This window comes from Companilactobacillus kimchii DSM 13961 = JCM 10707 (genome assembly GCF_001435445.1).
Taxonomy (GTDB): Bacteria; Bacillota; Bacilli; order Lactobacillales; family Lactobacillaceae; genus Companilactobacillus; species Companilactobacillus kimchii.
Genome location: NZ_AZDH01000027.1, coordinates 230685 through 288355, shown reverse-complemented (window position 1 = coordinate 288355; position 57671 = coordinate 230685). Strand labels below are relative to the sequence as shown.

The 57671-nt window shown below is 35.1% G+C and carries 66 protein-coding genes, 2 tRNA genes and 1 pseudogene (2 of these 69 cut by a window edge); 62 read left to right on the top strand and 7 right to left on the bottom strand.

The window, feature by feature from the left end:
- The 7 genes from FC97_RS12950 to FC97_RS13810 all read left to right on the top strand — a co-directional run.
- Positions 1–897, top strand: the 3' portion of a protein-coding gene (locus FC97_RS12950; RefSeq protein ID WP_225868654.1) for a hypothetical protein. The gene continues 225 nt to the left of window position 1, outside the view; the window shows 897 of its 1122 coding nt (coding positions 226–1122); its start codon lies beyond the left edge, outside the window; the stop codon is at positions 895–897.
- A gap of 10 nt (positions 898–907) precedes the next feature.
- Positions 908–2392 carry a glycan biosynthesis hexose transferase WsfD gene (wsfD, locus tag FC97_RS12945; protein WP_306424889.1) on the top strand — a complete coding sequence of 495 codons (1485 nt, stop codon included), beginning with the start codon at positions 908–910 and terminating at the stop codon, positions 2390–2392.
- A complete protein-coding gene (locus FC97_RS12940; protein ID WP_143442738.1) occupies positions 2385–3944 on the top strand; it encodes a polysaccharide deacetylase family protein in 1560 nt (519 codons plus the stop codon). The genes wsfD and FC97_RS12940 overlap by 8 nt, the downstream gene beginning before the upstream one ends.
- A gap of 36 nt (positions 3945–3980) precedes the next feature.
- Positions 3981–5210 carry a glycosyltransferase family 2 protein gene (locus FC97_RS12935; RefSeq protein WP_054642076.1) on the top strand — a complete coding sequence of 410 codons (1230 nt, stop codon included), beginning with the start codon at positions 3981–3983 and terminating at the stop codon, positions 5208–5210.
- On the top strand, positions 5149–7281 hold the full coding sequence (locus tag FC97_RS12930; protein ID WP_082397462.1) for a cellulose biosynthesis cyclic di-GMP-binding regulatory protein BcsB: 2133 nt from the start codon (positions 5149–5151) through the stop codon (positions 7279–7281). The genes FC97_RS12935 and FC97_RS12930 overlap by 62 nt, the downstream gene beginning before the upstream one ends.
- Positions 7265–8128: a hypothetical protein gene (locus tag FC97_RS12925; protein WP_054642075.1), complete on the top strand. Its 864-nt coding sequence runs from the start codon at positions 7265–7267 to the stop codon at positions 8126–8128. Before FC97_RS12930 ends, FC97_RS12925 begins: the two co-directional genes overlap by 17 nt.
- A 548-nt stretch (positions 8129–8676) precedes the next feature.
- Positions 8677–8799 carry a hypothetical protein gene (locus FC97_RS13810; protein ID WP_256970478.1) on the top strand — a complete coding sequence of 41 codons (123 nt, stop codon included), beginning with the start codon at positions 8677–8679 and terminating at the stop codon, positions 8797–8799.
- Between the two features lie 161 nt (positions 8800–8960).
- Here FC97_RS13810 and FC97_RS12920 read toward each other — a convergent pair whose 3' ends face one another.
- On the bottom strand, positions 8961–9440 hold the full coding sequence (locus FC97_RS12920; RefSeq protein WP_054642074.1) for a hypothetical protein: 480 nt from the start codon (positions 9438–9440) through the stop codon (positions 8961–8963).
- A gap of 167 nt (positions 9441–9607) precedes the next feature.
- Here FC97_RS12920 and FC97_RS12915 point away from each other — a divergent pair.
- A tRNA-Gly gene (locus FC97_RS12915) sits at positions 9608–9678 on the top strand.
- A 124-nt stretch (positions 9679–9802) separates the two neighbouring features.
- Here FC97_RS12915 and FC97_RS12910 read toward each other — a convergent pair.
- From FC97_RS12910 to FC97_RS12895, 4 genes are all read right to left on the bottom strand, one after another.
- The gene (locus FC97_RS12910; RefSeq protein ID WP_056968342.1) at positions 9803–10981 is read right to left on the bottom strand and encodes a site-specific integrase; all 1179 of its coding nucleotides are present in this window, start codon (positions 10979–10981) and stop codon (positions 9803–9805) included.
- A 115-nt stretch (positions 10982–11096) separates the two neighbouring features.
- Complete coding sequence (locus FC97_RS12905) at positions 11097–12173, bottom strand: YIP1 family protein (RefSeq protein WP_054642073.1); 1077 nt, start codon at positions 12171–12173, stop codon at positions 11097–11099.
- 65 nt (positions 12174–12238) lie between these two features.
- Complete coding sequence (locus tag FC97_RS12900; protein ID WP_054642072.1) at positions 12239–12637, bottom strand: hypothetical protein; 399 nt, start codon at positions 12635–12637, stop codon at positions 12239–12241.
- A gap of 3 nt (positions 12638–12640) precedes the next feature.
- Positions 12641–12976: a helix-turn-helix domain-containing protein gene (locus FC97_RS12895; protein WP_054642071.1), complete on the bottom strand. Its 336-nt coding sequence runs from the start codon at positions 12974–12976 to the stop codon at positions 12641–12643.
- A 258-nt stretch (positions 12977–13234) separates the two neighbouring features.
- Here FC97_RS12895 and FC97_RS12890 point away from each other — a divergent pair, with 258 nt between their 5' ends.
- Genes FC97_RS12890 through FC97_RS12875 form a run of 5 tightly spaced genes read left to right on the top strand, consistent with a single transcriptional unit; the run spans position 13235 to position 14860 of the window.
- On the top strand, positions 13235–13438 hold the full coding sequence (locus tag FC97_RS12890; protein ID WP_054642070.1) for a helix-turn-helix domain-containing protein: 204 nt from the start codon (positions 13235–13237) through the stop codon (positions 13436–13438).
- A gap of 19 nt (positions 13439–13457) precedes the next feature.
- Entirely contained in the window at positions 13458–14234 is a 777-nt protein-coding gene (locus tag FC97_RS12885) for a phage antirepressor (protein ID WP_054642113.1), read from the top strand.
- A 2-nt stretch (positions 14235–14236) separates the two neighbouring features.
- Positions 14237–14506 carry a helix-turn-helix domain-containing protein gene (locus tag FC97_RS12880; RefSeq protein ID WP_054642069.1) on the top strand — a complete coding sequence of 90 codons (270 nt, stop codon included), beginning with the start codon at positions 14237–14239 and terminating at the stop codon, positions 14504–14506.
- A 25-nt stretch (positions 14507–14531) separates the two neighbouring features.
- Complete coding sequence (locus FC97_RS13805) at positions 14532–14666, top strand: hypothetical protein (protein ID WP_256970480.1); 135 nt, start codon at positions 14532–14534, stop codon at positions 14664–14666.
- An 11-nt stretch (positions 14667–14677) separates the two neighbouring features.
- Positions 14678–14860, top strand: coding sequence for a hypothetical protein (locus FC97_RS12875; protein ID WP_054642068.1), 183 nt, complete (start codon positions 14678–14680; stop codon positions 14858–14860).
- A gap of 107 nt (positions 14861–14967) precedes the next feature.
- Here the strand turns inward: FC97_RS12875 and FC97_RS12870 are convergent, their stop codons facing one another.
- Positions 14968–15288, bottom strand: a complete 321-nt coding sequence (locus FC97_RS12870; protein WP_054642067.1) for a hypothetical protein — start codon at positions 15286–15288, stop codon at positions 14968–14970.
- Positions 15289–15441: 153 nt separating this feature from the next.
- Between FC97_RS12870 and FC97_RS12865 the strand changes: the two genes are divergently transcribed.
- The 45 genes and pseudogenes from FC97_RS12865 (at position 15442) to FC97_RS12655 (ending at position 52343) form a co-directional block, all read left to right on the top strand.
- Positions 15442–15696, top strand: coding sequence for a hypothetical protein (locus tag FC97_RS12865; protein ID WP_054642066.1), 255 nt, complete (start codon positions 15442–15444; stop codon positions 15694–15696).
- Positions 15683–15940, top strand: a complete 258-nt coding sequence (locus tag FC97_RS12860) for a hypothetical protein (RefSeq protein ID WP_054642065.1) — start codon at positions 15683–15685, stop codon at positions 15938–15940. Before FC97_RS12865 ends, FC97_RS12860 begins: the two co-directional genes overlap by 14 nt.
- A gap of 15 nt (positions 15941–15955) precedes the next feature.
- Positions 15956–16144: a hypothetical protein gene (locus tag FC97_RS12855; protein WP_054642064.1), complete on the top strand. Its 189-nt coding sequence runs from the start codon at positions 15956–15958 to the stop codon at positions 16142–16144.
- Positions 16145–16183: 39 nt separating this feature from the next.
- Positions 16184–16663: a siphovirus Gp157 family protein gene (locus tag FC97_RS12850; protein WP_054642063.1), complete on the top strand. Its 480-nt coding sequence runs from the start codon at positions 16184–16186 to the stop codon at positions 16661–16663.
- Positions 16664–17422, top strand: a complete 759-nt coding sequence (locus tag FC97_RS12845) for an AAA family ATPase (RefSeq protein ID WP_054642062.1) — start codon at positions 16664–16666, stop codon at positions 17420–17422.
- Positions 17361–18716: a DEAD/DEAH box helicase gene (locus tag FC97_RS12840; RefSeq protein WP_054642061.1), complete on the top strand. Its 1356-nt coding sequence runs from the start codon at positions 17361–17363 to the stop codon at positions 18714–18716. Before FC97_RS12845 ends, FC97_RS12840 begins: the two co-directional genes overlap by 62 nt.
- Before the next feature lie 20 nt (positions 18717–18736).
- The gene (locus tag FC97_RS12835; RefSeq protein ID WP_054642060.1) at positions 18737–19261 is read left to right on the top strand and encodes a DUF669 domain-containing protein; all 525 of its coding nucleotides are present in this window, start codon (positions 18737–18739) and stop codon (positions 19259–19261) included.
- A gap of 21 nt (positions 19262–19282) precedes the next feature.
- Entirely contained in the window at positions 19283–21619 is a 2337-nt protein-coding gene (locus tag FC97_RS12830; protein WP_054642059.1) for a phage/plasmid primase, P4 family, read from the top strand.
- A 316-nt stretch (positions 21620–21935) separates the two neighbouring features.
- Positions 21936–22241 carry a VRR-NUC domain-containing protein gene (locus FC97_RS12825; protein ID WP_054642058.1) on the top strand — a complete coding sequence of 102 codons (306 nt, stop codon included), beginning with the start codon at positions 21936–21938 and terminating at the stop codon, positions 22239–22241.
- Complete coding sequence (locus FC97_RS13460; RefSeq protein WP_156314051.1) at positions 22228–22380, top strand: hypothetical protein; 153 nt, start codon at positions 22228–22230, stop codon at positions 22378–22380. The genes FC97_RS12825 and FC97_RS13460 overlap by 14 nt, the downstream gene beginning before the upstream one ends.
- A gap of 66 nt (positions 22381–22446) precedes the next feature.
- Entirely contained in the window at positions 22447–22902 is a 456-nt protein-coding gene (locus FC97_RS12820) for a hypothetical protein (protein ID WP_054642057.1), read from the top strand.
- Complete coding sequence (locus tag FC97_RS12815; RefSeq protein ID WP_054642056.1) at positions 22895–23365, top strand: hypothetical protein; 471 nt, start codon at positions 22895–22897, stop codon at positions 23363–23365. Before FC97_RS12820 ends, FC97_RS12815 begins: the two co-directional genes overlap by 8 nt.
- 210 nt (positions 23366–23575) lie before the next feature.
- On the top strand, positions 23576–23761 hold the full coding sequence (locus tag FC97_RS12805) for a hypothetical protein (RefSeq protein ID WP_054642054.1): 186 nt from the start codon (positions 23576–23578) through the stop codon (positions 23759–23761).
- A 277-nt stretch (positions 23762–24038) separates the two neighbouring features.
- Complete coding sequence (locus FC97_RS12800; RefSeq protein ID WP_054642053.1) at positions 24039–24281, top strand: hypothetical protein; 243 nt, start codon at positions 24039–24041, stop codon at positions 24279–24281.
- A 31-nt stretch (positions 24282–24312) separates the two neighbouring features.
- Positions 24313–24762, top strand: coding sequence for a hypothetical protein (locus FC97_RS12795; protein WP_082397461.1), 450 nt, complete (start codon positions 24313–24315; stop codon positions 24760–24762).
- Between the two features lie 374 nt (positions 24763–25136).
- Positions 25137–25207, top strand: a tRNA-Gln gene (locus FC97_RS12790).
- Between the two features lie 541 nt (positions 25208–25748).
- Positions 25749–26216 (top strand): HNH endonuclease, encoded by a 468-nt coding sequence (locus tag FC97_RS12785; RefSeq protein WP_162200754.1) that lies wholly within the window; start codon positions 25749–25751, stop codon positions 26214–26216.
- 96 nt (positions 26217–26312) lie between these two features.
- Entirely contained in the window at positions 26313–26801 is a 489-nt protein-coding gene (locus tag FC97_RS12780; RefSeq protein ID WP_054642050.1) for a phage terminase small subunit P27 family, read from the top strand.
- Between the two features lie 3 nt (positions 26802–26804).
- Positions 26805–28679: a terminase large subunit gene (locus tag FC97_RS12775; protein WP_054642049.1), complete on the top strand. Its 1875-nt coding sequence runs from the start codon at positions 26805–26807 to the stop codon at positions 28677–28679.
- A gap of 235 nt (positions 28680–28914) precedes the next feature.
- On the top strand, positions 28915–30120 hold the full coding sequence (locus tag FC97_RS12765; RefSeq protein ID WP_054642047.1) for a phage portal protein: 1206 nt from the start codon (positions 28915–28917) through the stop codon (positions 30118–30120).
- Positions 30083–30709 (top strand): HK97 family phage prohead protease, encoded by a 627-nt coding sequence (locus tag FC97_RS12760; RefSeq protein ID WP_054642046.1) that lies wholly within the window; start codon positions 30083–30085, stop codon positions 30707–30709. Before FC97_RS12765 ends, FC97_RS12760 begins: the two co-directional genes overlap by 38 nt.
- Positions 30678–31913, top strand: a complete 1236-nt coding sequence (locus FC97_RS12755) for a phage major capsid protein (RefSeq protein WP_054642045.1) — start codon at positions 30678–30680, stop codon at positions 31911–31913. Before FC97_RS12760 ends, FC97_RS12755 begins: the two co-directional genes overlap by 32 nt.
- Before the next feature lie 2 nt (positions 31914–31915).
- A complete protein-coding gene (locus FC97_RS12750) occupies positions 31916–32269 on the top strand; it encodes a head-tail connector protein (RefSeq protein WP_054642044.1) in 354 nt (117 codons plus the stop codon).
- Positions 32247–32600: a phage head completion protein gene (locus FC97_RS12745; RefSeq protein ID WP_054642043.1), complete on the top strand. Its 354-nt coding sequence runs from the start codon at positions 32247–32249 to the stop codon at positions 32598–32600. Before FC97_RS12750 ends, FC97_RS12745 begins: the two co-directional genes overlap by 23 nt.
- Entirely contained in the window at positions 32587–33021 is a 435-nt protein-coding gene (locus FC97_RS12740; RefSeq protein WP_056968340.1) for an HK97 gp10 family phage protein, read from the top strand. Before FC97_RS12745 ends, FC97_RS12740 begins: the two co-directional genes overlap by 14 nt.
- 1 nt (position 33022) lies before the next feature.
- Positions 33023–33388 carry a DUF806 family protein gene (locus FC97_RS12735; RefSeq protein WP_054642041.1) on the top strand — a complete coding sequence of 122 codons (366 nt, stop codon included), beginning with the start codon at positions 33023–33025 and terminating at the stop codon, positions 33386–33388.
- Positions 33389–34018 carry a major tail protein gene (locus FC97_RS12730; protein ID WP_054642040.1) on the top strand — a complete coding sequence of 210 codons (630 nt, stop codon included), beginning with the start codon at positions 33389–33391 and terminating at the stop codon, positions 34016–34018.
- A 29-nt stretch (positions 34019–34047) separates the two neighbouring features.
- Complete coding sequence (locus FC97_RS12725; protein WP_054642039.1) at positions 34048–34461, top strand: phage tail tube assembly chaperone; 414 nt, start codon at positions 34048–34050, stop codon at positions 34459–34461.
- Between the two features lie 47 nt (positions 34462–34508).
- Positions 34509–34685, top strand: a complete 177-nt coding sequence (locus tag FC97_RS13455) for a hypothetical protein (protein WP_156314048.1) — start codon at positions 34509–34511, stop codon at positions 34683–34685.
- Positions 34686–34691: 6 nt separating this feature from the next.
- Positions 34692–36062 (top strand): phage tail tape measure protein, encoded by a 1371-nt coding sequence (locus tag FC97_RS12720; RefSeq protein ID WP_054642038.1) that lies wholly within the window; start codon positions 34692–34694, stop codon positions 36060–36062.
- A gap of 326 nt (positions 36063–36388) precedes the next feature.
- Positions 36389–40345 (top strand): annotated as a pseudogene (locus FC97_RS12715) (phage tail tape measure protein); the annotation flags it as partial.
- Positions 40338–41195 carry a phage tail domain-containing protein gene (locus FC97_RS12710; RefSeq protein ID WP_054642036.1) on the top strand — a complete coding sequence of 286 codons (858 nt, stop codon included), beginning with the start codon at positions 40338–40340 and terminating at the stop codon, positions 41193–41195. The pseudogene FC97_RS12715 and the gene FC97_RS12710, both read left to right, overlap by 8 nt.
- Positions 41192–43387, top strand: a complete 2196-nt coding sequence (locus FC97_RS12705; RefSeq protein WP_054642035.1) for a prophage endopeptidase tail family protein — start codon at positions 41192–41194, stop codon at positions 43385–43387. Before FC97_RS12710 ends, FC97_RS12705 begins: the two co-directional genes overlap by 4 nt.
- Entirely contained in the window at positions 43387–43722 is a 336-nt protein-coding gene (locus tag FC97_RS12700; protein ID WP_054642034.1) for a hypothetical protein, read from the top strand. Before FC97_RS12705 ends, FC97_RS12700 begins: the two co-directional genes overlap by 1 nt.
- A 4-nt stretch (positions 43723–43726) precedes the next feature.
- Entirely contained in the window at positions 43727–44287 is a 561-nt protein-coding gene (locus tag FC97_RS12695) for an LXG domain-containing protein (protein WP_054642033.1), read from the top strand.
- A gap of 15 nt (positions 44288–44302) precedes the next feature.
- Positions 44303–45082 (top strand): BppU family phage baseplate upper protein, encoded by a 780-nt coding sequence (locus FC97_RS12690; RefSeq protein WP_054642032.1) that lies wholly within the window; start codon positions 44303–44305, stop codon positions 45080–45082.
- Positions 45082–46329, top strand: a complete 1248-nt coding sequence (locus FC97_RS12685; RefSeq protein WP_054642031.1) for a hypothetical protein — start codon at positions 45082–45084, stop codon at positions 46327–46329. Before FC97_RS12690 ends, FC97_RS12685 begins: the two co-directional genes overlap by 1 nt.
- 11 nt (positions 46330–46340) lie before the next feature.
- Positions 46341–46820, top strand: coding sequence for a hypothetical protein (locus FC97_RS12680; protein ID WP_054642030.1), 480 nt, complete (start codon positions 46341–46343; stop codon positions 46818–46820).
- 30 nt (positions 46821–46850) lie between these two features.
- Positions 46851–47132: a flagellar hook assembly protein FlgD gene (locus tag FC97_RS12675; protein WP_054642029.1), complete on the top strand. Its 282-nt coding sequence runs from the start codon at positions 46851–46853 to the stop codon at positions 47130–47132.
- Positions 47133–47197: 65 nt separating this feature from the next.
- On the top strand, positions 47198–47338 hold the full coding sequence (locus tag FC97_RS13450) for an XkdX family protein (RefSeq protein ID WP_143442740.1): 141 nt from the start codon (positions 47198–47200) through the stop codon (positions 47336–47338).
- A 46-nt stretch (positions 47339–47384) separates the two neighbouring features.
- Positions 47385–47753 (top strand): hypothetical protein, encoded by a 369-nt coding sequence (locus FC97_RS12670; protein WP_054642028.1) that lies wholly within the window; start codon positions 47385–47387, stop codon positions 47751–47753.
- A 1-nt stretch (position 47754) separates the two neighbouring features.
- Positions 47755–48780, top strand: a complete 1026-nt coding sequence (locus FC97_RS12665; RefSeq protein WP_054642027.1) for a GH25 family lysozyme — start codon at positions 47755–47757, stop codon at positions 48778–48780.
- 60 nt (positions 48781–48840) lie between these two features.
- Positions 48841–48966, top strand: a complete 126-nt coding sequence (locus FC97_RS13800; protein WP_256970479.1) for a hypothetical protein — start codon at positions 48841–48843, stop codon at positions 48964–48966.
- A 752-nt stretch (positions 48967–49718) separates the two neighbouring features.
- A complete protein-coding gene (gene argS, locus FC97_RS12660; protein ID WP_054642026.1) occupies positions 49719–51410 on the top strand; it encodes an arginine--tRNA ligase in 1692 nt (563 codons plus the stop codon).
- Between the two features lie 12 nt (positions 51411–51422).
- Complete coding sequence (locus tag FC97_RS12655) at positions 51423–52343, top strand: prenyltransferase (protein WP_054642025.1); 921 nt, start codon at positions 51423–51425, stop codon at positions 52341–52343.
- A 61-nt stretch (positions 52344–52404) separates the two neighbouring features.
- Here the strand turns inward: FC97_RS12655 and FC97_RS12650 are convergent, their stop codons facing one another.
- Positions 52405–53319, bottom strand: a complete 915-nt coding sequence (locus FC97_RS12650) for an RluA family pseudouridine synthase (protein WP_082397456.1) — start codon at positions 53317–53319, stop codon at positions 52405–52407.
- 90 nt (positions 53320–53409) lie between these two features.
- Between FC97_RS12650 and FC97_RS12645 the strand changes: the two genes are divergently transcribed.
- The 4 genes in view from FC97_RS12645 to FC97_RS12630 are tightly spaced (at most 60 nt apart) and all read left to right on the top strand, a layout consistent with a single transcriptional unit that may run on beyond the window.
- Positions 53410–55482, top strand: coding sequence for a PBP1A family penicillin-binding protein (locus tag FC97_RS12645; protein ID WP_054642024.1), 2073 nt, complete (start codon positions 53410–53412; stop codon positions 55480–55482).
- A gap of 9 nt (positions 55483–55491) precedes the next feature.
- Positions 55492–55833 carry a YlbF family regulator gene (locus FC97_RS12640; protein ID WP_054642023.1) on the top strand — a complete coding sequence of 114 codons (342 nt, stop codon included), beginning with the start codon at positions 55492–55494 and terminating at the stop codon, positions 55831–55833.
- A 60-nt stretch (positions 55834–55893) separates the two neighbouring features.
- Complete coding sequence (locus FC97_RS12635; protein ID WP_054642022.1) at positions 55894–57057, top strand: metallophosphoesterase family protein; 1164 nt, start codon at positions 55894–55896, stop codon at positions 57055–57057.
- 2 nt (positions 57058–57059) lie between these two features.
- A protein-coding gene (locus tag FC97_RS12630; protein ID WP_054642021.1) for an AAA family ATPase crosses the window boundary here: on the top strand, positions 57060–57671 show its beginning. 1818 nt of this gene lie beyond the right edge of the window; the window shows 612 of its 2430 coding nt (coding positions 1–612); the start codon lies at positions 57060–57062; its stop codon lies off the right edge, out of view.

The window sequence follows — 57671 nt, the reverse complement described above, 5'->3', positions numbered from 1 at the left end:
AAAAAAAGTGTTGCTCGTGGTCATGAGCTACTTTCAGAATCGTCAGGTATGTGGTTGGAATATCTAGCTTATACACATCAATATAAAAAATTTAGAGAATTTTATCGAGCAACTAAAAAAACTTTTGATCAAGGTTCTCAGTTTAGTTATCGTTATACGCCTTCAACTAATAAAAAATTTAACGTTAATGCTACTTTAGATGATTTGAGAATTATTAGGGCATTACAAATGTATGCTGATCAAACAGGAAACAAGAGCTATAAAGAAGAGGCCGCACGAAGATTTGTGTCTTTGCAGAAGAATACAATGAGTAATGGAAAAATTGCTAGTTTCTATGATGTTAAAACTAGAAAGGCCAGTGATGACGGTTCATTAGCTTATTATGACTTCTCAACTTTAAAATACTTTGAATCAACTTCTAAGCAGAATAGAGAGATGTACAAAAAACAGTTAGCAGTTGTCCAAAATGGCTACTTAGGTGATGCATTTCCACTGTATGCTTCTAGTTACAATTGGAGTAATAAAACTTATAGTAATAATGATTTAAATACTTCAGAGGCTTTAGAGACATTACTTCATTTGTCAGAAGTAGGTAAGTTAAAGCAAGTCTCTTTGAATTGGTTAAAGAATCAAGTAGATCGTAATACTTTATACAATGGCTATTCAGTTAATGGTAATGTGGTCAGTCGTTCTCATTCAGCAGGTAGTTATGCTTTGGCAGCTATGATTTTTGCTAAGGCGGGTAATAAAGCGATGTATCAAAAGGCTATGAAGTTGACTTGGAAGTATCAAGTGAAGAATGAGAAATCTGTTATCTATGGTGGTATTGGAATTGAGCACCAGAATGAGGCCTATTCGTACAATAATTTAACAACGCTATTGGCGGCAAAATATTGAGGGTGAGTATTTGAAAAAATTTATGTATAACTGTTTAAATAAATTTTCAAAGTTTGTCTCTCCAGCATTATTAGCAACAATTCTAGCGGCTATTATTAGTGGAATCTTATTATTTGTACCACCAATTCATGGATTGGCTGATAATGGAGATTTCTATCGTTCTATTTTGAGTAATGGTATTTATCGTTTGCCTACTAGCTACAGTCAGTACAGTGATTTTGTGATAACTAAATTTGGTATTATGCAGTACTTTAATGAAAATAATGTATCAGTATTATCGTCACAGACCATATTTATTCAATTGGCTCTGTTATTGAATAAACTATTTTATAGTAGAACTATTTTTGATATTAGATTTATGGGGTTAGTTTATTATTTGTTTTATTTAGGTGGAATTTATCTTCTAACTAATGCCTTCGTTCATCCGTATCGTAAAGTTAAGAGTTATGTGATGGGACTTTTAATCGTATTTATTTTTGCCGACTCGGCGTATACCTTATATTTCAACTCTTTCTTTGCTGAACCGGGAATGTTTATTTTGATGCTTTACTTGTGTGCATCGATTATTTCCTTGGCAAGAAATGTTTATTCAAGAAGATGGCCAATGACTTTTTTATTTTTCATTTCGACTATTCTATTGATTACTAATAAGCAACAGAATGCACCATTGGCTTTGAGTTTTGGTGTAGTGGCGCTTGGAATTATGTTTTTACCACATTTTAAAGCTAGAAGAATGGCCACGGCATTGGGAATTATTTTAGTACTGATGTCTGGTGTAGGAATATATAAGTCTATTGGATCAGAAATTGTTGGTGCCAATACTTTTCAAACATTTTCGCATGGAACGTTGCTGGAGACTAGTGATCCGACTAAAAAAGTTGAACGTGGTGGAGTTGATGGTCAATTTGCTCTTATGAGAAACGAAAACTATTATTCTAAAAACTATGCAACCTTGGATCCAGGTAGTAAATATGTTAAAAAGCATTTGATGGACAAAACAGGTTTTGCTTGGATTGTTCGTTACTATGCGGGTAATTTAAAACAATTTAATAATTTATTGGATGTAGCGGCTAAAGATGTAACGGCAGTACAACCTCGCGCAGTAGGTAATTTTGTTAGAAATTCAGGCCATAAACCGGGAGAGCAAGTCAAATATTTTACCGCGTATAGTTCTTTAATGGGGGCTTTTTTTCCAGGTAAATATGCTTTTGACTGTTTACTTGCGGTCGGCTTTATTGCTGTCTATAGTGTTGGCTTTTATTTGGATATTAAGGCTAAACGTTATATGGGGATCTTACGATTTTTCCTAATTTTTGGATTGATGACTGTGGTTGTTTTTGTGCCAATTGTTTCCATTGTCGGTGATGGCGATGCTGATTTAGCTAAGCATCTATTTTTAGTACCAGTCAGTCTGAATATGTCTTTGTTGATGTTTATTTCTGATTTGATAAATCATACATTGTGGAATACTGAGGGGGATGAAGCCAGTGAATAGAAGGATTAAATACTCTTTAGTGTTATCCCTAATGTTAATTCTGTTCTCATTAGTTAATTTCTCTCGAACAATAGAAGCTGCTACGAATAATAATCGGATTTTACTAGTTTATGATTCACGAAATGATGTAAAAAATGATAAGAAAAATATTGATGCTTTACAACGAAGCTTAACCAGTATGGATTTACGCGTTAAAACTGTTCCGCAAGCTGATTATAAAAAAGGCACTTTGAATAAAGAATATTTAGGAGTCATCACGATGATAAACTGGCGCCAAGTTGGTTTGATCAATCGAAATTTTATTAGTGATCGAGATAAATTTTCGGGAATAAAATTACATATTGGTGAAAATCTTACGCAAACGGAGATTAATCAATTGGGAATTAAGGTTCAGAAGGTTTACCAGCAACAGTTCATTTTAAAAGAAGATTCTAATCGTGAACAGTTGCCGTTTAGTCAGAGCATTACAGTCGTGACTCAGCAGGCTGACGGAGCAAGACAAATAGGGACTCTATCGACTCAACAAAAAGATCAAAGAAGTTATCCTTTTGGCTATATCAATGGAAAACAAGGATATTTACCATTTTTTACGAATAAGGGTTTAAGTTTGATTGTAGAAACTCAAATGATTGCTCAGTTATTTGATCGAGTGGGTAAGTTTCGGCCGTTGTTGACGATAACTAATGTGACTCCGTATACAAATTTACGAACACTAGATGAATTGAGTAAATTCTGTTACAAGATGGAAATACCTTTTGCCATAAGTACAACTTCTGTAAGTGAAAATACTGAAATGAAGGCCTTTGATCGGTTCACGGCGGTTTTAAGAAATATTGAGAATCGTGGCGGAATCATCTTTCTGCAGACTCCTGAAGTTAGCAGTGGTGTGGATACTGCCGGTCAATTGCTTAATCAGAAATTTCTGACATATATTGTCAGTTTGGCTCGACAGCAAGTTTTTCCAGTTGGTATAAGCTCGGCTGGCTTTTGGAATCAAGATAAAATTTTGCGGAACAATTCATTGAAATACGCAGATCATTGGTTGTTGATGCAGGATGGTACTAAAGTTACTTATATTAATCAGGACAACGATGCACAGATTGCTAAACAGAGTTTTTTTGCCATGCCAGCGGCTTCACTTAATGATGTGAAAAAAAGTGATTCTACGACGTTTACAATTCCGACTGCTCTAACAATTAATATGCCGTATTCGCAAAAAGAATTAGAACATGTAGAGAATGAAATTAAAAATCTTCATCTGAGTTGGTATAACCCAGTGGAGGATGGGTTCAGTTCTGAAATCAATACTGAAACTACTAGTTTGAAATATGATCATGGTGATTATTCAGTTAACGGCAAGTTAGAGGATATTCAGAATACTAATTTGGATTTGAATAAACAATTTTCTGATGGTAAATCTAATTCGCTTTTTAAAAATTACTTCAAAGTCCAGGGAAATATTTTGGCTGTTTTCTTTGTCATTATTATGATCATTCTTTTGATTTTTATTTTTATTGGACAAAAAGTTTATTGGAATCGATTTAAACGTTAAGGAGGGATAGCTATTTCAGTCTTAGATTTTTTTCTAATGGTTGCAATTATTTCTATTTGGGGAACTTTGGTAGTTAATTTAATTCTAACTGTCGCTGGATACACATGGTATTTACGACATGTTGCAAAACCCGATCCTGAATTACCAGAAAAGGCACCGTTTGTGTCGATATTAGTACCGGCACATAATGAGGGGATTGTTATTGTTAAAACAGTTTTGTCTTTATTGAGCTTTGATTATCCACAAGATAGATATGAAGTTATTGTTATTAATGACAACTCTAGTGATAATTCGGCAGATTTATTGAAGAATTTACAAGACCAATTTGGTGAGGCACGTTTAAAAGTTATCAATACGGATAAAATTACAGGTGGTAAAGGTAAGTCTAATGCTTTAAACATTGGTTTAAAGAGTGCTAAAGGAAGTATTATTTCAATTTATGATGCAGATAATACACCTGAACATGGGGCGTTAAGAATTCTTGTAGCAGAGTTATTATCAGATGATAAATTAGCGGCCGTTATTGGAAAATTTAGAACACGTAATAAGAATGCGACTTTGTTGACACGCTTTATCAATATTGAAACCTTATCGTTTCAATGGATGGCTCAGGCGGGACGGCAACAATTATTCCATTTGTGTACGATTCCAGGAACTAATTATGTTATTCGACGTAGTGTGATTGAAAAAGTTGGTGGCTGGGATGTTAAAGCTTTGGCTGAGGATACTGAAATCAGTTTTCGAGTTTATCAAATGGGCTATAGGATTAAATTTCAACCACGAGCAGTTACTTGGGAACAGGAACCTCAAACCTTAGATGTTTGGTTCCACCAACGTACTCGTTGGGTAAAAGGCAATATATACGTTATTATCAAAAATGCTAAATTACTCTTCCAGAAAAAGGGACGTCCTATTCGTTTTGATCTCTTATACTTTTTGACAATTTATTTTCTATTAATGACGTCATTGGTTCTATCTGATTCAGTTTTTGTTTTGTCAGTGGCAGGAATCGTTCATTCCAATTTACAAGGTTTCAGTAATTATCTCTGGTTATTTGCTGTCTTGATGTTCGTTATTAGTACTTTTGTAACGATAACGACTGAGCGGGGTGAATTGACTTTTAGCAATTTGTTATTAATTGTTTTTATGTATTTAGTTTATAGTCAAATGTGGCTAGCAGTAGCCGCTTACGGAATGGTGGGGTATATTCGTGAACAAGTCTTTCATAAGCAAGCAAAGTGGTATAAAACAAAACGTTATAAATAGTTTGGCAATTTTGATTACTATTTTCATCGCTGCAATAACTTTGTCACAGCCAACTTCAGTACAGGCGGCAGATAATCAAACTTATACGCAGCAATTTCAAAATAGTACAACGACGCTTTCTGGTAAATCAGTGGAAGCCAATATGTATTTTACGAAGATGGATTATTGGGATTTGAAAAAAGTTACTTTTAATTTCAATTATCAAATTTCACAGTTAGCTAATCGTCAGGCATCTGATATTACAGTTTCTCTGAATGGTGTAAAATTCTATTCTTTTAGACCTAAGGATAAGACTGGTTTTCAAACTGAAAAGATAACTGTGCCATTGGATTTAGTCAGCGGTAGTAATCGGTTAACAATTAGCGGTCAAGTTTTGGATCAAATGCCAGATAAGAATTATCAATTGCAGCAAACACCAGCAAATTGGTTAACCATTGGTAACGGCTCAAATATAAATTTTGAATATCAACTTAAAGAAGCAGAGAATACATTAAGTTCTTTCTATGCTCACTTTTCTGGTCAGGATACGATTGCCTATCAACGTTCTAAAATAGCTACGGCAGACAACCCAACTGCTAAAGAATTGACCGCTAGTATGATTGCTTTGTCTGGTGAATCTCGAATTATTACGACTGAAAATGATCAAATTCCTGTGGTTAAAGCGTCAGAATTGAACGCGGCCAAGAATGACTATATGTTAGTGGTTGCTAAATATGATCATTTGCCAGATGAATTAAAAAAACAGATTGATCCTAATCAATTAAAGAATAAGGCTCTTATCAAAACATACTATACCGACGGTAGGTATTATTTAATTGTTACGGCTAAGTCGGGAGCACTGTTGGAAAAAGCAGCTCGTTTCATCGCTAATGAGGAGTTAATGAAAGAGACTGATAAGGATAGTGAGGATATTGAGGAGACGACGGATACTTATACTTCATCCTTACATGACAATGGAACACATTATCTGACAACTTCGGCCGATCGAATTGAAGGTGCTGGTCATAAGGAGAGTAGTTATTTAGTACAGCTTCCCAATGACCGTTCAAATGCTGATGGATCACAAATAACGCTACATTTCAATTACAGTAAGAATTTGAATTTTAACCGATCATTAGTAACGCTTTACGTTAACAATACAGTGATCGGCAGTAAGAAATTGACGGCTGTTCATGCTAATAACGATACGCTGACTGTTAAATTGCCACGTGGATTGTCACTAGGGAGTAGTTTTACAGTCAGAGCAGCTTTTGATCTTGAAATGAAAGATCAAGATACTTCTGACAATAGTAATACGCCGTGGGCACAAGTCAGTCCAGACTCGAAAATGTTAGTGAAATCACAACGAAGCAATGACCTGCTGTTTACAAACTATCCCATGTTATTTATCAATAATGAGACATATGATGATATAGCAGTAGTTGCTCCTAAAAGTTTGAATACAGATGACTTCAAGACATTAACTAATATTTTTAATTTGATTGGTAATTTTGCAAAGAGCAATACAGGAAGAATTCAGTTTTATAAATCAATGCCAAGTCAGAGTGTCTTGAAGAATAGCAATGTGATTGTATTGGGCACACCTCAAAATAATCCAATGATTAAAAAATTGAATCCTAATCTTTATTTCAAGTATTCGAAGAATTTTAATCGAATTGTTTCTAATGAAAAGTTAAGTATTGAAAAAGATTATGGTAAAAATATTGGAACGGCGCAATTGATGCGTTCACCATACAATGATAAACGTGGAATGCTAGTTGTTACGGGAAGTAATACTAAAGATGTTTATTTGGCTTCAACACAGATCAACTTTCAAAAGAATATTCAACAATTTACCGGGGATGCAGTGGTTGTCGATATGAATAATGCTCATTATGGATATCGATTTAAGAAGAACAGAGCTATTGATAAGTCTCTTGAAAATAAACGTACTTTCAGTAAAAATTCTCAATTGATCCTATATTTGGGATTAGCTTTGATCGTGATGATTCTGATTGGAGTAGGAGTTATTTTGACTGTTAGAAAGCAAGGACACTTGAATGGAGGGAGTAAGCATGGCGGAAAACGATAATGATGATGAAAAAAGTTCACTTCTACAAGATGTTGGTTTATTAGTCTTTCTTTCTTTATTCAGTGCTACAGCAATTCTTATGGCGTTGACTGGTAACATTTTGTTAAATGTAATTTATCTATTCTGTACGATCATGTTGTTAATGATTACTTATTTCTTTGGCATTTTGCCCAGTTTGATTTCTAATATTGTTTTCATTGCAATTCAGGCCGTCATTATGATTTATCAGTATGTCAGTCAGACGGCACGGATTCCTTGGCAATTGAGTTTTTGGATGGTTATACCGATGCTTTTATCATTAGCACTTTATTCGATGACCAAGAATCAAGTAGCCCTTCAAAAGTCCAACGGAGAGCTGAGGACAGCTTTGATTGAACGTGGGGCATTTGATGAGCAGACTAATTTGCGGACGACAGTGGCTTATATTGAGGATATAGCGGTATTTGCGGAAACAAATCGTCGTTTTGATATTCCTGTTACGACAGCTATTATTAAAATTCGCTATTTTAATGATTTGAGGCGGATGATGAGTCCTAATCAAACTAAGTTATTGTTAAAATTGACGACTGACTCTATTAAAGAAAAAACACGGACTAATGATATTACCTATTTGTTGAACAGTGATGATCCGACGTGGGCCATTCTGTTGTATACCGATAATAAAGGAGCAGGGATAGCCACTGGTCGAATTAAGGAAGGCTTTGAAAAGAATGTGAAGGCTAATGATTCGCTTTCAAGAATGGCCATTTCAATGGTCGTGGGGATTGCCTCATGGGATTCGTCAACTATGAAGACACCTTATGATCTGATGAATGCTGGTATTCATGAAACGCAGTATGATGTATAAAAAATAAAGTATTAAAAGAGCCTAGGGCAATGATCATCAAGAATGATTACTGTCTTGGGCTCTTTTTAGACACGAGAGATTATGTTTTAATTCTTTGCATGAAAAGATTGATTTCTACTAAAGACAAATTGTATTCAATTTCTAGAAAATTAGGAATAAAACTAATGATAAAAATAAAAAAAGACACTCATTTCTGAGTGTCAGATATATTTGTATGTTAGTGATTTATTATAAGTAAAAAAATCGCAAAAAAGATAATATCAAGAATGGCCGACCATTCATACCACTTATCAGGCTTATTAAATTCTACTGTGTTATGCCCTCGTTTACGAGGGTACCACGACGGATATTCTTTTTTGGACATGTTCTTCATTTTGCATCTTCTCCTTATTTATTGATTCAATTATATCGAGATTTTAGAAAAAATTCTACCGATAAGCAGATTTTTTGAACGAAAAATTAAAAATGTAAGGGCTTGCTTTTTACAAAAATAGTAATATACTTATTTCATCCGTTGAGTTAACAACAAATTATTAGGAGGTAGACAAATGAAATATCAAGTAAGCTTGAATACTAAATCTCAAATGTTTACCGTTGTAGATACAAATACAAAAGTCTTTGCAAACGGTAAAACAATTGAAGAGGCAGTTAATAAATTAAAGACTGCATAATTCTTTTATATAATAAAATTCAGTTATTAATTAATAAATGATTCAAGGTTTAAAACCTTGAATTATTTTTTTGTTTTTAAATCGAAATTTACAAATTGTATAGTGAAAAAAAGACTGATAGAAAATCTAGAAAAGATTTTCTATCAGTCTTTTTGAATTTATTATTTAGCGTTCTTTTGTACGGCCTTTACAGCTTGCTTGTGAGTTCCATCATACAATTTCCATTTTTTGTTAGTAGAAGTTTTAATTGTTGTTTTACCAACCTTAACAAAAGTCCAATCGAAATCGGGTTCCATCATAATTCTGAAACCATCAATTTTGAATTTTTTAGGATTCTTTTTATTCATAACAATTTTGGCCTTTTTAAAGTCAGTGATTACTTTTTGCGAACCATCTTTATTTACACGAACAAATTGAACTTTCTTTTTGTCTTTGCCAGTAAAGAAGGTGATATATTCATCCTTGTTATCACTACTTACTCCGACGTAATCATGACCTTTGATTTCATCTTTTGTAATCTTCTTTGCAGAGTGCTGATCTACTTGTTGAGTACTTTTAGTATTTGAACAACCAGTAGCTACTGTGGCAAATCCACCCATTAATGAAACAGCGGCTAATAAAGTAACCAATGTTTTTTTCATTATAATCTTCTCCTTGATGCACAATATGTTGATAGAAATCTATCATCACTGTTGATTCTATGGTAACGAAATGTAAAAAGCAATTTATATTGTAAATTTTCAAGATAATTTTAAATAAAACTTATCTTTTTGGAATATTATGTTGTATACTTAACTAGTTATGACATGCGAACTTAGTTTAATGGTAAAATACCAGCTTCCCAAGCTAGTGTCGCGAGTTCGATTCTCGTAGTTCGCTTTATACAGTTTCGATAAGTTTCGATAAGCCTCGAAATGCTGATAAATCAACGTTTTATATTTTTAATGTTTCGATAGATTACGATAAGTTTTGACGAAAGTGTGTCACGAGTGTGTCACGCTTTTTATTTTGCAATAAAGCTGGCTAACTTGTTAACGGTGTCTAGTTGAGCCTTTTGTGAAACGTGCCAGTAAACTTTCATGATTTGAGATGTGTCAGAATGACCAAGCTGTAATTGAACAGCTTTGATACTTGAACCAGATTCAAGCATAAGAGAGCACGCTGTGTGTCTAATTCCGTGGACGTTAATACGCTTAAGTTTATCCTTATGGTTTTTATTGTATGTGTCTATTACAACTTGTAGCCATTTATTTAGTTTAGTCAGGCTTAATAACTGGTTTTGAGTATTGGGAAATAATAATTGATTTTCAGTAGTATCAATATTGAATCCCAGATTGAACATTTGCTTACGTAATTCAATTATCCAATGCTTCAATACTTTGCACGTCTCATCGTCCAATCCAATCGTTCTAACGGATGTTTTAGTCTTTGGAGTAGTGATGATAGGGGCGTTGTCAATTCCACGGCTAACAGTCTTATTTATCCTTAGAGTCTGATTTTTGAAATCGATATCATCAATAGTTAAAGCTAAAAGTTCGCCTTTACGCATTCCTGTAAAAAATGCTACTCTAAACATAGCAATTGCTTTTTGATTGTGGTCAGAGTAAGTAGTGTCAAGTTGTTTGAAAAAATCTGCTGTTTCTTCTTTAGTCCAGAAGTTAGTTATTTTTTCATCACCGATACTGCTTTTTTTCTTGGGCATGATAATCAGATCCATTGGATTTTCATATATTATTTTTAATCGTATAGCTTCTTTGAAAACTAGGTTGGCATAATATTTTACCATCTTAAAAGAACTTAATTTCTTTGACCACTGGTTAACCGCTTCCTGACACATAGGAGCGGTTATTTTTTTGATCTCATACTTTCCCAGAGAAGGGATGATGTGGTGCTCAAATAGCCCCTCAACACGGTTTAACGTACTTTCTTTGACTGTATTCTTGTATGAATCAAGAAAATACTGATAAACATCTTTATACCTTAGATTTTCATTACTAGAATATCCGTGATTATCAATTTCTGATAATTTAGTGTTAAGAAATTTTTGACATTCAGCTTTAGTTTTAAAGCCACGTTTAGTTGTTCGTTTAACTTTACTGGTTAGTGGATCAATACTACTTGGATAAACACATCTCCACAATTCTTTGCCTGATTTGATTTTATATTTTGTTATTGTTGCCATTTTTAATCCTCCAAAATTAGCGTGGGAGCATAAATTTTAGAGTTTAAACAGGCATCACCTCCTTAAAATTTGGTAAAAATAAATAAGCCTACTTGAGACTTAGTTTATTTTTGTATTAATTGTCAAATTTCATTTCATTACCAACATCACGATGAGCAATTTGCTGTCCATTGGGTAAAATGATTTTAATATTTGGTGTCTCTACATTATTAGCATCGGCACGTCTTAGAGTTACTGCCTGTAATAATGTTATAAGTGGCTCTAAATCATTATAAGAATAATCCTCCCAAGCTTCAAAACCAGTCCAAGTTACGGTATTACCAGTCTGATCATAACTAACATCAGTTGCATTACCACGGTTAACATAACCATTCAATTGTTTAGTATATTTATCGTATTTATTTATTTTCTTTTTAGGCATGTTTTTATGATTAGTATTTTCAATGAAAATAGCACCATCATTATTAGTAAGTCGATTACTAATTTTTGCTTCTATATAATATTCGATCTCTTTCTTATCTGTTTCACCTGTACCAGGACCATTTAATTTGATGGCCCATTTTCCGTTATTATTAGCAGTAACTTTTTTAATTACTCGATAATTATCATCTGGATTTTCAAATTTAATAATTGCATTTGGTGAACTAGTACCACTAGCAGTAATAGTATTTCTATCGGTATTATTGATAATTAAAGCATTATTGGAATTAGAATGATTTACATGCAATTTTGTATATGCTGATTCTGGGATGTCTCCGACAGATATTTTAAGTGTATCTGATTTTTTACCATTTTTTTGGGCCGTAACTTTATAATCAGTACAATCATCTAACCCAGTTGCTTTAAAAGTACCGTTCCCATTAGACTTAACAATAATATTGTCATCTATGCCATCAGCATCTTTTAAAATCACTTTACTGTTTGATAGTGTTTCACCATATAAAACACCTTTGGTATGTGTACCATTAATATGTATATTCTTAGATCTTAATTTTAAAAATGGTGTGGGATGAATAATACTGTCAGCATTAGAAACTATGCCATTTAACAAAGGTATTATAAGTATTACCGATACAATTACTGAAATCACAAATAATATCTTATTGTATTTTTTACTTTTATAACTTCTAAACATCCAATAAATTAGTGCAACAATCAGTAATACATTAAAAATTATCCAAAAATAATTCATTAATATTTCCCCCATAAATATATATTTAATCAGTATAAGTATATCAGAAAAGGATGTATTAAAAGTTAATTCATTACCATTTTCTTCTTTACTATATATTCGTATCTTAGAGGAATGCAGAATTGTTGAAGGAACATAATATAGTCATTAAATTGGATGTCATTATCACGGCAATACTGTAGTAGTAAATCGATTGCTACCTTATTAGCAGCTCCCTCAGAACTAATTTTTCCAGTATTTGAATGGTCATACATATAGCAAGAATCACCGTTGAGCATATGACCAATTTCATGAGCTACCATCATTGGTAATTCTTCTTGCTTGTACCAATTCGTATTAATGAACATCATGTTTCGCTCCGGTATAGCTAAAGAGGGCCAATCAGAATCAATTCCATTAAGTAGTTCAAATCCTATGTGATGATCTAATGCGTAATTCAGTAAATAAGTTGTAACATCGCTCATACATTATTTTCCCCCATCTAAGATACGTCTAATCATTTCTAATTCTTCTGGTGGTATTTCTCTACCACCATAGCTCATGATAGTGTAGTCATCTTGCATAGCATCTTTAATATCTATTTTTTTAGACTTAGAACTAGTACTTGGATCATCAGTCTTTCCCAAAAGGTAATCCACAGAGACGTGAAGAACTTCGGCAACCCTGTTTACTCTTTCAATAGATGGCTGTTTGCTTTTCCATGAGTAAATTACGTTTTGCTTAAATCCAGCTTTTTCATTAAGTTGATTTAAACTCATGCCACGTTTTTTTGAAATTTCTTTTATCTTATCAAACATTGTCATATTAGTCTTTTCTCCCAAAATGACGACATTAATTTAAACTATAGTATTAAAACTTCTTGCAAAATTTAAACTTTAGTTATATTATTAATTCATCAAGTAATTGAGCAACAAAAACACACGACCACCGATACAATACTTTGGCGAGAATTGCGGTAGTAATAGGGTTTAAATTGCTTATTTGGTATGCCTTTATATTAGACTATAGTTTAAATAAATGCAATAACTTGATGAAAAAATAACAGTAAAGGAGCTGATTATATGCCAGAACAACAATTCGCAAAGGTAGCACATGACATTGAACGATCAATTAAGATCGCATTGCTTAATCGAGATATGACGCAAAAAGAGTTAGCTGAATTGATTCATGCTAATCCACAGCAATTAAATAGAGCTATTAAAGGCGACATGACACCCAAGTCACGTGAGTTACGCGAACAAGTAGCACGAGTTTTAAATCTATAAAAAAGAAGGCAATAAAATGATGAACAACTTACAGGAATTTAATTTTAAAGGAAACAATGTACGAACAGTGCAAATTGACAGCAAACCTTATTTTGTGGGTAAAGACGTGGCTGACATTCTTGGCTATAAAAATGGAAGCCGAGATATAAATAAACATGTAGATGATGACGATAAGCTGAAGTACCAAATCAGTACCGCAGGTCAATTACGTGAACAAACAATTATTAATGAATCAGGACTTTACAGTTTAATTCTTTCTAGTAAATTACCAGCCGCAAAAGAATTCAAACGTTGGGTTACATCAGAAGTTTTACCCACTATTAGAAAACATGGTGCTTACTTAACTGATTCAGCGATTGAGCAAACGTTAACTGATCCAGATTACCTAATTAAATTAGCCACACAGCTTAAGACGGAACGTGAGGGTAGGTTGATTGCTGAACAACAAGTGGCAGAGGACAGACCAAAAGTTACTTATTATGACAAAGTTCTTGCTAATCCATCATTAGTAACCATCACAATTATCGCTAAGGATTATGGGATGAGTGGTAGAGAAATGAACGCTAAACTTCATGAACTTGGAATTCAATATAAACAAGGTAAAACGTGGTTGCTTTATTCTAAATATCAACATAATGGTTGGACTCATTCAGATACAACGATGGTTAAACGAAAAGATGGAACTGAAAAGGCTGTTTTAAACACTAAGTGGACTCAAAAAGGACGTTTAGGACTATATGAAGTTCTTAAACAGCACAATATTTATCCTATGATTGAACAACTTATGGAGGTATAACCATGAAAACACGACCAATTGAAATTTTACTAAGTCCACAGCAATTAGCAGATGTGGAATTACAGGTTTATCAAACAGTAATTTCAGGAATCAGCAAAGCTAATGAAGCTAAAGTCCAAAAAACTTGGATGAAGACTTCTGAACTAGTCGATTATTTACCAATTTCTGATAGCACTATTAGAGAACACTTATCAGATTTACCGTTTCACATCATTGGTGGAACAAAGTTTTATAACAAAAAAGAAGTAGACGATTATCTACTAAATAAATAAAAACAAAGCGTGGGAGCAAAATTTTATGAGAAGCATATCAATACCAGCAATCGTGTGGGTGCCAGTAGCAATAATTGCGATTGTCAGTTTAACCATATACATGATGATTGGCGATAATTTCAGTAAGTTTTTACATAAATATACAGACTTTTATATGTAAGGAGGGATGTTATGAGTGCATTAAAAAAAGTCATCTCATGTGGTGATGAGATAACTTTATTGAATTGTGGAAGATACCAGTCCTATGAACTGGTTAGTAAGTATGGAACTAAGCTAGATTTACCAGATAGCTATACGGTTATTGTTCTGAAGAATAATCAGGTGGCAAATGACTTGCTTCGGCGGTTTCAATAGCTGTGAAGAAAAATTATATCAGAGGAGGTAACCATATGAAAAATAAATTAAGCAAAGTGTTACCAAGCATAATATCGGGAATAATATGGTTGATTTTGGGGTATGTACTAGCCAAATTTACCAAGTAGGTAACCAATAACTCCAGTCACCGTTCCAGTTATTATTGGATAAAGAATTTTATCTTTCCAATTGCTGTTCTTTTTTTCCAGAGATTTAGAAAGTTCGTTTTGACCCGCTACAGTCAATTTATAAGCATCTGGTACAAGACAATCGTATTTTTTACTCCAAATTAAATGAGGATCAATTAATTTATCTTTATACATCAAGTCTTGAAGTATTTGATTGTCGAAATAGTAATCAGTATCAGTGCTGATTGTTCCATTCTTGACTTGTTTGAGTAATTCAATCTGTTCTTTAGAAAGCTCCATTATTATCACTTCCTTTCTCAAGGAAGATTATATCAAAGAAGGAGAAATTTAAATGAACAACTTAGAAATTAAAATTGATGCCGATTATGATCCAAACGGTGATTGTGAGCCTTATGACGTAATGATTGACGATAAATTAACGGAGGAAGACAAATGACTAAAGATGAATTCATACAGCTACTAGATACTTATAAATTGAGCTGTGACGTTGTTGGTTACGATAGTGGTCAAGTAGACAGTTTAAAGGATAAAGCTTATCACACAAGCAATCCTGACGATAAGCAAGCTTATGAAAGTGCTATTGAGCGTATGAATACAACCATTGAATATAATCGTGAAGTTAGAGATGAAATTAGAACTAAACTGATTGATTCATTTAAAGGAGGCGAAATAGGTGACAGCAAATAAGGATATTTTAGCAATCGATAAAGCGGTTGACCAGCTCGCAAAAGTTAGCGAAGAAATTGGTCAAAGAACTGAACAGATCGAAAAAGTTAAAGGAGAGAAATACCTAGCCATTTTACAAGGGATAGATGATCCAACATATCAATATCAAATTGATGATTTGGAGTGTCATCGTGATGAGCTATACAACAATCAATCAAGAGCTAGAGCTGATGTATATGAAAAGTTTGAGCACTACTACTCATAGAAGGGAAGTGAGAGCATGGTAACAATCAGTGAACACGTCAACAGGGTGATTATGGCTTCAATCCACTATCGAAATAGACAACTACTGTTTCATTGGATTATGTCTGATTGCAATCGTGAGAAATACCATGAGGCTGCTAGAAAATTAGAGCAACAAAAAAACGCCCTGCTGAGCGCAATCAGCAAAGGCGCATATATTAACTAACATTAGTTAAATTATACCACAGAAGGAGTACGAAGCAGAATGGCAACATTATACGAATTAACAGGAAAATACCACCAATTGTTAGATCTCGCAGAAGACACAGACCCAACTTTGTTCAGTGACACTATGGACTCTATCACGGACGCTATCGAGGATAAAGCGATTGGTTATGCGAAAGTAGATAAAGAGTTGGCCAAGGATGAAAAAGCTCTCAAAGATGAGGCGCAGCGCTTGCGTGAAAGAGCTACATCTATTGGTAACAACCGTAGATATCTAAAGCAGAATTTACAAGAAGCCATGGAAGAAACGGATAAAAAGAAAATTAAAACTCCTGAATTTACTATCTATATCCAGAACAATCCAGAATCAGTGAGACTAATTGACGAAAGTAAGATTCCAGCATATTTAACTAAGACCGATATTGTTCCCGACAAAACTCGAATCAAACAAATGCTAAAGGAAGGAAAAGATGTACCTGGTGCAGAGCTAAGTACCAGTTCATCTCTACGGATTAGATAAATGGAAATAGTAAAAGCAGCAGACATCAGCAAAGGAAAAGATTTTTCAGCCTTAATTTATGCTCAACCAGGAACTGGAAAAACTACCACAGCTAAATATTTACCAGGTAAAACACTTGTAATCGATGTAGATAGAACAACGAATGTTCTAGCTGGATTAGATAATATCGATATCGTTTACCTTAATACCATTCACCCAGCCCTCAAGACTAAAGAGTTGCTGAAAGATATTCATGACAATTACTTAGATAAGTACGACAATGTTTTCTTTGATAATTTATCAGAGTTTGAACAGTCATGGTTCGGTGAGAAAGCAAACGAAAGTAAAACCAAAACTGGTAAGGATATGGGAACACCACAACAAGGTGACTATAACCAATACACGTATTACCTCCACGATATGATCCAATATATTAACAGTTGGAAGAATATTAATAAAATTTATACAGCTTGGGAAGGGGATAGAGAAATCATTTCTCCCGAAGGCCAATCATTCACTCAGCTTATTCCCGACATTAGAGAGAAGTCAGTTAATAAAATCATGGGACTTATGAACGTTGTTGCAAGACTAGTAATTAATGGTGAGACAAAGAAACGTGGTTACTTGCTATCACCGACACCAGCTTATTATGTAAAAAATCAAATTGATAATCGTTCATTTGCATTACAAGGTGATCTATTTAAGTGGGGTGATTCAGATGTACAAACTCCACCAGTACCAAACGAAACTGGTCAACCAGGCGAGACAAAAGCTAAGTAGTGGTAAGAAGTCGGTATTGATAGTTTCACCTGCTGGCTCTGGTAAATCAGTTGTAATTGCTGAAATAGCGCGTCTAGCGCTTCTTAAACCCAAAGGGCAAGTGATGTTCACAGTTCATCGTAAAGAGCTTGTAGAACAGATAACACAGTCATTTAAAGCTAATGAAGTTGACCTATCACGTTGCACAATTATGACTGTTGGTAAGATCGCTCACAGACTGGATAAGCTGCCAAAACCAACATTAATTATCACGGATGAAACACATCACTCACTTGCTAAAACGTACAAGAAGATTTATGAATATTACGAAAATGTTCCAAGATTAGGCTTTACAGCTAGCCCATGGCGATTATCTGGTAAAGGTTTAGGCGATGTATACGAGTCAATGGTAGAAGGCCCAGATGTTAAGTGGTTAATTGATAATCACTATTTAGCACCATATGATTACTATTCTGTGAAATTGATTGATGATACAGCACTGAAACGTTCATCAACTGGTGACTATACGAACAAGTCAATTGATGACGCCGTGGGTAAAGTTATTTATGGGGATGTTATTAAAACCTATAAAGAGAAAGTCAATGGTCAGAAAGCCATTGTATATGCTCACAGTATCGAATTCAGTAAGAAAGTAGCTCAAGAATTCAATGAAGCTGGAATATCAGCTGAACATGCTGACAGTAAGACACCTGCTAAAGAGCGTGAAAAGATCATGTCGGACTTCAAGACTGGCAAGATCAAAGTTCTATGCAATGTGGACCTAATAAGTGAAGGCTTTGATGTTCCAGATTGCACAGTAGTAATAATGCTACGTCCTACTGAAAGTTTAGTGCTAGACATTCAGCAATCAATGCGTTGCATGAGATACAAGCCAAATAAGAAAGCAACAATTATTGATCACGTTGCTAATTACACGAGATTTGGATTGCCCGACACTCCCAGAACTTGGAGTTTAGAGGGTAGGGACAAAAAGAAAAAAGCAAGCGGTAGTGACGTACCGATTAGAACATGTCCACACTGCTTTGCCGTAATATCAGCAGCTTATAGCACTTGTCCCATATGTGGCTATGAAATTGGAGTAGAGAACAAAGAATTAAAAGTAGACAAGTCAGTGAAAGTTGAAAAAATTGGTAAAGATTTTCACTTTAAAACTGATTATGAAAAGGTCCGATACAGCAAGATGGACCCGAAAGATGCAACAAGTTTTAGAGATTTACAAAAGATTGGCAAAGCTCGTGGATATAAACCGGGCTGGTCATTCTTTCAAGCAAAAGTACGTGGATTCGTACATTAAAATTAAAGGAGACAAATTAAATGTCATTTATTAAAACAGATTACTCAAAGAACGAAGAAAGCAATTTCGAACCACTTCCAAGCGATAACTACGAAATGATTATTCAATCAGCTCAAGAACGTGCAACTAAAAATGGTGCTGAATCACTTCAATTAAAACTGGTCGTTAGAAATGATTTGGATGGTGTTAGTGATAATCAAAAGAAGTATCACAATCGAATTGTATTCATGGATAACTGGAAGCGAAAAGCCACCAATCAATATGATATGCAAGGATTTCAATATATTTTAGACGCTTGTAAGATTCCAGAAGGTACAGACATTCCAACTATTCAAGCATTTATGGACATGATTTCAGGCAAACCAGTCAATGTATATGTGAAAAAAGAAGAAAACGAATATGATGGCAAAACAACCGAAGTCAATAGAGTAGCACCTTGGAACGTTCAAGAAACTAAATATCCTGATGTACAACATAAATTTAAAGACCCTAATCAAACTAATACGAAAGCACCGGAAATCGATGATGATTCACTTCCATTCTAGGAATAGAAAGCAGGTCAGAATATGACAGAAAAATTAGTCACAACTTATGATCAGATTCCGCAAGAATTGCGTGACTTGAAACAATGGGGCCTGTTCAAATTGAAATGGGTACCCGAACGAAAGAGGAATACTAAAATTCCATTTAGTGCTATCGATGGTAACAATGCTAAAAGTAATGATCCTAACACATGGACGACGTTTGACCATGCAATTGAGGAATTGAAACTCAATAGTAAAGATTTTGATGGATTATCATTCTTCTTTGCTAATGGTTATGCGGGTATCGATGTGGATCATGTCGAAAGTGACATCATGAGATACCGACAAGGCGATTACGAAGATAATATCGTTTCGGAATTTATGAATGCTACTCGTTCATACACAGAAGTCAGTCAGTCTGGTACAGGAATTCATATCATATTCAAAGGTGAAATACCTGGATCACGTAGGCGTAAAAACAATATTGAAATGTACGATGAAGGTCGTTTCTTTGCCCTTACAGGAAAGAGTTTAGGAAGTAATAAAGTTATAAGCAACGCTGATATAAACGTCTTATATGACAAGTATTTAGCAGACAAGAAGGTTGTGCCATTAAGAACATCCACAGAGATGGAGCCAAATAATTTATCAGAATTTGAAATTATCAAGCAAGCTATAAATAGTAAGAGTGGAGACAGTTTCAAAGCTCTTATGTATGGTGGTTGGGAAAAACTTTATGGATCACAGTCGGAAGCTGACTTAGCATTAGCTAACTATTTAGCATTCTGGACGGGTAGAGACTTTGGAAAGATGGACGCTATTTTCAGGCAATCTGTTTTGTATCGTGACAAGTGGGACGAGAAACACGGTAAAACAACATATGGCGTGGCAACTCTGAACAAGGCTATCAATGATACAAACAATGTTTTTACCAACCCAGAACATAGAACGGTTAAGCACTACAACCTTGAATTTATGAAACAAAGTGAGACTGATAAGCAACTTCCAAGAAGAAGCTGGGATGATACCGGTGAAACTGATAGAGTTATTGACCAGTTTGGTGATGTAATTAAATACTCTTATATCAACAAGTGTTGGTATATTTTCAATGGAAGCTACTGGGAAGTTGACCAATCGGGCAAAATACATCAATTAATTGATGCTATGACGGAAAGCATTGGAAAAGAAAAAGTTGAAATCCCAGCTGATGCAGATGAAAAAGAAGAAGCTGCTATCAAAAAAGCATTTGATAAGTTTGTAAAACATTCACGTAGTAATTCGGCTAAAAAAGCTGTTATGGATGAATTAAAGCATAGAGTATCGGTAGCACCGAATGAGTTTGATATTGATAAAACACTATTAAACGCAAGTAACGGTTATATCGATTTAGCAAGTGGAGAGCTACATGATCATGATATAAATAAATTGTTTAGCAAAGAAGCAAATGTAGAGTATTCCGATAAAGCAAGCTGTGATGAATGGATTAAATTCTTAGATCAAATATTTAATCATGATCAAGAGTTGATTGACTATGTTCAAACGGCTGTCGGATATTCAATGACTGGTTCAATCAAAGAACAAATTATGTTCATCCTTTACGGGAATGGTCGAAACGGTAAGTCAGTATTTCTAGAAACGATCAGCAATATTTTAGGAACATATGCAAAAACTATTCAAGCGAGTTCAATTATGGTTAAGCAAAACTCTGGTGGTCCGAATTCGGACATCGCCAGACTGGCGGGAGCTAGACTGGTAACCAGTTCTGAACCAAATGAAGGTTTAAGAATGGATGAAGGATTAGTAAAGCAATTGACTGGTGGAGATAAAGTTGTAGCACGTCAATTGTACGGTAAGGAATTTGAGTTCGAACCCGAGTTTAAGCTCTGGCTAGCAACTAACCACAAACCTATTATCCGTGGTACTGATGATGGTATTTGGAGACGTATCAGATTGATTCCATTCACAGTACAGATTCCTGATGATCAAGTTGATAAAGACTTGAAGTATAAACTTGCTCGTGAATCAATTGGAATTCTTAATTGGGCTGTTGATGGTGCGTTAGAGTGGCAACAACACGGCCTCCACACTCCACGAGTGATAGAGAGTGCAAGTGAAGGATATCGTGAAGAAATGGATGTATTAAGTCAATTTGTTTCAGAAACCTGTGATACAGGTACCGAATACACGATAAATGCTAGTCAGTTATACAAACTTTATAAATCATGGGCAGAAGACAACGTTCAATATCAAATGAGTAATACGAAGTTTGGCAGAGAAATGACTAATCGATTTAAGAAAGTTCATACCCGTGCAGGAGCAATCTATAAAGGATTAAAAGTTAAAAGTGACACCAGATTGAACTGGATGGATCAAAAATAAATATGTGACGGGATTGTGATGTGTATGTTTCACAAGCTATTGCTTGGTAATGTAAGTGTTTCACAGCTATATATATACTGTGACGGGTTACTTATTTTAAAGTAATAAAGAAAATAATATATATATATATATAAGTAATACGTATATATAAGCATAGAATAAAAAGTTTTGAAGTTACCCGTCACATATAAAAAAATATGGGCTGAACCATTACAGCCGTAGGGCTCGTGGACATTTAATTACCCATCACAAAACACGTCACATTTGAGGTGATTTTATAGATAAAACAGAAGAACACAAAATTCAATCACAAATTATGATCGATGTAAGTAAACATCACTGTCATATTTTTAGAACTAATACAGGCACCGTTGAAATGAAACGAGGAGGATATTTCAGAGCTGGACCACCGTCTGGCTTTCCTGATCTCACCGGCTTCAAAGATAACAACGGAAAAATATTTTTCATTGAAGTTAAAAAACGAACTGGACGTGCGCGTGATGATCAGAAACAGTTTCATTACATGTTAACCAATCACAATATCATTCACGGAATAGCACGTTCACCAGAGGATGCTTTAAAAATTATTGATGAGGAGTTGGTCGGGTATGGGTTCAAATAAATATGAATTAGATGTAGCAAAAATAAATAAAGTTGTCGAAATTATGCAAGGTGAATTCGAAAGAGATTCAGATCAGTTAGTTATGCCAGTTTTATATCTAATGGCAACTATCTTAGTGGCAAGCGAAACCAATAAATAATCAAATAGTGCCAAAATTAACCGCAACATCACAAATATACACCATGACATATAGAGGAGAAATAATATGAGTAAAAGACAATTAGGAAGCAGATATAAAGACTTAGTAGATTACATTGAAAATGAAGATGAAAGTTTAACTGACTTTTTAACTGAGGCGATTGAGGAAGGCTATGCATTCCATAATAGAAACAATAAGCTATGGAGAATTCTTGAAGATCTTTATACGACTCCTTTAGTAGATTTTGAATTTGGTGATCTTACTAAAACAATCGTAGATATTTTTGAAGATAATTATGAGTTAGAAGAACCTGAATGCTATTGGGTTTTTAAAGAATTAAAAGAATTTGGTAGACACAATTTATATTTTGGAATTACATTTGACGATGAACCGTTGCTTGTTGATATTAGCGATGGTGGTACTGCCGAAAGATGTACTAAATCAGAATTAAACAATTATTTACGTGATACAGAATTAACAGCAGACAATTTCACACCCGTGGAGGAAATAGACAATGACTAATGCAGTAATTAAAATTGTTCAAGCGATTGAAGCCGATTACGGAACAGTTAACTGCAAAGAGGCTTCTAATGATCCTCGTTTGAAAGCATTACAAAGACATTTCTCTGATCCAATTGAGCATTCCAAGAAGGTGTATAAAAGCGACCGACTACGTAAGGCACAACGACTACTTGATTCTACCAACCTACCTAAATACAAAATTGCCGAACAAGCTGGTTATAACAAAGATTACTTTGGAGCATTATGTGTAGATGGCTTTCTAGATGATAGCAAGTGGTATATCAATCGAAAACATCTTCATAATTATAAATATTTTTGTGATGATAAACTAATTGCCGAAGGCACAATCAATCAAATAGCTATGAAACTAGGCAAAAGTCCTTCAACTATTCGTGGATGCACATTAAGCAGCTATAAGAAATACAAGCATGAACATGTTTACAAATTAGTAAAAGTTAGGTGAGGCTGAGATGACAAGCAAAGAGATTTATAAAAAAATGTTAATCAAAATATATGAAGACCAGCATCAATCGATGGAGAGCACAATCAATTACGTATTTACACATCACAACAAGCTGCCTATGACGTTTATTAACGCAAGAAGAGAGCTAACCGATTCTGATAAAAATGATGTGATAAGAGACATCTGTTATCCATTTTAAGGAGGTATGACATGATTCAAAATATTAACTTACAAGTTTATGAAATGCGTAAAAAATTCTACACATTCGCTGAAATAGCTGATGCATTAGGCTATAGCGATGAGGATATTAGAAACATTGATGATGTTAATCAAGCTAATTTGGACACTCTTTCAGGCTTATATGATGGAACTCTGACGTTTAGCGATATTAACTAGGAGGATAAACTTTTCCCTGAATTAAACAATTTAATTGAAAAGAATCGAGGACTATTTAATTATGACTGGTGATATGAGAATTTTAGAAGGTTGAACTGACGAAGAGCGTAAGGAACTGGAGAGAGCTAGTAATGGTGGGTATAAAGATGCTTTTAGTCTAATTCGTGGAATTCTTAGTGAAGATAGTGAGCTATTTTATATTGGCTTAGAGTATGATGACGAAACCCATTTAGATAATAACCAACTAGTAAAAGATATTGCAGATTACTATGCAGGTGTGGCTAAGTTTGCAGAGCCAAAAAAATATTATGTGCATTTGATTAAAAGTGATGAATATTCTTATCTAAATATCACTTCGGATGGGGGAGCAGAATTAGATAACAAATTTGAATTCGGTGGTTGGCAAACTAAGTTCACACGTGATGAAGTTATTGCTATTGATCCAAGACTTGTACCATTTATGGAAGAGGTAGAAGATTATGAACAAAACAAAAATAATAGGTCTTTCCGATTAGATTAAATGAAACTCAAACGTTGTTAAATAGGAAAGGGTGAGCACTATTAGATCAGATATAAAGATTAGGACTGATATTCGTGTTAGAGTAGAGGCAGTCTTAAGAGATTATCCAGACTTAGAAACTTACATTAAGAACCGCAAACAGGAGTTAATGATTCCACATCGTGAGATTGATGAAAATGTAGGTGGTGGTAAGTCATCTAAGATTTCTAAACCACAAGAACAAATGATGATTACGATTGACGCTGATCGTCGTCTCAAAAGTCTTGAACGTGAAAAATCAGCAATTGAAAAATGCTTTTTTGAGTCAGATACTGATACACAAATAATTATTAAAGAGCTATATTTCAAGAAATATCGTGAGTATACAGTTGAAGGATTGGCACTCAATCATATTGTTAATTGCTCAGTTAGAACCGTTAAACGTTTAAAGAGTGATTTTCTATTGAAGCTTGCTCATGAACTAGATATTTATGAACCTTAGAAATTTGGCACGATGTTGGCACTTTTTAGGGTTTTAAAAGTAGTAAATTAGTAGCATAGATGATTGGGAATAATACTAGTCATCTAAATAAAACAAAAATTATATCCCTCAAACTATATTTTTAAATAGCGTTGTGGCGCTGTTTAATCGACATTGCAAGGCGTGTGGAAAGCGCCTTGCTTCTGTGAGAACGCATGGGCGGATCAGTAGAGATCAAATAATACATAGCGATACTAATCAATATATCGTTGCTCTGACTGATGTTAGGTTCGATACCTATTTCTTGCATTGTGGAAGACGGTTACTTTCACATAGAACATTGGTGTTATAAACTCCTTCAAGAATTTATTAGGCTGGTTAATTCCAGCCAACATTGTGTAGTAGCCAAGTGGTAAGGCAACAGACTTTGACTCTGTGAGCATAGGTTCAACTCCTATCTGCACAATTGATTGTCGGAAAGCAATCATAAAATTTAAAAGAAAGAGCTTTTAGTTCTTTTTGATTTGTAAATACAACAACGGTAGTCAGTGGTGCAAAGGGTAACACTAAAATTCGATGATGGTGCATGGTTCGATTCCATGCCTGGCTATAGATACATGTGGTTATTCCTCCACTTTAATAAAAGGAAAAAATATAGGAAGGACCACCTATTAAAACCAAGGTCCACACATTTAGTTTAACCCTCAATGATCAGTGATGATAAAGCTGGTCATGCTATGTGGATGTATGGATACTGCTAAGCAAAAGTTCCTCCCTTGAATCTTGGCTTATTACACCAAATTGTAGACATTCCTTTTAATTTATTTCGAATACTAAATTGTTTCTAAGACTTAGTAATCTGGTTCGATTCCAGATATCCACTTAGAGGAACGATATAGGTTTAAACTATTAATTAGAGATCATATCAAACGATGTGGTCTCTTTTATTCTGGAGGAAAGCTATTATGTTCGTTAGACGTTGTAAGCATAGTGGCTGTCATAACTTAGTGAGTGGTAACAGTCCATTCTGTAATGAACACATGGCAGACCTATCAGCATATGAAGAGCGCATAGCAAAGCAACGCTCACACATTAAGAGACATCAGCAAGAGTACAATGCTACTGCTCGTGCTGCTAATGGTGAACGCAAGCAACGTGACAGCTTCTATCATTCAAGAGAATGGAAACACATTCGGTTGTCTGTACTTGAGCGTGACAACTATATTTGTCAATACTGTTATCGCTTTGGTATTGTTCGACCAGCTAATACAGTTGATCACATTGTACCTGGTCAAGTAGCTCCGAAACTTATTCGCGACACTTCAAACCTAGCCACAATTTGCCGTAGATGTCACAGTCGCAAGACGGATTGGGAACATAAGTTCTACCACACAGGATACAAAAATAATAATCAAAAATTGCAAAAAGATATTTTGTTAAAAGATATTTCGGAATTGCCGAATTTTTCAAAATAGACCCCCGCCTACTGTCTCTAGGGAGACAGCTCGCATAGTGGGCATGAGCTTTAAAAAAAGTCCGAAAATTAAACTTTTAACGTAGGAGGTGAGAGTATGAACCCAAGAAACGCAGGTAGAAAGCCTAATTTAGCTGTTGTAGACCCACGACATCCAGAACAAAAGGCTAGGCAAACAGCTGTTAAACAAGCTAGAAAAGGGCTTAAGAAGCTTCCTAAAAGAGCGCCAGGCTACTTAATGCCAGAAGCTAAGAAATTGTGGAAGACATTAGTTCCAAAACTAGAATCAGTCGGATTGGTTAGTGTTCTAGATCAAACTAATCTCGAATTATTCTGCACACAGTATGCTATGTACTTAGACGCAGTCAATAGTATTTCAGAACATGGTCAAGTTTACACGGATGAGAATGGAAATCTCAAAAAGAACCCAGCCGTTGGTATCGTTGACAATTGTTCAAAGGCTTTAAGAAGTTTAGGTATGACTTTGGGAATTGATTTTAACTCTTACTCTCAACGTATAGGAGTTAACGGAAATGATTCTGGCAATATTGACATTCAAAAAGAATTAAAGAAGTTTGGAGGTTAGTTGATGGATTTATCTAAAATAAAACGTAGTCAACGGCCACTTGAACTTTTGAAAGAATACCGATCAAGAGACTTCAGTGATATTAAAGAAAAGTATAAAGATGAAGGTACAAAATATGCTTTTAAAGTCCTAGATTTGGAAGTTATCTCTGGCTACAATATGAAACTTGCAGCATATAGACAATTGCGAGACCTTCAATGTGTTGAAGATTCAACTTATAACTATCCTTATTATTATGACGTTGAAAAATGCCAGCAGGTTTTAAACTTTGCAGATATTTGTCCAAACGTTGACACAGGGGAACCAGTTCCTTTAATGGATTGGCAAAATTTTATACTTTGCTTGATGTTCGGTTGGCGAGAAATAAAAACAGGAAATAAACGTTACGGTTCAGTTATTATTTCTGTCGCTCGTGGACAAGGGAAAACTTATTTAATGTCTATCATTGCTTGCTATTCATATTTAATTGAAACTATGGGACTGGATAATCAAGATCTCATGGTTACTTCAAACATTACTGATCAGGCAAGAAAGATTTATGGTTATATTTCAACGATGATGAATAAAATCATTGATAAGAATGCTGTATTTAATGAATTAAAAAAACAAACTGATTTAGATGTTCAATATAACAAAGTGATCCAGCGCAAAACTAACAATAGGTTATTACAGCTATCAGCAGAGAGTGGTAAGTTTGATTCTTACCACTTTTTGTTTGCCGTCTATGACGAAGCTGGAGAAACTAATCACTCTGTTGTTACTAGTAAAATTACATCCGGCCAAGTTAAAGTCCCTAATTCACAGTTCACTCAAATTTCTACTGCCTATCCTGATTCTACAGTTCCTTTTAAGCAGGAAGAAGATTCCATCATTAAAATTATGGAATGTGACGAACATGAAGAGGGCGACCGTAAATTAGTTTTAATTTGGGCGCAAGATAGTGAAGATGAAATGAATGACCCTGAAACTTGGGCTAAAAGTAATCCTTTACTATTACTGCCAAGCGAACATGATAATTTGATGTCAGGCTTGAAACAGGAGCTTGATGATAAGCGCTTGTCGGGTGAAGAGTTTAGATTTGCTAATAAGAACTTAAATCTGTGGTTAGATTACAAAACCAATTCCTATATTGATTTAGACGACTGGGAAGCTACTACTTCTACTACTGATTTTGATATTAAGGGTAGAGACGTATATATCGGCTTTGATGCCAGTCTTACATCTGATAACACTTCACTAACGTTTATCTTTCCTTATAAAGAGAACGGCATGGAACGATACCATATCATGCAGCATTCATTCATTCCGTGGAAGTTAATGGGTTCTATTTCGGCAAAGGAAAAGTCAGACGGTATTGAATATCGTAAGTTTGCTGAATTAGGCTATTGTACGATTACAAACAACGAGCGTGGATTGATTAATTTAGATCAAGTCTATACATGGCTTATGACTTTTGTAGAAGAAAACAACCTGAACGTTTTATTCTTTGGTTATGACGCTCTACGTACTAATAACTTCACTCAAGCACTTAACGATAAGACTGATTGGAACATCATGCCTATTAAGCAAACATCTTACGTTTTGACTGAATCAATTAAATATATCCAGGATAGTTTCTTCCACAGAAATATTTCTCATGAAGACGATGAAATTATGAAGAAAGCATTAATGAATGCTGAAGTTGGTGAGAACAGAGCTGGTATGGAGATTGGAAAGTCCAAGCAGTCATTAAAGATCGATGTGGTTGATGCTTTAATTGATGCGATGTATCAAGCAATGTATTACTTCAATGATATGCGAGACCGTGACGATCCACTCTCTCGATATTCTGATGATGATATTAAAAAATATTTGAATTCAGGTAAATTTAGTTTTTAAGGAAGGAGACCAATGGTTAAAAATCTAATAGCAAGATTTAATATTTTTAAGCGCTGGCTTCTAATTAATTTAGACACAGTGCTTTTTTTATTGGCAATTTTAATTGTTGATATAAATACATACCACTTTGGAACGATGATTGGTAATTATGTTTTGGGTGCCACTTTAATAATTGTTTCATTGATTTTGAATAAGCCTACTAAGTAACCGCCTACTATAGAAAGGAGGTGAATAAATGATATTTAGATCATTAAGACCGTCTAAGGAACCTTATACAGCATTGGGCAGTGGATATACAGGATTAGGTTATTCAATTAAAGATAACAAAATTGTTTTTAATTCTGATTTTGTATCTGCTAGGGATGCTTTAAAAAATTCCGATGTATTCGCAGTTGTAAATAAATTGGCAGAAGACATGGCTAGTGTACATTTTAAAACTAATAATCAATACACAAACAAGATTTTAACTAACCCCAGTCAATTAACTAATAGTTTTTCTTTTTGGCGATCAATGTACGCTCAAATGTTGCTATCTGGTAACGCCTATGCGTTAATCTGGGGCGATAAATCAGGTAGAAGTGATCACTTAGAATATTTGAGACCGTCTCAAGTAGATATTTATAAGTCGGCAGACGGAACTCAATTAACCTATGATATTAATTTTCCTGATACAGAAGAACCAGATATGAAGTCAGTTCCCGCTAGTCAAATTATTCATTTAAAAGGCGTTTCATTAGACGGTGGTTTGATTGGTATTTCGCCATTACGTGCTCTATCTAAAGAAATGCAGCTTCAAGATGCTAATAAGGGCTTGGCGTTAGGAGCGATGAAGAATGGGCTAAATATTACTGGTCTTTTGAAGATCAATAAAGGCGGATTGCTTGAAGGCGAAACAAAAGATAGCGTTCGTAGAGCATTTGAACAACAGGCCGAGAATGGTCATATCGTTGTTTTAGATGACTTGGAGGATTATCAATCCTTAGAGATTAATAAAGATATTTCTAAATTACTCTCTTCCACAGATTGGACCAGTGAACAGATAGCTAAGGTTTATGGAGTTCCACAGGATTATTTAGGCAGTGAATCAGAACATTCAAATATTGAAATGGTAGCCATCCAATATGCTCAAACAATTGGGCGTTATATTCGTGGAGTTGTTTCAGAATTTAAACAGAAATTAAATGGTGAGATTGACTATGATGTTAATGCCATTTCTGATATTGACGGGCAACAAGTTGAAAAACGTGTTAGAGGACTTGTTACCGATAGAGTTATTGGTTATAAGACCGCTCAAAAGATTTTAATTCGTAGTAACTCTGATTTGTTGACTAAAGAGGACATCGTTTCTGGTGATGTTCCGTTTCAAGGCAGCACTATTAAACCGAAAGGAGGTGATAATACAGATGACGAAGAAAACAGTGGAACAACGAGCGATCAATAACAGTAATTTTAAGATTGAAAAACGCTCAGAAGATGATAATTTTAATACGTTGTCAGGATATGCAATTGTTTTTGACCAACCAAGTGAAAACTTAGGCGGATTCATTGAGTACGTTGATCGTTCAGCATTAGACGATGTGGATATGAGCAACGTACAACTGCTTTATAACCATAATATGGACAATATTTTAGCACGTGCGGATAGCAGCACTTTGTCACTTTCAGTAGATGACAGAGGGCTGTTTTTTAATGCTCAAATTCCTAACACAACGCTTGGCAATGATGTTGCTGAAAATGTTAGAAATGGCAATTTAAAAGGCTGTAGCTTTGGTTTCACTATTGATGATGATGATTGGTCTGACTTAGATGAAGACACCGCTACACGTCATATTACGCAGATTGGTGACTTATTTGAGCTATCAATTACACCAATGCCAGCTTATAGAGAAACATCAGTTTCAAACCGCTCTCTTTCAGAATTTGAGAGCAAAAAAAATAAGAAAGAAGATTCCAATCTAAATAATGAATTGGAACTTTTAAGAATGGAGACAGAATTATATGACAAAAGAAGAACTTCAAAAACAAATTAAAGAAGCCCAAGAATTTATTCGCTCTAAGGATAATTCACAAGAAGACAAGGACAAAAAGGTTAACGAAATTAAGGAACTTACTAGAAGTTTCAAACAAGATCAAAGTCTTAATGATTTATCCGATGAATTGGGTGAATTAAAGGATGACGTTAAAGAAGATCGTTCAAAGAAATTCCCAGAACAAGGAAAAGGTAAAAAGATTAGCCGTAATGAAGATCCGTTAAAGGAAATGCGTTCAGCTATTAATGATTATCTACATTCTGGTGGTACAGTTCGTTCAGACAAGCTTCGATTTACAGAAGGTAAGGACAAAGATTTAATTATTCCAACAGAATTAACACGTGATGCACTAGATGGTATTAAATCCGCTGATGTTAATCCAACAATTCCTACATCAATTTCTTACATTCCACAAGATGAAGTAAAAACTGTTGTGGATTTAGGTAGCTTTGTAAATCATAAGTCTGTCAATACTGCTACTGGTTCATATCCAATCCGTAAGAAGGCTACTGCTAAATTGAATACAGTTGCTGAATTAGAAAAGAACCCTGAACTAGCCAAACCAAATTTCACAGAAATTAGTTACAAAGTTCAAACCAGACGTGGTGCCGAACCAGTTTCACAAGAAAGCATCGATGATTCAGCTGTTGATTTGATTCCATTCCTAGTAAATGACGCTAATGAACAAAAGATTAATACAACTAATGCTGATATTGCAGCAATCTTTGAATCATTTAAACCACTAACTGTTAAGACACTTGATGATATTAAACATATTAACAACGTTGACTTGGATCAAGCATATAACCGCTCAATCGTTGCAACAGGTTCATTCTATCAATGGCTAGACACTTTAAAAGACGGAAACGGTCGTTACCTATTACAAACTGATGTTAAGTCCGCTTCTGGTACATCTATTTTTGGTATTCCAGTATTTAAAATTGATGATGATCTATTTGGTGCTAAGGGCGATGCTCATGCATTTATTGGCGATTTGAGTCGTGCCGTTTTCTATGCCGATCGTGCACAAATTACTGCTAGATGGGTTGATGATACTGTCTACGGTCAATACCTTCAAGTTGGTACTCGTTATGACATCGTTAAGGCTGATGAAAACGCCGGTTATTTCTTAACAGTTGATAATAAAACCGCTGCTGCTGCTGATGCTTCTAATGTTGGTACTCAGACTGCAGCTGGTAAGTAATCATGGATGATTCACTATTAAGCGACTTGAAATTAAGTTTAAGACTTGATCCTGACGAAGAAGACGATACGATTTTGAATCGTAATTTAACTGCTGCCGAAAGTTATATTAAAGGAGCAATTGGTAGTGATGACGGGCTTATGAAAGGATTTTATGAGCTTGATTCTGTTAAACAGTCTTATGAGATTGCTGTAATCGCTTTGGCAAGCTCATATTATACTTTTAGATCATCTGGTATGACCGGACGTGTCAATACAGTTGATATGACTGGTAATTCAATTATTGCTCAATTACGAGGTAAGTATTTAAAAGAAAAAGAAAGACGTGAGGCCGATGGTTCAGAACATCAATCCTAGTAGATTGAAGTATCGAGTTAGTTTAGGCAAAGCAGGATTCGTAGAAACACCACAAGGAACTAATAGACCAGATTTTAAAGAAATTAAAAATCTTTGGTGTGGAATATATACAATGTCGATGACACAACAGATTACTCTTTTAGGTTCGCCGAATACTTTTGACTTAGTGTTAATCATTAGACATCAGTCAGATGGTTTAAAAGGTGTTAAATACGCACGTTTTAAGGACCAGTTGTATCAATTAGTTGGTAGTTCCCCTGACTTTGACGATTCACCACGTTCTTTTGATTTAATAACTCTAAAGAAAATAGATAAAATTGGAATTTCTTGAGGGTCTTGAAAAGTTAGAAAGGGAACTATCTAATTTATCTTTAACTCCTAGTCAAAAGAAAGCTATGACTAAAGCGGGAGCGGAAGTTTATAAAGAGAGTCTTGAAAATAATTTGAACAGTAGTTTACATAAGGGTCCACACACACGTAGATCAAATATCAAATTAGCAGATGACATCAGTCTTAAATATAAGGGCGCTGATGGTGCTACTTATGTAGGCTTCAAGAACACTCCTGGTCATTCTGGCTATGTAGCTAGAATCCTTAATGACGGCTATATGGCTCATGGTGGTAAAGGTGCCAGTGAACACACCACTAAATATGTTCCAGGACTACATTTTCAAGAACGAACTATAAATGAAACAAAAGCCCTAGTCTTAGCAGCAGAAGTTAAAAAATACAAAGAAATGTTAGGAGACTAGCATGATTACCAAAAAAGTTAAGGATATTTTGCTTAAACGAGCGGATGAGTTGAAAATTAACCCGTCCTATTTTTTTACCCAAAATATTCCCCAAGATTACACAGAAGTTGACGAAACAACGATTCTTATATCTGAGATTAACAGCATCTACTCAGGTCGAGCTAGTGATGTTTCTACCACTAAAGAAAGCAGGATAGAAATACAGATTTTCTATCGTGGAGATACTATTCCAGATATTACAGAATCAATCATTAATCAAGAATTAGAAAAAAATTGGTTCTATCAATACGACTCATATCCGGACGTTGATCCAGATACGGGCTTTTTGACTAGAACAATGAAATACGAAAAAACGGAGGTCATTTAAATGGCATTATCAGGTTTTGAATCAGCACGTATCGGTATCTATACCGATAACACCGAAACAATCGACAAGGAAAATATTTTTACAATTGAACCTAAAACAAAGGGTTCAGTAGTTAGTGCAACAATTTCAAATTTATCACCAACTATCACACCTATTTATGGGTCTGATCAAGAATGGAAAGCAGGTTCTAAGGGACATGGTGCTATTTCAGTAGCATTTATTGCTAACGCAATTCCACAAGAGATCAGACAAAAGATTTTAGGAATGACAACTTTTGACGGTGGTATTTCTGGTATTGGTAAGAAAACAGAATCACCATATTGTGTGTTTGAAATGATTTCACATGACGCAACAGATGAAAGCATTGGTGCTCATTTAGCTTTAGTTAAAGGAAGATTTCATCTTACTACCGTTGCTCCAAAGACGAACACAAATACAACTGTTTATGATCAAGAACAACTTACATTTAGTGCTACTGATCGTGATTCTGATGGATTTGCATACTTTGAAGCCTTAGAGGATGGGAAAAATTACGATGCAGGCAAGTGGGAAACAAAAATCTTTGGTATGCCACTAACAACAGATGGTGCCACTCCTGCTTCAAATGTTTCAGGTACACCAACTGCTTAAATAGGAAAATAGAAGGGAAAGATTAATCAATGTCTAAAGAATTCGTATACATCAATGCGTTCGGCCGCCGCTTTACGGTCAAGAAAAGTAACAAAAATTTGAGACTTTCTTACGCATATTACACAAATTTAAGTAATAAGAACAAAAATATGATGGCTGTAGCTGATGAAACAGACAACATTGAAACTAAAGATTTGGGGGAACGTGAAGTTGCTGAGCAAATTATGAACAGCTTCGATACAGCTTCTAAGGCTGCATTAGATTTACAAAATGTTCCCGTTAATTTTATTAAGGAAATTTTGAAACTAAATCCTAAGCAAGTATCAATGCTTGACGACATGACTACATCAGAAACGGGTGCTTTGGCAGGTCGAATCGCTCACGGTGTTACTTCGGATGATGAGGATATTGACCCAAAAAAGCCACACAAGAGGAGCAAGTAGATCCTTTTACCGTCTATCAAGATTTCTTAAATTACGAAAAACAAATTATGCAAGAAACAGGTTGGGACCTAGAAACAGTTGAATCCCAGCCATTTTTTGTACTTGCAGAAATTTTAGACGATAAACGTGAATCTAATAACCCTAATAATTCTGTTGGCCCAATGAGTTTGACTGACTTTATAAAAACGGGTGGTGTTTCCTCAATTTTAGAGAAAGGAGGATAAATATAAATGGCAAAAGATATGGAACTGAATACAGGTATCCATATTGATTCAATTCAAGCTGAAGGCTCCCTCCAGTCTCTAAGAAATCAAGTTAAGGCGTTAACGTCTGAGTGGAAGATTAATGAGCAAGTTCAACGTGCTAACGGTGATTATCAATCAGCGTATCAAGCAAAGGCCGAAGGATTAGGGCGAGCTATTGAAGGACAGACTAATTATCTTAATCGATTAAAGTCTGAAATGAGTAATCTCGATAGAACTACTACAGAAGGTAGTCAAAAATTTAGTCAATATACTAATCAGGTCAATACAGCTACACGTCAATTAAATAACATGGTTATGCAACAAGAACGTGCCAAATCTACCTTGGACTTGTATACGACTGGTATTAAAGACCAAAAGCAAGCAATGGAAAATGCTAAGAACATTTCTCAATCACTTGTTGAGCGTTACAAAGCTGAAGGCAAAGAAATTAAGGCATCAGCGACCGAAAGAACGGCACTGAAGACACGTATTCAAGAACTCAACTCTTTGTATTCAAAGGAATCAAGTGAGCTAGAACGTGTTAAAAATGAGTCTGGTGCAACCTCTAAGGAATATGCTACACAGGCTAAACGTGTTAATGAACTTGGTACTGAAATTGCTAAAAGTCGTACTCGCTATCGTGAGTTAGGTTCTGAACTTGGTGGAATGGGTACACATTTCACTGGAATCAGACAAGCAGCCGCTACTTCTAAAACCGCTATTGGCAATATGAATAGCAGTATAAAGAATAGCATTAGTCATATGAAGAATATGGCTATGACGGCAGGTATAGCGGGTGCAGCAGTTACTGCTATGTTCGTTAGTGGTGCTAAAAAATCTGTTGAACTTGAAAATAGCTACAAACAGATTACTAACCTGGCTGAAACTGGTGGCGAAAAGGTAGTGGAAGCTACTAAGAACGTATCTAGAATGCAAGAAGACGGTCAAAAGTATGCTTTAAAGTATGGTAAGTCACAACAAGAGATTGCAGATGGATACGAAGACTTAATCAAGCGTGGATATGACACTAACCAAGCATTGGGTGCTATGAAGTCTGAATTACAGGCTTCTGTAGCTTCTGGTGATGATTTTAAAGATGTTGTTAAAGTTTCATCCCAAACACTTGAAGCATTCGGTATGCGTACTAATTCCACAGCAGGAATGATCAAGAATACTAAGATTGCTGTTAATGATTTAGCATATGCAGCCGATATGACAGCCACAGGATTTAGTGACTTGGGTGTTGGTATGTCGTATGTTGGCTCAACTGCTCATCAAGCTGGATTTAGTTTAAGTGAAACTTCTAGTGCGATGGGTATCTTAAGTAATAATGGGCTTTGGAAACTGGCCGCTTAAGTAGAAATACTTTTGAAAAAGAATTCCGTTAATTCGGGGAAGACTACGTGATTAATGTTAGAAAAGTAGTAAATGAATTCTTAGATAATCATATGTTGATCCCGAACCAAGCCGAATAGGAAACTTTCGGAAGGCGTAACGACTAGATAAAGTAACCTAAACAAAGAGCACTTAATTGGTGCTCTTTTTGTATGGAGAAATATCCACGAAGGCGGGAGATCTCAGCAAGTAAAGTTGGAGACCGAGATATAGTCTGAACTTATGCGAAAGCATAAGAAGTAAAGGATAAAGAGCCTTTACGATAACATAATTGAGAAGCAGACAAGGCTGGTACAGGTCTGCGAAAAGCAATTAATAGTTTAATCTCGCCAACTAAGACAGGTGCTTCTGCACTTCAAGAATTGGGACTAAGTACAAAAGACTTTACCGATAATAAAGGTAATATGAAGTCCATGACTGACATTTTCAGTCTATTACATGACAAAATGCAAGGCATGGGTAAGAACAAGCAAACCGATATTTTCCATGATTTATTTGGTACAACAGGTCAACAAGCCGGTTTAATCTTGGCTGAAAATGCTAAGCAACTTGGTGAATTGAATCAAAAGGTTGCTGATTCTGCTAAAAATGATTACGTTGGAAAGCTATCTAAAAAGAATAGTGAAACAGGTAAAGTTGCATTAGATAGATTAAAGCAATCTGTCAATGCTATTACCATGACTATTTCAAGTGCTGCATTGCCAGCCATTACAGAAATTGGTGATAAGCTAGCTAAAGCAGCAGGTACTAAAAAGTTTGAAAACGCTGTAAAAGGTGTTGGCAAATGGGTTGGAAATCTAACTGATAAAGTAGCTGACTTCTTCACTTACTTAGGCAAACATTCGAATGATCTAAAAGGTATTACAGGTTCATTAGGAACAATTACTAAAGATATTGCTATTGGTGCTTGGGATATGTTTGCAGGCACTTTAAAGATTATTGGCACAGCTTTTGGCTTAGTTCATACCAATGGTAAAAAGGCCGAAGACCCACTAAAAGTTTTGAATCAATTTGTGTCTGGCATTGCTAAACATGAACAAGCTCTCAAAACTATTGGCGGTCTATTAGCTGGTATTTGGGTAGCTGATAAAGTAGCTAATTTTGCAGTTAAAATCAATGATGTTGCAGATGCTTTTGGTGGATTAAGTAAGAAACTTAAGAACTCAGAAATTCAAAATGCTGCCAGTGAAGTTGGCGAAAAAACTGGTGAAAACCTTACACAAGGAATTACTTCAAAAATGGATAGTGGAGCAATTGAAAGTAAAGGTTCAGCACTTGGACTATCGCTAGGCACTAAGTTATCCATTGGAGCAACTGCTGCATTAGCCGGTATGGACATTGTGGGTGCAATCAAGGCTAAGACACAAACTCAAAAGGTAAAAAGTATCGGTGGAGCCATTGGTACGACCTTAGGAGCAGGAATTGGTGGAGTTTTAGGTGGAGCACCTGGTGCATTACTAGGTTCTACTATTGGTGATCAACTTGGTAAATCTGCTGCTCCTGCGTTTCAAAAATGGTTATATCATCCAGACGATCCGACAGCTAAAAAAGGCACAAGTAAATATTATGACCAGTTAGCAGCATCAGCTAAGAAACGTGCCAATCGATTTAAGAGTAATATGGTAACTCCTGGTATTTCTGCTAATGAACAGGGTACTGATCTTAAAGAAATGAAAAAAGCTGAAGCTGATGCCAAAAAATATGAGGCTTTAGCTAAAAGAGCAAAAAAAGCTAAAGATAGTATTAATGAGCCTCCTAAGAAGACTTCCACTTCTAAAGCAATTCAGGATGTAGCAACGACACATGTATCTAAAACAGATATTAAGAATGTTAAAGATATGGTGCCAGCTATCAAAGATTACGAAAAAGCTATTAAAGATTTAAAGAGTAATCTTAAGAAAAATAGTCCAGCCAAAGAATTATCAAAGATTGACAAGTCAATTTCTGGTTCTACTAAGAGTTGGACCAAATTAGCAAAACCTATTGAAACTGTTGGTAAATCATTTAAGAGTTTAAATTCATTTACTAAATCAATGAAGAAAGATCCATTTTCAGCATTCAATAAAGATTTAGTGTCTTTGCATAAGACGTTAAAAAAGAATGATTTAACTCAGCAGTTAAATAAGATGGATAAGGCTTTAAAGAAAAATAAGTTAGCAGACACATTTAAGAAGATGTCTGACAGCATTAAGAAAGATGCTAAGGCATGGACTAGTTTTGCTAAACCAGTTAATAATGTAGCTGGTGCGTTTAAGAAGCTTTCATCTTTCACTAAGTCTATGAAAAAAGATCCATTTGAAAGTCTTAATAAAGATTTAAAGAACTTAGAAGCCACGTTAAAGAAATCTAAACTTTCTAATCGTTTAGGTAATTTATACAAACAACTAAAGAAAGACAGACTCTACAGTCAGTTTGATAAGTTATCTCACAGTATTAAGGACAATACAAAGACGTGGTCTAAATTCGCTAGACCAATCAGAGATGTTCAAAAGGCTTTTCAAGAGCTTAATAAATTTACTAGAATGTATAGTAAATCCGATCCATTCGCTAGTTTGGATAAAGATATCAAAAACTTAACCAAGACTTTAAATAGTAACAATATTGGTAAGGTTTTAAGGTCTCAAATAGCTGAAGCTAATAAGGCAACTTCTGATGTTACCTTCGATAAAGATTTCAAGACTGATACGGATAATATCGTGGACGCCCTAAAATCATTCAAGACTAACTTTGATAAGTCCTGGAAAGATGTGTGGGCTAATACAGGTTCCGAGGAAAAGAACGCATTAGCCAAAGTTGTAAGTAATTACAGTTCTAAAATGAATGCCATTTCTAAGAAAGAAACTAGCTTTTCTAGCGACTATTTAAAGAAATGGAGTTCATGGTTAAAATCTGTTACAAGCACATTTAAGACTGCTTTCAATTCGTTACCTGGCCTTGCAAGTAAATCACTAAGTAAGGTCATTTCAGAAGTTAATAAAGGTATTGGCGGAATTAATTCAGTCATTACTGATTTCGGTGGTAAGTCATTAAACATGGCTAAATATGCTGTTGGTACTGCTGGTACTCCTGGTGGTAATTTAGCTGTTGTTGGTGAGCAAGGATATGAGCTTGCTTATGACAAAGCTAATGGAATTTATCCAGTTGGTTTAAAAGGCGAAGAAGTTCGCTATTTAGGCGCTGATACAGCAATCCTTCCGCATCATTTATCAGAGCAATTTATGGGAATGGTAGCTAACCTTCCACACCATGCAAATGGTAAGGGAGATACAAATAAAACTTCCGAAGATATGACTGATTATGTCTTTGAACATTTAGATGAATTAAAAAAAGACCCAGTTCCATTTTTAAAGAAACCTTACTTTGAGAAGGCTAGCTTTAGTGGAAATGAGTTTATTAGTCGTTTCGGAAATGCTATTTCAAATGGTTTCCTAAAGGCTATTGCAGAGCCATTTAAGAAAACATTAGCAGATATGGACTTTAGTGGAGCTGGTGGTGCTAGACCAGCTAAAGCATATGGTCCAATGATTAAAGCGGCTGCTGCTTATATGCACCAACAAATTACGGACTTCAATGTGGACATGATTGAACGTATCATCGCCAATGAATCAGGTGGTGATCCTAACGTTACTAATAACTGGGACAGCAATGCAAAAGCTGGTACACCATCAACTGGTATCCTTCAATATATCCTACCAACCTTCTTAAACTACGCTATGCCAGGACATACTAATATCCACAATCCATTGGATCAGTTGATTGCGTTATTTAACGATGCTACATGGCGTTCTGATATGGGTATGGGCTACAACGGAAAGTATGGTGAATGGCGTGGTTCAGCTAGTGGACCTTCTGGTCCAAGACTAATGTATGATGGTGGTTTTATTAATAAACCAACAAGTATTATTGGTGGTGAGGCTGGTCCCGAAGTTATGATTCCACTAAATAACAAAATGAGAGCAGTTCAAATTTTACAAAAGGCCAAAGACACTATAGGTGGTCCCGATGATACTAATACATCAGTCTCGATTGATACGACCAGAGTTGAAAGCAATCAACAACAACAATTGATGATGACCCAAATCATGGTTAAATTGCTAAGCAAGATTGCTGACGGTTCAATGGCTTCTGATGTTTCAAATGGTGGCACATCATTAAACGACATTTCAAATGCTTTAGATAAAATTGGCTTATCTAATCGAAAGATGACTAAGTTCCAAGGAAAGGGAGGTACAGCGTTTGCCTAAAAGATTATCAGATGGACATTACAGACAGAACTCATTATTAATTAAATCCGATGGACAAAATGAATTTGAGATTAGTAATTATCATGATTTGATATTTACTAGACTTATAGTAGGTTCACCACAGACGGCTCCTAATCTAAAGACTAATGCAGGTGTAGACGGACAAACTCAAATGGGTCCTGTATTGTACACCTCACGCACGGCCAAAGCCGACTTTTTGCTAAGAGTTGATGATGGAATTGATTTAGAAAGTCGATTCCATGAATTTTATAATAAGTTCTTCAATCGAGGCTTAGTGAGAGTTCGTCAAAGTTACGATATTGGTCGTTGCTTTTATGGAATACCTAAGCCATTCTCTTATACAGATGTTGGATTTTACGATAAAACTTTTTCAGTAGAGTTTGATATTCCTAGTGCTTATATGTATTCAGTGGCTAGATCAACGGATTTTCCAATTGATCCAAGTGAGGAAGATTTGATTTCTAATAATTTAAATCTTTCAACAACTGATTTGAATTACACTCACTCTCAAGGAACCTTTAAAATATTTAATCCGTCCGATTTCGATATTCAACCTTATGAACAGAATCACGAATTAAATATTATTTTTAAAGGTTCAGGTAGTCCTAGCTTGACTAATATAACCACCCAAGATGTTTTCTCTATGAACTCAAATATTTCTTCAAATGATTCTCTAGTTTTAAAAGGTGTGCACCCTTTACTTAATGGTGATTCTTGTGAAATAGAAACCAATCACGGTCATATCAATTTAAAGAAAGGATGGAATAGCTTTAATTTGGCAGGCTTTAGTGGCACTGTCACATTTGACTTTCCTTTTATATATCTATGATCAATTTTAAAAAATATAGAGTTCAAGATAGAGAAGGCAAGTATGATGAAACTCTTACTTGCATTGATAGAGGATCATTGAGCAATTCAGAAGAAATGAATAAGACCAATCAAATAGATTTCACAGCGATTAATGATAATTCTATAGGCTATCAATTATTGCAAAATGAAAATTACATTGTATTTGATGGTCAAAGATATCGTATTAAACAGGCTGAAAAGGACGATGAGGGGTATGACTTCAAACGAACTGTTTCAGCCACACATGTCTGGTTTGATTGCCAGTATGTTTATCAATACGATAAGATCAAAGGTACTAAGAAACTTTCAGCCAACGATTTGATGAGTTTTGTTTTTGATCAAAACGAACTCGGTAATCATGGGTTTACTTGGAAAGTCTCTGGTACAACTGAAAAATTAACGTTTACAGATTATGGTGAAAAATCAGGACTTGAATGTGTAAATGATTGTATTGAAAAATTTAATTTAGTTGTTGTAGCTGATAACAAAAATATTACTTTAATTCCTATGAATGATTGGCAGCATAAGGTTAATAAGTCATTTAGATATATTAACAACACGCCTACATTCACAGCTAACATTGATACCACAGAAATTCAAAATATTGCTAGGGTTTACGGTAAAACTAATGCTCCTGTTACCTCACCAATCGGTACAGCTATTGGAACTATTAACACAATGGAAACTAATGGTGCTCCTGTTGTGGATGATCCTAATAAGCCTACTCACACAGTTCAGAACTTGCCTAACGGAACTAAATGGGTAATGGATTCTAAGGTAGTAGCTAATGGTGAAACATGGTATAGAGTGTGCACGAATGGTTGGGTTAACGAAAAGTACATCGTATTTGATAAGAATGGCGATGTTCAACCAGAAAATCACATTATTACTCAAGTGACCGGACAAGGAACAATTAAGACTTCCACAGACTCACTAAAGGAAGATACTTCTAGTGGCAAAGTTCTACCAGTAGGAAATGCTATTGGTACAGTCAATACAATGGTTTCAGGTGGTGCACCTGTGTTAAGTGATCCATTGAAACCTGATTCAATAGTTAACCACTTGGCCAATGGGTCAACATGGGCGATTCATAATAAAAAAGTTATTAATGATGTTACATATTACGAAGTAGCTACTAATCAGTGGGTTGACTCACAATATATTAATTTCGATAAAGATGGAAGTGTGAAACCAGAAGATCACACTATTACACCATCAAGTGGTCAAGGCACTGTTAAGACGCCTGAAGCTGATTCTAGCAGTGATGGTGCATCAATCGTTTATGTTTACGATTCACCGTTCACTCCTCAAAACAAAACGGGTAGAACACTAGCACCAGGTACTCAATGGATAATTAATGCCTCAGTCTCCGATGGTGCTCAAGGTAAATCTTGGTACCAGATAGGTACTAACGAATGGGTAATGCAAGATCAATTAGATTTTTCAGGTAAACCCGATGTAAGTCCATCAGAAGTAACGCCTACTGAATCGATCGTTTACGATTCACCTTGGACTCCACAGCATGAAGTGGGTAGAAAGCTTGCTAACGGAACACAATGGAAAATAGACGGTGAGATTACTGATGGAGCTAACGGTAAGACATGGTATCGTGTAGCAACTAATGAGTGGGTATGTGCCGATAATTTCGTATTTACTGGTGATACAGATGTTGAACCAACGGAAGTTAAGAAGTCAGATGATGATAATGCAGAAGATGACCATTCTACCGATTACTTTCATCCTTTTATAATTCGAGATGAAAAATCAATACAAGAGTGGGGCGAAAGACCCGGCCCGGCAATAACTAATAATGACATTGAAGATTCCGAAGAAATGAGAAAATATGCACTATCTCAAATGAAGACAGAACCAACTGTGGACATTACAATGACTTATTCAGGCAAAGATACTTTTTACATTGGAGATATGGTTTATTGTGATATAGAACCAGAGAATTTTACTACTTGGGTCACGGTCGTAAGTATTAAATACAATCCACTAAGTTATTCAAATACCTATGAGGTTACATTAAATAACACAGCCCAAACATTATCAGATTATGAGTTATCAGTTCAAAGTTCTTTAGCTAACGCTAGATACAATGGAATTGATTCAATCTCAAATGGAATTATTGCGAGTCCATTTATTACACAGAAAGTAGGCGAGGTATAGTGGAAGATATACGTAGAATTCCTGATCCAATAACCGGTAGATATTATTACCCGCAAACGCATTATTTAGCCGTGGTTGGTTTGGATAATCATATTAAAGAATTAATGAATCAAAATAATACTTATGCAACATACGTCAAGGACATGAAGTTAATTAATACTTCGGGTCCTTTTTATTTTGACGAAAATACATTAAATAAACCCGCAAATATCCCAAAAGGATACCTACGGGCAACATTTATAGATTCAAAAAATGGAATTGTAGAAATTATTACAACAAATAATTATTACGAAATTACAGACGGTGAAATGTCTGTATTAAAAGAAAGGGCGTGATCAATTGTACTTACCAGACGGAGTAGTTAAATCAGAGTTTCCAGGCTTGAGTATGCAGTCTAAAGATGGAAAGACAGCAGTTTTAAGCTTTGATAATGGTGAGAAAGTAATTATTTCAAAGCAAAATTCTGACGGTACTACCGATTCAGAAGTATACAACTTTAAAGCTGTGACAGATGAAACAGTATTTCCACCAGTTCCTGACTTACCTAATTATTGGCACAACGTTGATTTAGATGAATGGAATGGTGTTATTGATAGCAATTTTAAAGATAGCTTAAAAAGCAATAATGATCAGATTCAAAAATCCATCAATTCACTATATGAATATGAAACTGATCAAAGAAATTTTTTTGCAAAGCTTAAAGATACGTTAAGCGACTTTAAAGGGTTTGTTGAAACAATTATTTCTGCTAAAACGGCGGAATTTTTAAGTAAGTTTTCCGATCAATACTATAAAAAAGATGAAATTGATAACGAAGTACGTATTTTGCAGTCACAAATAGATCATTTAAAAAATGAAAATCCTACTTCTAACGGAATTAAAAAACCAGGAGTATTTTAGAAAGGAAATAATTATATGGATGTAACGACAGATTTACCAATTCCTCAAATTATGATTTTTGATATTGGTAAAGAAGAAGCATTTTATTTAGACAGATTAGATTCATCTGACGAAAACAGCATGAACAATCCTCAAAGTGTTTATATGCGACAGATTACAAAACGGGTTATGCCGATTCTTCTAGCTAAACAAGGCGAAGGTGGTTTGGGTACCGTTGATGTTCAGATGTTGAATTACGGTAATAAATTGGATCTAACAGGCTGGCACGGAGAATTCGTTGGAACAGATTCAGCGGGTATTCCGATTACAACTGATAATAATTTTGATTCCAAAGATCCAACCACAGGTTTGATTAGTTTTTCATTACCAAAAGAGGCAACTATTCATGCAGGAAATTATCGAAACGCCTATTTCAAATTTAGAGATAAGAATTTAAATGTTGTTAAAACTTTATTTTTCAATGTGCGAATTTTAGAAGATAGTAATTATTATCCTGATGAACTCCCTCATAAAGAATATTGGGGTGAGGGTGAAAGAGCTCTATATGAGTTAGGGCAGCTTCAAAAGTCATATACAGATTTAGTTATGAATAACATTCAAAACTTAGATGATATTGTTTTGGCAAAGTTATCTGACTACAACGGCCGTATGTCCGTTATTGAAGAGGCTATCAAGAACAACGATTTTACTAAGGCCATTCAAACAGCTTTAAATAGTGATTTTGATATTGGTCAAGTTGATCCTGACATTGAAAAGCATTGGCAATATATATTATCAGAATTGGAGGCAAATTAATGGTAAATGTGATTGATAATGAGGCAAGAAATCGCAGTAACATGATGCCTGTCGGAATTAAAATAATTGATGACAAAGGGAATACAACACATACTGCTAGAACAGATTTAGGTACTAATTATATTTCTCTAGAATCAAAATGGTTTGGCTCCTCATCAAACAATACTGGTGGCAGCACTGGTGGCAATACCGGTGGTGGAACTGATTCAAATCACCCAGCAGCCGGTGCTGATTATTATGCCGGTTCATTAGCAGATGGCGAAATCACACAGAGAAATCTGGAATGGGCAGGTACTGATGACCCTACCCAATCCAATAAAATTACCTTTGCAGATGATCCAGGAACGAAGATTTTTGGTCAATTTGATGGAATTACTATTCTAGGACATATCCAAAAAACAACAATGACAAACGGCACATTAGGAGCAGTTACTAGTATTCCAATCAATTATGATCCTTATAATGCGGTTAAAGATGGACATTTCACAACTACCTCGCCATATCCTTTGTATATCCAAACTGCTAGTTTACCTGTTGGACAAAAGATTACAGTTCAAATTGCCGGTATTGGTGAAAATATAAGTGGTAAAAATGTAAAAGCCCCTACCATTTCATTCACGTTCAATGCAGATAAAACTATGACGATTGATCATACTGCTGGGTATGACAACGATGGAAATTCTGCTGGTGCTACTGGAGCTAATTACCAATTTGTGGTTGATACAATTGCTACATTCTCAACACAGCCAGCAGTTGCTCAGTTACCACCATCAGTAAATCTTTTTACTGGTTCAACAAGTGGAAAGATAGCTTTAGTTGGACCATCAGAATTTTATGAAAATACTATGGATGGACTAAATTTAGCATTAGATCAATATATAGCATCGAGTGGTAATTCTAGTACTCATGATTTCTGGAGATCAGGATTTACTAATTACAGAATAAATCTATCGGTAACTTTACCAGCTATAAAATTGAAAAAGCAGGATTTAATTATAAATAATGTAGTTGATATAACTAGTCAATTAAATAACTTGATTGGTCAAAAGGTTACATTTGAATATTACTATGTAACCAGTTATGTTCCTCTTGTATATCCAACAATTGATAGCATTCAAAACGCTACATGTAAGATTCTAAATAATTCGGCTATTGAAACTAACGTGTCTTTCGTTTTAAAAAGTTCTGATGGAGATAAATTAAATTCTGTTTTTAATATTTCAAAAGTTATGACATATAAAGATTAGGAGGCAAAAAAATGAAGATAGCAATTCAACTAGATTCTGATAGAAATATCATAGGAATTTATAGTTCACCAGAATCAGGAGCAGAACGACAATCTGAAATTGAAGGTTGGACACTAGTGGATAGTGATCCAGCCTTTTCAATAGATGAAAGCTCTAATTGGACGGTCAGAGAATCTGATAATAAATTAGTTCACATTTCAACAGGCTTAACTCCCGATGAAGAAGCCAAAGCGTTATTGGTTACTTTAACTAAGAGCCAATTAAAAGATCAATTAATGAATGATCAAATCCAGCAAGCTGTTACGTCTGTGACTAAGCAAGCTATCCAAGATAAGTTGACATCACAAATGGCAATCACAGAATTGACCAAAAAAGTAGCAGATTTAACTATCAAGCTGGATAAAGCAAATGGAGTTGATCCAGCTCCAGAAGCACCAACAGATGTAACATCTACAGCTACTAATGATGGAGCAGTAATTACAGCTAAGTAGGATAAAAATAAAAAAAGGAAGTATTTAAGTATGGCAGATCGCTCAAAAGATATTGAAGTAGTTTATGACAAGACAGGAAACAAAATTGGCGAAAGTGAAGTCGGTGTAGCTAGTGTTGCTGTTACAGGACTAGCAGCAGGTACAGTAGTTGCTGATGGCGATTATAAAGTCACTTTTAAGGATTCGGTTACAGGTCTCGAATCAGAAAAAGTTGATGTAAAAGGCTGGACAGTTCTAACACCAGCACCTGAAGCACCAGCAGATGTGACATCCACAGCTACAACTGATGGAGCAAACGTTACAGCTAAGTAGTCAATTAAAGCATGCTCCCTTACCGGTAGTGGTGGTGGCTGGAATAATTTTAAGGAGGAATTAAAATGATAGAAGCATTGAAAATTGAATTTGGATGGGGAACAATTAAAGCAAGTGACATTGTGGAGTATGTTCCTATTATCATTTCAACTGATGATTATAAGTACATTACTGGACAAGAATATCAAGAAAACAAAGAAGGCTAGCCATTTGGCTAGTCTTTTTTTGAGGAAGACAATAAGAAGGTTAAATATGATGGAAATAATTAAAAGTTTAAATTTAATAGACAATGCGGGATTAACGGTTTTGATTCTTATCTGTTCTATGGGATTTACTGCCTTGACTAAGGTAGCGACGCCTTTAGAAAACAAATATTTACCATTCGTATCGATGATCTTTGGAATAATTGTTGGCATATTAGTTGCACTTATTTTTCATGAAGATATAGGAAGAGCTGCAATTGCTGGATTATTGGTAGGCGGATTCACTTCCGGTTTATATGCTGGAGTAAAGGGATCACTTGGTGGATATGATACTTCAGTGAAAAGCACTATAAGCGATGATCTAACCGAAGTAAAAACACCTAATTATAATCAAAAAAATAATACAAGGAGGAACTAATATGACTAAATATTTTGCGGACGTGTCCAGCTTTCAACCCGATAATTTAGGCTTCTTTCAAGGTTTAGTTAATGCTGGCGTATCTGGTATTTTGATTAAAACTACTCAAGGTAGTCATGATGGAGATAACTACATCAATCCTAAATCAACCAACCAAGCAAGAAACTCTTTAGCAGCTGGAATGAATGTTGGTTTCTATCATTATTTCTTAGCAACAAGCGTTGCAGATGCGATTAATGAAGCAAAATTCTTTGAACAATCAGTTGTTAATTTGGGCTTTGGAAAAGATACACCATTATGTGTTGATGTCGAAGATTCATCATTGAATACGTCGGCAGTAGCAAGCTATGTTGATGCTTTCATTAATTGCCTTAAAACGCAAAGCTATACAAATGTGTTCCAGTATAGTATGGCAAGCTGGTTCAACGAAGGTATCTTAAATGCCAATAAACATCCCACTTGGGTAGCCAATTATGGATCAAGTGATTGTGGTACTAGGGGAAACATTATTGGCTGGCAGTACACATCAAGTTGGGGAGGTGGCTCTCAAGATATGAGTTATGACTGGGGAATCTTTGATAAGCAACCAGCTAAAACTGAAGCAGTTACACAAGCTAAAGTTGAACCCGAAAAGCCTAAAGTAGAAAATATTATCAAGCTAACGGAGCAAACACATCCAGTTGATCGTTTGGGTATTGAACGGCCTGAAACGTATGAGGCGGGATCAACTTGGAAGAGTTCAGATATTGTTATGATCAATAATGAACCACATTACCAAATTGCTACCGATATTTTCGTGCCAATCTCTAAGACCGCTTTTAAAGATTTAATCATCGTTAAATATACAGACGATTCACCGGCACCTGTCTTTGACAAGAACGGAAAGCGTGTGCATAATGCGTCTGTCAGCACTGGAAAAGCCTTTAAAACTGATGGTGTTCGAATCATTAATGGCATTCCAATGGCAAAAATTGCTACTGATCAATTTATTCCGTTCGAATATACTTCTGGCTCAAAATTTGAATAGTTTGACATTTAGATTAATCGTAGTAGTATAGCAAACATTATATTTCAAGGAGGTAAACATATGAAATATCGTGTTCAATTAGACATGGTTTCACAATTGTTTACCGTTTCAGATAAAGACAATTCAAGTGTTTCAGCAAACGGTAAGACAATTTTAGAAGCCGTGAACAAACTTCAAAATAAATAAAAGAACCCATCATCTATTAATTTAGGTGATGGGTATTTTTTTGTGAAGATTAAAAAAATAGAAAAAATTCTATATGACTGTTAATATGACATTGTAGCAAGTATCCATCCTCCTTTCTTGCTACACACAGTTGACGGTACGCTATATTGCTAGATAGAGGCCTAAATCTATCCCTAGTCCTAATTGGAGACTATTTCAATTCTGTGCCATAATTTATGACCGTTGTTTTTTGAGCGCGGTCATTTTTTGTATCAAAAAATCGCTAGTCAATTAAGACTGGCGATTAGACTTATACTCCCACTTTGTGTGTCATGAGTGTGTCACGACTTAAAATTAGTGCTTGAAAAGCTCTGAAAACACTGGTATTATAATGTTTGATGTTACTACGGGTACAGTTCTCGTAGTTCGCTTTATACAAGTTTTGGAGTGTTGGTCCTTTTTGATCAACGTTTTTTTGTATCAAATGATGTGATATTATTCGCAATAATTATTGTTATTGATAATTTTATGTGCTATCATATTTTTGCAAAAGAGGGACTAATTAGTTAATTGTTTTCAAGCGAGGTCAAATTTTGGTGTGAGTTGACTATTTCAATGACTAAGTCGCATCCTTTCTTATTTAAATGTAAACTGAATATATTAATTAATGAGTGGATATTAATCAATTAGAGTGGTACCGCGGGAAATCTCGTCTCTTTCAATAAGGATATATTATTGGAAGAGGCGTTTTTTTTATCTAATAGGAGGAAAATATGGATTTTAAAAAACAAGTAGTTGACGCTTTAGTCAAGGTTTTACCTGACGAAATTACAGAGGAACAAGTTACAAAATTAATTGAGAAACCTAAAACATCAGATCTTGGTGACTATGCTTTTCCAACATTTATTTTGGCTAAATCCCTACATAAAGCACCAAATATGATTGCTGAGGATTTAGTAGGTAAGATTGAAACAACTGGTTTTGAGAAAGTTGTTAATACTGGAGCTTATATTAATTTCTTCTTAGATAAGAAAGCTTTCTCAAATTCTGTTTTAAATGAAATTTTAAATAATAAAGAAAATTATGGTAACGCTGATGAAGGTAAGGGACGTAACGTACCGATCGATATGTCATCACCTAACATTGCTAAACCTATGTCAATGGGTCATTTACGTTCAACTGTAATTGGTAATTCAATTGCTAAGATTATTGCTAAATTGAACTATAATCCCGTTAAAATCAATCACTTAGGTGACTGGGGCACACAATTTGGTAAATTGATTGTTGGTTATAAGATGTGGGGTTCAGTTGAAGAAGTTGAAGCTGATCCTATCAATAATTTATTGAAGTATTACGTTCGCTTCCATAAAGAGGCTGAAGAGAAGCCTGAACTTGATGACGAAGCTCGTGCTTGGTTTAAGAAGATGGAAGACGGTGATAAGGAAGCTCTTGCTCTTTGGTCATGGTTCAAGGAATTATCATTGAAAGAATTCCAAACAATCTATAATCGTTTAGATGTTCAATTTGATCATTTCACAGGTGAATCTTTCTATAATGATAAGATGGATGCTATCGTTGATACTCTTGAAGAAAAAGGTTTACTTGAAGAAAGTCGTGGTGCTGAAATTGTTGATTTGTCACAATATGATTTGTCACCAGCTTTAATTAAGAAGACTGATGGTGCCACACTTTACATTACTCGTGATTTGGCTGCTGCTAAGTACCGTAAAGATACTTTTGACTTTGTTAAGTCACTTTATGTTGTTGGTAGTGAACAAGCAGAGCACTTTACAAAGCTTAAGATCGTACTTAAGAAGATGGGTTATGACTGGGCTGATGATATTGTTTATATTCCATTTGGTTTGATTACAACTGGCGGTAAAAAGCTTTCAACACGTAAAGGTAACGTTATCTTGCTAGATAACGTCCTAAACGATGCAGTTGATCTTGCTAAGAAACAAATCGAAGAAAAGAATCCAGACTTGAAAAATAAAGATGCTGTAGCTGAAGCTGTTGGTGTTGGTGCGGTTGTTTTCCATGATTTGAAGAATGATCGTCGTGATAGTTTTGATTTCAATTTGGAAGAAGTTGTTCGTTTTGAAGGTGAAACTGGTCCTTATGTTCAATATACAAACGCTCGTGCTTTAAGTATTTTGAGAAAAGCTAATGTTGATTACTCTGATGCAAAAGATTTGGCTATTGCTGATGATCAGGCTTGGGACACTATTAAGATGCTTCAAGACTTCCCAGAAGTAGTAAAACGTGCTGCTAAGGAATACGAACCTTCAGTTGTTGCTAAGTATGTTTTGAAGCTTGCTAAGAGTTTCAACCAATACTATGCACACAGTAGAATTTTGGCTGATGATGAAGGATTGAAAGCAAGATTAGCTTTAGTTAAATCAGTTTCAACAGTATTACAAATGTCATTAGCACTTCTTGGTGTTAAGGCTCCGGAAGAAATGTAGGGTGAATTGATTTTGGATAGAAAACTCTTTAGCGAACTATCAGAGATAAAAACGACCACACTAGATATAGCGTGGTTGATATTAGCAATAGTCTTTGCCTATCTAAATTATGGAACTTACAATTTCGTATACGGCATTCTAGGTTTCATAGCTGTTTTCTTTATTCATTTATTTATTAATTTTCATAATAATTATATGGATTATCGTAATTCAACTAGCGAAGAATATCGTAGCAAAATTAGTACGATTGGAATTAATCGTGAATCATTGGCAATAGTTAAAAAATGGATGTACGGTTTGGCCATTTTTCCATTATTGATTGGGGCATTCTTAATTTATAAGACAGGCTGGATAACTTTAGCTCTCGGTATTGTCGGTATCGGAATTGGCCTATTATATTCAGCAGGTCCCAAGCCACTTAACTCCACAATGTTCGGAGAAGCAGTGGTAGCTATTGCCATTACCCAACTGATTCCAGTGACATACTCTTACTTAGGGTTAGCTGGAACTGGTAAGTTTGATTCTAGTACAGCCATTTCTGTTATTTTGGTAAGTTTGCCAAATACTTTCGCATTTTTCTGTGCAGAGCTTAGTAATGGAACTTCTGATCTAGAAGCAGATATAAAAAATGGTCGTCACACATTGGTCTATAAAATTGGTAGAACCAATGCCTTGAGTTTGTTCAAAGCTAGTTGGGCTTTAGCCTTCCTGCTAATTCCCATTTTGGCAATTCTCAAAGTAGTACCTTACATTACACTGTTACTCGTACTGCTTTATCCAAATATATGGGATGATCTACGTCCTTATCTAAAAGAACAGATAAAGACAAAGACATATCCTTTAGTAATTAAAGCTGTTACTAAGCTGGTGGTGGGATATATTTTATTAATTGCTGTCGGGGCGATTATAAAAATGATTATGTCCATCCTTTAGTACAGTCCAACCAAGAAAGTTATTTCACTCCTAAACTTTTTTGGACAAAAAGAGAGCTCATCTAATTGTCGGGATTAGATGAGCTTTTTGGTTGCTTAAAATAAGCACATATTAAATTATACATATCTTTCGATAATTTTGCCTTAATTATTTTTGAATTGCCTGTGAAAGGTTCTTCAAAGGTTAATTTATCAGCAAACAATAATAGTTTACCATGTTTAGGATCTGAGTTGTAGAGGGGATCATTGACAATAGGCCAACCCATATGTGATAAGTGGACCCGTAACTGATGAGTGCGACCAGTTTGTAAATTTAATTTGAGTAGTGCAAAATCATTATTCTTTTTGATCACTTCATATTCGGTGATGGCATTTAATCCATTTTCAGTTACCATACGTTTGCGAACATCCGTGGGATCTTGTCCAATGGGTAAATCAATCGTGCCAGAATCAGAAATTGGAAGATTTAATTTAACAACAGCTAGATACTGACGATGCAGTGTTTTGCTACTTAACTGACGATTCAAAATTGGTACTAAATAGGGCGTTTTAGCAATTAAAACTAAGCCAGAAGTTTCCATATCAATGCGATGAACCATATAGGGATGAGCATTTTGCAAGTAATTTTCTACATCATTCATTAGGGAATCATCTTCAGTTTTGAGATTAGGGTGTGTTTTTTTGCCAGCTTGCTTGTTAACGACAATAATATCATCATCCTCATAAGCAACGTCTATTGAATCGTGACCGGGCAAATAGTGCTGTTCGGTTCTGGGTTCAAAATTAAAATTTAAAGTGATCACGTCGTTATCCCTGACAATGGTATTAAAGGGCTGGTAAATATCATTAATCAGCACATCGTGTTGTATGCGGAATAAATGTTGCCACTTTTTAGGAATTAACCATTTTTTAAGAAGTTGCCTTAAGGTTAATTTTTCATAATTTTTTGAATGATAGGTGATTTTCTTTTGATACATTGAAAGGGCTCTCCTTAAATAATGATGAGTAAATTAAAAAATATGTCGATAATGTGATAAAATTTGTTCTTATACAGAGGTATTTAAACAATGAATAATGAAAATAGGTTTTGGGATTGGCTCAAACCGAAATTACTAGTTGCTTGGTCTTTTATTAAAAAGTATTGGAAAAGATTCCAAATTACTCGTTGGATTATCTTATTGATTTTAACAGCAATACTGGTTTTAAGTAGTTTTTGGACTTATAAAGCTAAGACTTCAAATGTACAGAACTTGCAGTCGTCATTACAAACTAAAACGACAGTCTTGGATAAAGATGGTGATGATGCAGGGGAATTATATGCGAATAAAGGAACATATGTTAGTTACGATAAAATTTCTAAAAATATCCAGAATGCGGTAACTTCTACTGAAGATCGTACTTTTTGGACTAATCCAGGTTTTAGTATTAAAGGTTACGCACGTGCTGCGCTAGGCTATTTGATACATCATGGCATTAGCGGTGGTGGTAGTACTTTAACACAACAATTGGCAAAGAATTCACTTTTAACACAGAAACAGACGTTGTCTCGTAAGGGTGAAGAATTATTCTTATCAATCGAAATTAATCATGTCTATTCTAAAAAAGAAATTTTGACGATGTATTTGAACAACGCTTATTTTGGTAATGGAGTTTGGGGAGTTCAAGATGCTTCTGAAAAGTATTTTGGTAAGAATGCCTCCGAATTGAATCCGGCTGAAGGTGCTGTTTTGGCAGGTATTTTAAAAGCTCCTAATAACTATAACCCAATTGATAGTATGTCTAATTCAAAAGCTAGACGTAATTTAGTTTTGGATTTAATGGTTGAAAATAAGAAATTGACTTCATCACAAGCTACATATTACAAGAATACACCAATTTATTTAAATGATAATTATGCAGAAAGTAGTTCTTATAAATATCCATATTTCTTTGATGCCGTTATATCTGAAGCTGTGAATAAATATGGTCTTAAAGAAGACGATATCTTAAATAAGGGCTATAAGATTTACACGACTTTGGATCAAAAGATGCAAACAAATATGCAGGATTCTTTCAGTAATAGTTATCTCTTCCCAGCTAATGCTAGTGATGGTACTAAGATTCAGGGGGCTTCAATTGCCTTAGATCCTAAAACCGGTGGTGTTTTGGCTGTTATTGGTGGGCGTGGCGATCATACCTTTAGAGGCTATAATCGTGCGACACAGATGCAACAACAACCGGGTTCTACTATTAAACCATTAGCCGTTTATACGCCGGCAATTGAGAATGGCTATAGTTATGATTCAGAGTTACCTGATGAGATCACTAGTTTTGGTAAAAATAAATATACGCCAACTAATGCTGATGGTTTATATCAAAAATCAATTCCAATGTATAAAGCTTTGATCCAAAGTGAGAATGTTCCCGCAGTAGCTTTATTGGATAAGATTGGTGTGAAAAAAGGTGTTAGTTCCGTTGAGAACTTTGGAATTAAGATTCATAAGAATGATCAGAATTTGGCTTTAGCTTTAGGTGGCTTAGAGAATGGTGTTTCACCAATGCAAATGGCTCGTGCCTATACTGCTTTTGCCAATGAAGGTAAGTTAGCTAATACGCACTTTATTACTAAAATTGTAGATTCGACTGGAACTGTGATTGTCAATAATACCAATAATTCTACTAAACAGATCATTAGTAAGAATACTGCTAAAGAGATGACAAGTATGATGCTTGGCGTTTACAATGAGGGAACCGGTAAAGCGGCTAAGCCTTCAGGTTATCAAATAGCTGGTAAGACTGGTAGTACCGAAGTTCCACGTTCATGGGGCTACGACGGTACAAAGGATCAATGGATGATCGGCTATACTCCCGATGTAGTTGTTGCTAGTTGGATCGGTTTTGATAAGACGGATCAAAATCATTTCATACCTGGTACAAGTGAAAATGGTCTAGCTTATCTTTTCAAAGATGAGATGGAAAATATTTTACCAGAAACTAAGGGTACTGATTTTGGAGTAAAGGATGCTGCCAACCTGGCCCAAGCCAATAAAGATGATTCTGGAAACAAAGATATTACAAAATCTATTGAAGATGGCGTAAACAACGTTAAAAATAAAGCTACGGAATGGTATAATAATATTAAGAATTTTTTTGGTCAATAGGAGGACTGTATGAACATTTATGATAGTGCCAATCAACTTGAACAAGATTTAAGAAAGACAACAGAAGTTTCCAAATTAAAGCTTGCTTTTGAAGCTGTTAAGGCTAATGACCTAGCATACAAACTTTTTGATAAGGTTCAAAACAAACAATTTGAACTCCAACAAAAGCAAATGCAAGGCCAAGAAATCACGGATGACGATGTCAACTCAATGCGTGAATTAACAGATCAACTTTCAAACTACAGTGAAATTCAAAATTTAATGGAAAAAGAGCAAAAGATGAATTCGATGATGGATGAATTGAACAAAATCATTTCAAAACCAATCGCCGAAATTTATCAAGATAAATAATAAGGACTTAGGGCTTAGGTATTTTGCTCAAGTCCTTTTCTTTTACGGGGGAGTTTTAGAATGAAGTTTTTGCATGCAGCTGATTTGCATTTAGACACGCCATTTGTAGGTATAAGTGATTTTTCAAAGGAATTACAAGCTAAATTAAAGGCTTCAACTTATGAAGCAGCTCGAAGGCTTTTTCGAGTTGCCTTAGAACAAGAAGTCGATTTTGTTATTCTAGCGGGAGATATTTTTGACGATACAGACAGTTCTTTAAAAGCACAGATGTTTTTAAAGTCTGAATTTGAAAAATTGAAGCAGGCCGGTATTGAGGTCTTAATGGTTTACGGTAATCATGATTATTATCGTAGTAATTTTTCAGTTATTGAATTTCCTGATAATGTGACAATTTTTGGTCAAGAACCTGCAGAAACGACTTTGACTACTAAAGACGGTCAAAGAGTTGGTGTCGCTGGATTCAGTTATTATCAACAGCATATTAGTAAAAACCTCGTTCAAGATTATCCCGAACGTGAAGGCGTAGATTATCAAATTGGTATCTTGCATGCAGGTGTCGGTGATGATAATTATGCTCCCTTTAAAATCAATGATCTATTAAAAAAAGGATATGATTACTGGGCTCTAGGTCATATTCATAAACGTCAGATTTTGAATGAAAAACCGATGATCGTTTATCCAGGTGATATTCAAGGTCGTAATCAAAATGAAACAACTCCTAAAGGCTTTTATCTTGTTTCAGTTGAGAATGGTGCTACACAATTAGAATTTGTTCAGAGTGGCATTTATACGTGGGAAAAATCTGATTTAAGTGTTACGGAAGATGATACAGTGGATTCATTGATCCAAAAGATACAACAACTTTTGAATAAGTCTAATGTATTATTGACTTTAACAATTGAAAACGCACAGAACTTGGATGATGATGTTGTTAAGACAATTAATCGTAATGAATTAAGACAACAATTACAGAATCTGAACACACCAGGCATACTTTATAAAATTTATTTGAAATATAATAGTAATCCTCAATTGGCCGCGATTGACCAAAAATATTGGGATGATGCAGAACAAAAGTCTATTAACTTGGATGATATCAAGGATTTAGATAGTAGACTTTACAGTTCAGATGTTATTCGAGAGCATATTAATCAGCCGGATTTTTTAAAACATATTATTAGACTGACTAAAAATACAATTAATCAAAAATATACTGGAGAGTAATCGTGAAACTAGTTAAAGCAAAAATATATGGTTTTGGTAAATGGGTCGACCAAGAATTTGACTTTCAACAAGATTATCAAGTTATTTTTGGTTCCAACGAAGCCGGTAAAACGACCCTCTTGAATTTTATTAAAAGTGTTCTCTTTGGCTTTGCATCAGCTAGAGGAGATAACAAATACTTACAATATAAGCCCAAGACGAGTAGTCAATATGGTGGTGAGTTAGTATTCAAAGCTGACGATAATAGTAGCTGGACTATTCGTAGAGTTGATGGCAAGGGCGATGGCGAACTGACTCTTTTTCATGATGAGCAACAAGTCCCCGAATCTTTGTTAAAAGAAATTATTGGTAGCTTTACCAAAGATGATTTTGAACATACACATGTTTTTGACGATAAAAATATTTTTTCTATTTATGGATTAGATGAGAATCAGTTAGAAACAGAGATCATGTCCGTTGGTGCTGTAGGAAGTAAGGAATGGTTGGCGACGGCTGATCAAATGACGACTTCAGCGGAGAATATCTATAAACGTCGTGGACAAAAACAACCTTTGATTGCTAAGCTCAAAGAGCGTGATGACTTAATCGAGCAGAAGTCCGAGTTTGAGAATCAA

Bases quoted from the DNA above. Each gene is read 5' to 3' on its own strand.
- FC97_RS12935 (WP_054642076.1), top strand. From the start codon at position 3,981: ATGGTTGCAATTATTTCTATTTGGGGAACTTTGGTAGTTAATTTAATT.
- FC97_RS12925 (WP_054642075.1), top strand. From the start codon at position 7,265: ATGGCGGAAAACGATAATGATGATGAAAAAAGTTCACTTCTACAAGAT.
- FC97_RS13810 (WP_256970478.1), top strand. From the start codon at position 8,677: ATGAAATATCAAGTAAGCTTGAATACTAAATCTCAAATGTTTACCGTT.
- FC97_RS12920 (WP_054642074.1), bottom strand. From the start codon at position 9,440: ATGAAAAAAACATTGGTTACTTTATTAGCCGCTGTTTCATTAATGGGT.
- FC97_RS12910 (WP_056968342.1), bottom strand. From the start codon at position 10,981: ATGGCAACAATAACAAAATATAAAATCAAATCAGGCAAAGAATTGTGG.
- FC97_RS12905 (WP_054642073.1), bottom strand. From the start codon at position 12,173: ATGAATTATTTTTGGATAATTTTTAATGTATTACTGATTGTTGCACTA.
- FC97_RS12900 (WP_054642072.1), bottom strand. From the start codon at position 12,637: ATGAGCGATGTTACAACTTATTTACTGAATTACGCATTAGATCATCAC.
- FC97_RS12895 (WP_054642071.1), bottom strand. From the start codon at position 12,976: ATGACAATGTTTGATAAGATAAAAGAAATTTCAAAAAAACGTGGCATG.
- FC97_RS12890 (WP_054642070.1), top strand. From the start codon at position 13,235: ATGCCAGAACAACAATTCGCAAAGGTAGCACATGACATTGAACGATCA.
- FC97_RS12885 (WP_054642113.1), top strand. From the start codon at position 13,458: ATGAACAACTTACAGGAATTTAATTTTAAAGGAAACAATGTACGAACA.
- FC97_RS12880 (WP_054642069.1), top strand. From the start codon at position 14,237: ATGAAAACACGACCAATTGAAATTTTACTAAGTCCACAGCAATTAGCA.
- FC97_RS13805 (WP_256970480.1), top strand. From the start codon at position 14,532: ATGAGAAGCATATCAATACCAGCAATCGTGTGGGTGCCAGTAGCAATA.
- FC97_RS12875 (WP_054642068.1), top strand. From the start codon at position 14,678: ATGAGTGCATTAAAAAAAGTCATCTCATGTGGTGATGAGATAACTTTA.
- FC97_RS12870 (WP_054642067.1), bottom strand. From the start codon at position 15,288: ATGGAGCTTTCTAAAGAACAGATTGAATTACTCAAACAAGTCAAGAAT.
- FC97_RS12865 (WP_054642066.1), top strand. From the start codon at position 15,442: ATGACTAAAGATGAATTCATACAGCTACTAGATACTTATAAATTGAGC.
- FC97_RS12855 (WP_054642064.1), top strand. From the start codon at position 15,956: ATGGTAACAATCAGTGAACACGTCAACAGGGTGATTATGGCTTCAATC.
- FC97_RS12850 (WP_054642063.1), top strand. From the start codon at position 16,184: ATGGCAACATTATACGAATTAACAGGAAAATACCACCAATTGTTAGAT.
- FC97_RS12845 (WP_054642062.1), top strand. From the start codon at position 16,664: ATGGAAATAGTAAAAGCAGCAGACATCAGCAAAGGAAAAGATTTTTCA.
- FC97_RS12840 (WP_054642061.1), top strand. From the start codon at position 17,361: ATGTACAAACTCCACCAGTACCAAACGAAACTGGTCAACCAGGCGAGA.
- FC97_RS12835 (WP_054642060.1), top strand. From the start codon at position 18,737: ATGTCATTTATTAAAACAGATTACTCAAAGAACGAAGAAAGCAATTTC.
- FC97_RS12830 (WP_054642059.1), top strand. From the start codon at position 19,283: ATGACAGAAAAATTAGTCACAACTTATGATCAGATTCCGCAAGAATTG.
- FC97_RS12825 (WP_054642058.1), top strand. From the start codon at position 21,936: ATGATCGATGTAAGTAAACATCACTGTCATATTTTTAGAACTAATACA.
- FC97_RS13460 (WP_156314051.1), top strand. From the start codon at position 22,228: ATGGGTTCAAATAAATATGAATTAGATGTAGCAAAAATAAATAAAGTT.
- FC97_RS12820 (WP_054642057.1), top strand. From the start codon at position 22,447: ATGAGTAAAAGACAATTAGGAAGCAGATATAAAGACTTAGTAGATTAC.
- FC97_RS12815 (WP_054642056.1), top strand. From the start codon at position 22,895: ATGACTAATGCAGTAATTAAAATTGTTCAAGCGATTGAAGCCGATTAC.
- FC97_RS12805 (WP_054642054.1), top strand. From the start codon at position 23,576: ATGATTCAAAATATTAACTTACAAGTTTATGAAATGCGTAAAAAATTC.
- FC97_RS12780 (WP_054642050.1), top strand. From the start codon at position 26,313: ATGAACCCAAGAAACGCAGGTAGAAAGCCTAATTTAGCTGTTGTAGAC.
- FC97_RS12775 (WP_054642049.1), top strand. From the start codon at position 26,805: ATGGATTTATCTAAAATAAAACGTAGTCAACGGCCACTTGAACTTTTG.
- FC97_RS12765 (WP_054642047.1), top strand. From the start codon at position 28,915: ATGATATTTAGATCATTAAGACCGTCTAAGGAACCTTATACAGCATTG.
- FC97_RS12760 (WP_054642046.1), top strand. From the start codon at position 30,083: ATGACGAAGAAAACAGTGGAACAACGAGCGATCAATAACAGTAATTTT.
- FC97_RS12755 (WP_054642045.1), top strand. From the start codon at position 30,678: ATGACAAAAGAAGAACTTCAAAAACAAATTAAAGAAGCCCAAGAATTT.
- FC97_RS12750 (WP_054642044.1), top strand. From the start codon at position 31,916: ATGGATGATTCACTATTAAGCGACTTGAAATTAAGTTTAAGACTTGAT.
- FC97_RS12745 (WP_054642043.1), top strand. From the start codon at position 32,247: ATGGTTCAGAACATCAATCCTAGTAGATTGAAGTATCGAGTTAGTTTA.
- FC97_RS12735 (WP_054642041.1), top strand. From the start codon at position 33,023: ATGATTACCAAAAAAGTTAAGGATATTTTGCTTAAACGAGCGGATGAG.
- FC97_RS12730 (WP_054642040.1), top strand. From the start codon at position 33,389: ATGGCATTATCAGGTTTTGAATCAGCACGTATCGGTATCTATACCGAT.
- FC97_RS12725 (WP_054642039.1), top strand. From the start codon at position 34,048: ATGTCTAAAGAATTCGTATACATCAATGCGTTCGGCCGCCGCTTTACG.
- FC97_RS13455 (WP_156314048.1), top strand. From the start codon at position 34,509: ATGCAAGAAACAGGTTGGGACCTAGAAACAGTTGAATCCCAGCCATTT.
- FC97_RS12720 (WP_054642038.1), top strand. From the start codon at position 34,692: ATGGCAAAAGATATGGAACTGAATACAGGTATCCATATTGATTCAATT.
- FC97_RS12705 (WP_054642035.1), top strand. From the start codon at position 41,192: ATGATCAATTTTAAAAAATATAGAGTTCAAGATAGAGAAGGCAAGTAT.
- FC97_RS12690 (WP_054642032.1), top strand. From the start codon at position 44,303: ATGGATGTAACGACAGATTTACCAATTCCTCAAATTATGATTTTTGAT.
- FC97_RS12685 (WP_054642031.1), top strand. From the start codon at position 45,082: ATGGTAAATGTGATTGATAATGAGGCAAGAAATCGCAGTAACATGATG.
- FC97_RS12680 (WP_054642030.1), top strand. From the start codon at position 46,341: ATGAAGATAGCAATTCAACTAGATTCTGATAGAAATATCATAGGAATT.
- FC97_RS12675 (WP_054642029.1), top strand. From the start codon at position 46,851: ATGGCAGATCGCTCAAAAGATATTGAAGTAGTTTATGACAAGACAGGA.
- FC97_RS13450 (WP_143442740.1), top strand. From the start codon at position 47,198: ATGATAGAAGCATTGAAAATTGAATTTGGATGGGGAACAATTAAAGCA.
- FC97_RS12670 (WP_054642028.1), top strand. From the start codon at position 47,385: ATGATGGAAATAATTAAAAGTTTAAATTTAATAGACAATGCGGGATTA.
- FC97_RS12665 (WP_054642027.1), top strand. From the start codon at position 47,755: ATGACTAAATATTTTGCGGACGTGTCCAGCTTTCAACCCGATAATTTA.
- FC97_RS13800 (WP_256970479.1), top strand. From the start codon at position 48,841: ATGAAATATCGTGTTCAATTAGACATGGTTTCACAATTGTTTACCGTT.
- argS (WP_054642026.1), top strand. From the start codon at position 49,719: ATGGATTTTAAAAAACAAGTAGTTGACGCTTTAGTCAAGGTTTTACCT.
- FC97_RS12650 (WP_082397456.1), bottom strand. From the start codon at position 53,319: ATGTATCAAAAGAAAATCACCTATCATTCAAAAAATTATGAAAAATTA.
- FC97_RS12645 (WP_054642024.1), top strand. From the start codon at position 53,410: ATGAATAATGAAAATAGGTTTTGGGATTGGCTCAAACCGAAATTACTA.
- FC97_RS12640 (WP_054642023.1), top strand. From the start codon at position 55,492: ATGAACATTTATGATAGTGCCAATCAACTTGAACAAGATTTAAGAAAG.
- FC97_RS12635 (WP_054642022.1), top strand. From the start codon at position 55,894: ATGAAGTTTTTGCATGCAGCTGATTTGCATTTAGACACGCCATTTGTA.